Below are 55,247 nucleotides of genomic sequence, written 5' to 3' on the forward strand. Positions count from 1 at the left end.
CGCTCGATCCGATCTGGACGAAACGCACACGCGTGGAGGTGGTTTTCAGCCCTTTCTTCGCGATGGCCTGAAGCGCGGCCTCGGCGGGAGCGCCCCAGAGATAATCGAGCACGACATCGATGCCTTGATCGAACTCAGCGCGGAACGCGGCTACCAGGGCCTCGGGCGCTTGCTCGAGAGAGATGACTGCATCTGCGCCAAACTCTTTGAGCTTCGCTAAAGCTTCCGGGTTACGGCCCGCAGCGACGACGCGCCTCGCACCGAGACGCTTGGCGATCTGTATGGAAAGCTGCCCGGAGACGCCTGTCGCGCCAAGAATCAGAACGCTTTCACCGGCCACGAACTTGGCTCGCACCGTGAGTGCGGCCCAGGAGGACATGGCGGGGTTAGCGATTCCGGCAGTGGTCGCATCGTCTAATCCCTCGGGCAATGGCAGGCACATCCAGCTTGGGGCCAGAGTGCGTTCGGCGAAGGTGCCGAAAGGGCTTCGCGCCACGCCGAAGAAGACGCGTGTTCCATCTTCCAGTCGCCCGACGCCATCGACGCCGGGAATAAACGGCAGTTCGCCGGTGCTGCCATAGTGCGTACCGTTGGCCAGCGACTTCACGATGGGGTGCAGCGCGGCTGCGGTTACTGTGACAAGTTTTTCGCCTTCAGCCTCAACTGGGTCGGCGAAGGTCGTGTAACGGGGAGGAGCATTGAAGGCGTGGACGACGGCAGCGTTCATTAAATTCTCTCCTGGCAATTGCTTTCCACTGTACAGATGCGCCGCGAGGGCGCGATGATGCAGGTCAGAGGCAACGGTCATGTCACTACAGCAGAATCTTACGGGATCGACGATTATTCCGAGCTTGCGGTATCGCGATGCGCATGCGGCTATCGACTGGCTGGTGCGGGTCTTCGGCTTTCACAAGCAGGCTGTCTATGAAGGCCCGGACGGCACGGTGATGCATGCGCAGCTTACGCACGGACTCGGCATGTTGATGTTGGGTTCCATTCAGAATCACGGCGAGTTCAGTCGCGTGATGGTGCAACCGGACGAGATCGGTGGCCGCGAGACGGCGGGGCTCTGCCTGATCGTTGAGGATTGCGATGCGGTCTATGCTTCGGTCAAGAAGGCCGGTGCGGAGATTGTGCAGGAGTTGTCCTCACCCGAATACGGTGGCAGAGCCTTCGCTTGCCGTGACCTCGAAGACCATATTTGGTGGGTGGGTAGCTACAACCCTTGGACCGATCATAGCTCGGTGCAGGCATGAGCGGCCTTCCGTACGCAGAAGCACTTGGAGCACGCGATCCGCAGCAGGTCATTGCCGAGACGCCACTACGGTTGGTGCGCGTGCTGGAGGCTTTGACGCCTGAGGAGATCGAGGCACAGCCCGCGCCGGGCAAGTGGAGCGTGCGCGAGGTTGTCGCGCATCTGGCGGACTGCGAGATCGCCTAGGGTTGGCGGCTGCGTCAGGCCCAGGCCGAAGAGCATCCGGCGATTCAGCCCTTCGATCAGGAGGCCTGGTCGCGCGTTTACGCAGCGTACTCGCTGGCGCAGGCAAGGGCCTGCTTTGAGGCGTTGCGGGCCTGGAATGTGGCGTTCGTCGGGGCGTTGAACGAGGCCGATAAGCAGCGTCCTGTGACGCATCCTGAGCGCGGCGAGGAGACGCTTTGGAACATCTTGCAGATTATGGCCGGGCACGATTTGCATCATTTGGAGAGATTGGAAAAGTAATACAGACGTTTCTGGCTTTTGCTGTTGTTTTTCTGTTTGTCATTCCGAGCGTAGCGAGGAACCTGCTGTCTCCCGCTCTTCGTTCGTATTGCCCATAAAATATGTGAATTAGAACTGGGCATGGTTGAACTGCCGCACAACATTTATGGTGGTCCCGGCGAAAAACGGGAGACAGCAGGTTCCTCGCTGCGCTCGGAATGACAAACAGAAAGGCAAAGGAAAGCAACGGTTAACGGGCTAAAGTCCCCCGCGCCGCTGCTTCTCCAGTTCATCCTCAAAATCCTTCTGGTGTTCTGCTACAGCACGCTTGTATCCCTCGGGATCAAGCCATACCGTAGCGCCTTCTTTGGGCAGGCGGGCTAGTTTTTCTAGGAGACCAAAGTGGCTGCCGTGATCAGCGAGGAAGAGGTCACAGGGCAGGGCGCGCAAGGTGGCGAACGTATGGGCATAGTCCTGTGCAATGCCGGGGTAGTAGCCGGGTTGAGGGGCTATTGCTGTGAGCCGGTACTGCGAGAGCACGGTGAAGCCGCCGATGATGACGACATCGCGAAGTTTGCCGGGTGGGTCGGAGGGAATGTGCACGCGGAAGGCCCATGTGGTGCAGCCGCGGGTGTGGCCGCCGGTCTTGTGCGCGGTAAGAATCACACCGCCAAGGCTGAGGGTGTCGCCGTCATGGAGAACACGATCGACGCGGGCTGGTGCGTACTGAAGGATTCCAGGCGTACCGGCGGCGAAGTCTGTGCGGCCTCCGCTACGGACGACGTCGGCGTCGCCTTCCATCACCATGTTCTTCGCATGAGTTTCGCGAAGAATCTGCGCCGATCCGCCCATGTGGTCGAAGTGGGCCTGGCCGTTGAGGAGGATCTTTGTGTCCTTCCAGCGAAAGCCGAGTTGCTCTACGCTGGCGCGAATCTGCGGAGGGGAGCTTGGGAGGTTGGCGTTAATCAGGATGTTCCCGGCAGGTGTGGTTACCAGGTAGGAGGCGAGATCGCGGCTACCAACGTAATACAGGTTGTCCGCGATGCGGAAGGGGGAGACAGGCGTGGTCCAGTCGGGGTTCATCTGCGCGTGCAGCCCGCCGAAGGAGAACAGGATGACGACAAGGCACAATAGTTTGCGGCAAGGGCTCATCCCTGCTTGATAGCAGAGCGAACGGTTCAAAAACCAGCGAAGAACGTGAGGGAACTTCGCTGGTAACGGTCGGAGCTCTTCAAACTATTTGGTTGAAGCAGATGCCTGTGCGCTCAGGACGAATTGGGCTTCGCCACGACCGAACGACCAGTCGTCGAGGCTATTCTCGCTCAGCACGATCATGACATCGTCCGGGGCGACGTTCGCCCGTTCCTGAAGAAGCTGCGCTGTCTTGCTGTAGAACGCCTGCTTGATCTCGGTCGAGCGGCCCTGGCGAAGCGTCACGTGCACGATGAGGAAATCGCTGGTGCGCTGCATCTTCATGAAGTGCGGATCACCGATTAACTCATCCTGGCTGTGTGCGGTCAGGACCATGAAGCGATCCCCTTCCGGAATGTTGAGCGTTGCGCGCATGGCGTCGTAGATCGCATCGGCGATCTGTTTACGCCGATCGGTGGAGACGGTATTGGAGACGGAGATTCGTACGAGTGGCATGGTTTTTCCTGTGGTCCTTATGATTCCAGCGTTTCGTTGACATCCCGCACAAGGTTGCGGATGTAGCTGCGGCGATTGAGCAGTGCGACCAGCGCTTGCTTGGCCGAATCCTTTGCGGTGGTGTCGTCCGCATCCACGGCTGCGTCCCACTTCGACCACAGGGCTTCGAGCTGCTGTTGCGACTCGCTCAACATGGCGGTGAAGTGCTGCTGTGCCTGTTCAAGATCGCGGCGAGTCTGGGGATCGTCTTCGCCCATCTTCTTGGCCATGCGCATCTCTTCGAGCTGCATGTTCAACTCGAAGGCCTCTTCGAGCAGATCGGGCGGAGCGACCTGCTTCTTCTCCGTTCCCGCAGCTTTGGCGGCATCGGTGGCGGCGCGCGACTGCTCTTCCAACTGGATGCCTTCGAGCGCGAGCAGATACTCTGTCCGGGCGATGGGATCGCGCAGGGTGCGGTAGGCATCGTTCAGGCGCGAGGACGAGGCGAGTGCGGCGTCTTGCTCGGCCTGCGGTTTGGCGGCGAAGCGATCAGGATGCAGCTTACGCGACTGTGCGTAGAAGGCTTTTTCCAGCGTGGGGAGATCGATGTGGAGATGCTGCGGGAGTTCGAACTGGGTGAAGTAGCTATTGGAGGCTTCGTGGCTCATCGGGGTCTTTCAAATCTCGTATTGTTTCTTTAGATTAGATGTTTTTGCAAGCCAGCGCGAAGCTGAGAATCGTAGACTGCTATTTATGACCCGATCGATTGTGTTGCTGCTTTCTCTCTCGTTGTTTGTTCCTTCCGCGCTGGCTCTTCGGAAGCCGGCAGCAGCGAAGTCCGATGCCGAACCCGCGTGGATGGCTGACCTTGCGCGGAGGCACGAAGAGTTAATCAATCGCAACGGCCCCGGAACAGACACTGAGTTGAGGGACCGGCTGCTGGCCATGCTCGATCGCGACCAGGAGGCGCGCGGCGTGAAGGACGGTCAGCCGAAGAACAAAGAGAAGCTCGAGATCGCTACCAATCTCGCGGAGATCGACGCCGGGCTGACGACGGAGTTGAAGGAGATCGTCGCTAAGCAGGGCTGGCCGACGATTGCGCTGGTGGGCATCAAGGCGTCGAATGGAGCGATGTATATCCTGACGCACTCGGCCGACCACGCGTGGCAGCTTTCGTTGCTGCCGCAGTTGGAGCAGCTTGCGGATGCGGGCAAGATCGATGGCTCCACGCTGGCACTGGTGATCGACAAGGAGCTGGTGTCGGAGGGCAAGCTGCAGCGCTATGGGTCGCAGTTCAAGTTTGTGGATGGAGCGATGGCCATGTACGGCGTCGAAGATCCGGGGACGCTCGACGCGCGGCGGGCCAAGGTATTTCTTCCGCCGATGGCGGTTTACAAGCAGATGCTATCGGATATGTATCACCTGAAGGCAACGGACAAGATTGTGAGTGCTGCGGCACCGGCGAACTAGAGCGTGTCATTAAAAACTGCTGGTGAGATAAAGATTGAGCCGTGCAAATCGCTTGCTGAGGCAAGGATCGGAAGGGCAGGGTTGAAACTGTCTAGTCTCCAGACATCCTTTACAGATTGTCTCCAGACATCCTTTACAAGTTGAGGAAGTTTGCCGGGCATGGCTCCACGATCGTGGAGCCATGCCCGGCGAGATCGAGTTCCCGGATCAGGGTAGCTCCGTAGAAGACGAGGGCGCGGTGGTCGATGCGCTGAATTCGGACGAGTTGTCCGGCGAGCGCACCGGCCACCTGCCAGGTGGCCTTATCGAGCCGCAACGATCCATTGGAGTTCAGTGGGTAGACTTCTGCATCGGCGGGATAGACGGGGTCCAGGGGTTTTGTGAAGGGTCGCAGGCTAGCCTTCCAGCGGCTTGCCGGAGTGGCCATCTCCAGTGCCTGGTGCGGACGAATGTGGTTGTACTCATAGCGGAAGCTGTCCAGCCATGCCTGCTCCTGGCCCTTCTCTGGCTGTACACGACGTCGTCTCGCCATCTCCAGCGAGCGATGGAAGCGCTCTACCTTACCTTGCGTCTGCGGGTGGGAGTAGCCGGAGAAGTAGAGGCGGATACTTAGCCTCATCAGCCATACCGACAGTTGTGTCCAGCCCCCTGCGGACTGCATGTTCCACCACGGAGTGCCGTGATCCATCAGCATCGCATCCGGTAAACCACAATCCCTGAACGCCTGGTCCAGACGTTGCTGCACGCCGTCTGCACCGCTGGAACCCAGATGTTCCAGTGCCACTGCGTAACGACTATGGTCGTCCAGCACAGATAACGGGCCGATATGGGTGCCCCAGCCCTTCGGACTCTTGAAATCCATCTGCCAGAGCTGGTTCGGCCGTTCCCGACAGAAGCTCCCGGTCGCCTTCCGATGACGATCCAGCGGATGCACCAAACCGCGCCGCTTCAGTATCCGATGAACCGTTGCGACTGGAACGTTCACACCATCCTTCTCCAAGAGCCACTGCAGCTTGCGCGCGCCCCACTCCGGATACAGCCGGCGCAGATCCTCGATCCGCCCTTCTAACTCCGCAGAACTCCGCCCCGGGCTGTGCAAGGGCTTGCGGCTGCGCTCCGCAATCCCACTCAAACCACTCTCGCGATACCGCTTCACCCATAAGTAGCCGGTGGGCCGGCTAATCCCGTACTCCTCGCACAACACCGCTAGAGAACGCAGACCAGAGACTGCTTCCTGCACAAACGAAACACGCTGCGACGAGACTTCCACATGCCTCCACGACATCCAGACACCCCCACAAATCTGTAAAGGATGTCTGGAGACAATGTGTAAAGGATGTCATGAGTCCGTACAGTTGAAACCCTGCCCTTCCGAGTCGTGCCTCAGCAAGCGATTTGCACAGTTCGACTTCATTCCAAGGGCCATTGGATGGCAGGCCCTGGCAGGCAGAGCTTAGGATGGCTGCGTTGTGGTCGTGCGGTCGGGACGGGGCCTGCTAAACCAAAGGATGGCGACACTTGCGAGGGATGCGCCTAAACACCGTGATGCATAGTCGCCTAGGTCACTCCAGTGGGGTCCAATATGATGGACAACTGCGCGATAGAGAGCGATGCCTACGGCGTAAGCAATTGAAGTATAGACAACGCGTTTTACGGCCAGCCGCTGAAATGCAGTCATGAATTCCTCTATGCCGAGAAACTAGACCCACACCCGCAGCTCTTGGTGGAGTTGGGGTTGATGAAGTTGAAGCCCTGGCGCATCAGCGTCTCTTCGAAGTCCAGCACCATGCCCGCGAGATACAGATAGCTCTTCGGATCGACGAAGAGGCGAACAGGCTTTGCCCCGCTGGGGTCGTTGGGGGTTTCGATGCCTGCGCCGAAGACGAAGGTGCGGTCGCGCTCGCGGGGCTGGGTGTCGAAGCGGATGTTGTAGCTCAGACCCGAGCAGCCGCCGCCCTGAACGCCCAGGCGCAGACCGCCCTGGTCGGGCGAGATGCCTTCCTTGGCCATGGCGACACGGATGCGCTTGAGCGCGTTCTTCGTAATCTCAATGGCGGCCTTCGCACGCGAGGTCTGGCCTTCGGCGGTGAGCAGCGTCATGCCTGCGAGAGGATCTTTGGGAGCCGCAGGCGCGGGAGCGCTCATTGCCTGGCTGGTCGTCGAACTGATGGAGACAGTAGACATACGTTTATTGGATGAGAACGATAGTGGCAGGGAAGCAGGTTCCCTGCGGGAATGACAAAAGAAAAGCAAATACGGAACGTGCGAAGGCCGGCGGTGATACTGTCCGCCGGCCCACGGGTATTGGTTTGCGCTTAGTGAGCCGCGACTGCGACGCCAGCTTCTTCGGCAACGCCGTTCTTTTTCTTCCAGTCGCCGATCGCGGCGCGGATGGCGTCTTCCGCCAGAACCGAGCAGTGAATCTTGACCGGAGGAAGCGCGAGTTCCTTGACGATGTCGGTGTTCGAGATCGTCAGAGCCTCGGCAACGGTCTTGCCTTTGACCCACTCGGTAGCGAGCGAGCTGGAAGCAATCGCCGAGCCGCAGCCGAAGGTCTTGAACTTGGCATCCTCGATGACCTGGGTCTCGGGATTCACCTTGATCTGGAGGCGCATGACGTCGCCGCACTCAGGGGCGCCGACCAGGCCGGTGCCGACTTCGGTCGAGCTCTTGTCGAGCGTGCCGACGTTGCGGGGATTTTCGTAGTGATCAACAACCTTATCGCTATATGCCATGGGAATCTACCTCGTTTCCTTAGATGATACTCCGAAGCTGGAGGGTTCGGAAGGGCGCGATTATTCCACCGGGCTGTCTGGCGTGGGAATTATGTCCTCGTTGCCCGTCCCGTAGGTGGGGTAGGGCAGCGGTTCGGTGTTGATTGGAATGGCCTTTAGGGTAATGAGGTCCTGTTGAACCGTCGCCCAGGCGGAGGGATCATTTTTTGTGGCAAAGGGGAGGCTTAGGTCGGCGTAGTAGATGAGAATGTCGGCCTTGATGCCGGGAGGAACGGCGTTGGCAGGGTGCAGCGCCAGGATGTGGAGCAGACGAGCATAGGTGGCGTCGGTCAGGGAATAGCCGCTGGGCCTGACCGGATAGCCGGTGTCCAGATCGCGATTGAGGAGCGGATGGTGTGGGTCGTGAGAGCCGCGAGGGATCTGTTGTTCTGCTCCGGGGAGGGCGGGGAGCGGCTGCGAGGGGGCGGGATCGGAGTGGGTATCCTCTGAGGCGGCGAGTGAGGCGGTCAGTTTCGTCGCAGGGGGAGGGGTGAAGCGGCGCAGTTGGGCGTCAAGCTGGTCCGCTGAACGCATAACCGAGTGGATATAGTCGGCCTCCGTCTGCTGCGTGGGCCCTTTGACCGCGACCAGTTTTAACGCTCCGACCTTGGGCAGAATGAAGAGAAAACCGGCGAGGCAGTAGGTGCCGACTCCAGCCTTACCGCGGTAGGTGTCCCAGTGGTTTTTCTGGGAGATGGTGGTGAGTTCGCTGGTCAGGCGCTGAAAGTCGGGATCGGTGGTGAGGTCCGAGGGTTCGTGTCTGCGGTGCAGCAGGGTTACGGCGAACGCGATGCGTGGAATGAAGCCGCGCACGGCGAAGCGATAACCACGGACATTGATACGGCTGCGGCGGTGGTCGGTGAAGTCTTCGCGCAGACCGTAGGTCTGGTAGAAGGCCAGGGCGAGTTGGCGAGTGGGAACCTGAAGACCGACGTGGCGCAGGTAGGGCAGGGGGGCGAAGCGGTGGTGCGCGATCTCGTTGATGTCAAAGGCGAATTCGGTCTGCACATGCTGGTGCTCGCCCTGGGCGTAGTTCACGGATAGGCCATAACGCTGACCGAGAGCAGGGAATTCGATGGGGACAGCCCGGTTGGTGGCCTCGGAGTGGCCGATGGTGTCGCCGATATAGTGCGAGAGCGCGCCGGCGGCGAAGGCCAGTTCATCGGCATTTCCGGCGTTGCGGAAGAGGTTGACCACGAAATCTCCTGACCGGACGTAGTGGGTCAGGTTGGAGAAGTTGGCATCGCCGAAGGGGTAGTAGCCGATGTCCTGGATGACGCAGCCACCGTAGGCATAGGCGCGGGCATGCTCAATCTGCGCCGGTGTCAGCGTGGGATAGCGGCTGAGCAGCAGTGGAACGATGGAGCTGTCCCAGGTGAGGTCGATCAGTTGTTCGTGGGTCAGTACAGAGTAGGCGCCTGCGGGGCGAGCGAGGCCGAGCATGCAGAGCAGTGCGACGAGCGCGAGGCGGAGGCCCAGAGTCATGTTGTTCGGATAAGGGTATAGCAGAAGCCTTTATTTTTCTTGTTGTCATTCGACTTCGATGACAACAAGAAAAACAAAGGCACCCTATAAAATCAATCGCGGTATTCAAATTGAACACCGTCGCTTGCCCGGCGCAATTGCTGATCTGGGCAGAATCTCGACAAGATAATCGTTCATCAGGAGACAAGCATGAAGGAAATGCGCTTCGCAGCCATCTTATGTGTCGCTCTATCGCTAAGCGGTTTGGCTATCGGGCAATCCGGCTCCGACAAACTGAATCGGCAACTGATTCAGGCCTCGGATGACGGCAATGCCGAAGTCGTGAAGACGTTATTGGCGCAGGGAGCCGATATCGAAGGCCGGGATGACAGCGAGCAGACTCCACTCAAGGTAGCCACCGAACACGCCAGAGTTGATGCCGTACGGGTGCTGTTGGCTAAGGGCGCTAATGTTGAAGCTAAGTCCAACTCTAAAGGGACTCCTCTCAACTGGGCCGTAGGTGGAGACGGGAAGATTCTCCGCAGTGAGTATGCGGATCGCCTTGCGATCGTGAAAATGTTGCTGGACAAAAAGGCCGATACCACTGCGAAGACGACAAGTGGCGATACAGCCCTTCACCTGGCTGCTCTGAATTATGTAAATACCGACATTCTGCAACTGCTCTTGAGCAAAGGCGCAAACGTCGAAGCGAAAAATCGGAACGGCTTCACTGCGTTGATTTACGCAGCGCTCGAAGACCACACCGAAGCCGTGACGATGCTTCTGGCGAAAGGTGCCAAGATCGACGCTGCGGACTCAGAGGGACAAACAGCACTGATGCATGCCGTCAGTGAGGAGCGCATTGATTCGGTGGATCTGCTGATCGCTAAAGGTGCGAACCTCGAGGCCGTGGACAACGAAGGCCAGACCGCGCTATTCCGTGCAGCTATGGATGATGATTCCAACTACGACTGGGGCGGCAACTATGTAGAAGTGACGAAGCTCCTGCTGGCCAAAGGCGCCAACGTGAATGCCAAGGACGACCACGGTCGTACCCCACTTCAGATGGCTATCAGGAACGATAAGCACCAGGTCATCAAACTGCTGCAGGAAAAGGGCGCGCACTGATCGATAGAAGTGGTGCCTTTGTTTTTCTTGTTGTCATTCCCGAAGGGAATCTGCTTCATGGGGTGCTGCACTGCTAGGTCTTTTACCTTGCGAAATTTATTGACGTTTGCGGCAGTACAAACAAACAGCAGATTCCCTTCGGGAATGACAACAAGAAAAACAAAAAAGCAGAAGCAGAAACAAACCCCATTCATTCGCGAGGAATGAATGGGGTTTGGATAGTTCCTAGCTGAAATTACAGGCCCTTTGGCAATTTCAGTACCTGCCGCTTCAGCTTCATTGCCAAATAAAACAGAAGCAATGTGCCGCAACCTCCGAGCACGATGGGGGCAGCCGAGACGATAAGCCAGTATCGAAACGTCGCGTGTAGGCAACGGTCGGCGATCGCTGTTGCTGCCAGCATGGCAAGCAATACAAGTGAGACTCGAAGAAAACGGCTCGTATCGCTGAGGATTCTCTTTTCCATGCGGTCTCCAGAGGATATCCACCCGATTGTACTTGTCTGGATAGAAACGCTTCCAGTGGCCTGAATCCAAAGTTTGTTGAAGAAGGGTGCCTGTTCCTTACAGCGCACTTGGCGCTCTCCGGCAGAGCACAATGAACGCAAAAAGAGCAGACGCTTTGTGTAACGCGCCTGCTCTTTTTGTGTTCGTAGCTTTTGAAAAATGCCGCGATTTCCAATACAACTTAGTGAGCAGCCCACTCGATCTTGCTGAGGTCGATGCCTTCCTTGACCATCTCGTACAGCGGCGATAGCTCACGGAGCTTCGAAACAACGTCGATCAGTTTGTCGGAGACGTAGTCCACTTCCGCCTTGGTGTTGAAGCGGCCGAGGCCGAAGCGGATAGAGCTGTGGGCAACGTCGTCGCCGAGGCCGAGGGCCTTGAGAACATAGCTGGGCTCCAGCGTGGCCGAGGTGCAGGCCGAACCGGACGAGACAGCGATGTCGTTGATGCCCATCAGTAGAGATTCACCTTCGACGTAGACGAAGCTCATGTTCAGGTTGCCGGGCAGATGGTGGTCCATGTTGCCGTTGACCTGCGTGTAGTCGAGAGCCTTCTCCAGCTTTGCGCGAAGGTAGTCGCGCAGCTCGATCTCACGGGCGGCTTCGGCTTCCATCTCGTTCTGGCAGATCTCGCAAGCAGCGCCGAGACCGACGATACCCGGAACGTTCAGCGTGCCGGAACGCATGCCGCGCTCGTGGCCGCCACCGTTGATCTGCTCGGAGATCTGTACACGAGGATTGCGGCGGCGAACATACAGCGCGCCCACACCCTTCGGGCCATAGATCTTGTGGCCGGAGAGAGAGAGCACATCGATGTTGTCGGCGATCACGTTGACGGGAATCTTGCCGACGGCTTGGACAGCGTCGGTGTGGAAGAGCACACCCTTCTCGTGGCAGAGCTTGCCGATCTCGCGGATCGGCTGGATGACGCCGATCTCGTTGTTCGCGTACATGATCGAGACGAGGATCGTCTGGTCGTCCATGGCGCGCTTCAGGTCTTCGATATCGATCAGGCCATCAGCCTGCGCGGGCAGGTAGGTGATGCGGTAGCCGGACTTCTCGAGGCGCTTGCAGGTGTCGAGAACAGCCTTGTGCTCGGTGACCTGGGTGATGATGTGGTTGCCGCGCTCGCGGTACATCTCGGCGATGCCCTTGATGGCGAGGTTGTTCGACTCGGTCGCGCCGGAGGTGAAGATGATCTCCTTGGCGGTGGCGCCGATGAGCTTGGCGATCTGTTCGCGCGCCTTCTCGACCGCGGACTCAGCCTCCCAGCCGAAGCTGTGGTTGCGGCTGGCGGCGTTGCCGAAGATGCCGGTCAGGTAGGGCATCATGGCCTCAAGCACGCGCGGATCCAGCGGCGTGGTCGCGTGGTTATCCATATAGATGGGCAGCTTGACGCCTGCGGGCAGGGGCTCGTTCGATTGAGTGACGTTAATTCCGATACTTTCAGCCATGATGTGCGCTCCTAAACTTGGGTGTTGCTGATTACAAATGGTTTCCGGCCAGCTTTGAACTGCGGGGGAGCTGACTACGAGTAAAACTAGAGCGCGATGCTCACTAGACCGCCAGCCAGGGCCGCAGCAGGAGAGTCCTCGATCGGTTCAATCAGATCCGAGACGCGGATGCCGCTGAGCAGTTCCTTGATGCTGTCGTTAACCTTACGCAACGGTTCTTTGATGGTGCAGGTACCGTGCAGGTCGCAGGTTCCGTGGATAGTAATGCAGCTAGTGATAAAAAGCGGGCCGTCGATGGCGCGAATCACCTCGAAGGCCGAGATGTCGTGGGCCGAGCGGGCAAGCGCGTAACCACCGTTAGTTCCGGCATGCGAAACCAGCAGGCCGGACTTGGCCAGCGTCTGCAGGATCTTGGCCAGAAGCTGCGGAGGGATGTGATAAGCCTCCGCGATATCCTTGGCGGATTGCGCACCATTGGTGGACTGCTCGGCAAGGTACTTGAGCGCCATCAGTCCATAGTCCGCTTTTTTGGTCAGTCGCAGCATGATCGGCAAAGGCGAATTGAACGCATGTCGCGTAAATTTCGGCCATTCTCAGTGTACGGCGCGGAGGGTTCGTAAGCAAGACCAATGCGGTCGGAGTTGGCAGTTGCTGAGGCAGCGCCGTCGGGAGCCGACATCTGCACGCCATCCTGCGGTAGGCTAAGATTCGTTATTCGATACAACTTTGTGAATGCTTTTCGTCAATTCCGTGCCACGCCCAACCTGCTGACTATGCTGCGGTTGTTCGTTCTGCCGTTTCTGGTCATCACGATTCTCGACGGCCACTGGCGGGCGGCGTTTGCGCTGCTGTGGCTGGCCGGAGTGAGCGATGGGCTCGACGGTCTGCTGGCGCGCTGGTTGCAGCAGCGAACCACGCTCGGGCAGTATCTCGACCCCATCGCCGACAAGCTTTTGCTGAGTACGCTCTTTGTGGTGCTGACGCATGTGGGCCTGATTCCACGCTACGTGACGGTCCTGGTCTTTAGCCGCGACCTCGGGATTCTGCTGATCGCTACGTTATTGTTCGCCACCAATACGCTACGCGACTTCCGCCCGAGCCTGTTGGGCAAAATAAACACCGTCGTGCAGATCCTTGGGGTCTTGACGGTGATGACCTGCCAGGTAATTCCGCAGTCGGGGCTGCACGATCTGAAGATGTTGCTGCTCTGGGCTATCGCCCTGCTGGCGCCGGTTTCGGCCGCGGAGTATGCGTGGATCGTGATCCGGCGAGTACAAGAGCCGGGCGCGGTGGCTCCGCCGAAGGCATAAAAAGATATTGAGGATGTTGCTTTCGGTGAAAACCGGGTTGCGGGCCTGACGAGTTGCGGATACACTGAATAGACGCACCAGAGGCGCGTAGCTCAGTTGGTTAGAGCGCTACCTTGACACGGTAGAGGTCAGCGGTTCGAATCCGCTCGTGCCTACCACTCCTCTCCACCCTCCGCTAGACGGGCAGGATACAACCGGAGAAATCTTCCGGAATCCAGATTGCGCGTGGGTTGTTGCTGGGAGTCTCTTCTGGGGCAAAAGATTCGTTTGGAGCAATGTCATGGCACAGGTATGTGAGCTTTGCGGCAAAGGCCCGCAGTTCGGTAACAACATCTCGCACGCGCACAACGTCACCCGTCGGCGCTGGAACCCGAATCTTCAGTCGGTGAAGGCCCTTACCAACGGCGCGACCAAGCGCGTGAAGGTCTGCACCAGCTGCATCAAGACCGGCAAAGTCGTAAAAGGCTAAGAGCAGGAAACAGCAAGTAGAAAACAGCAAACAGTAGTCCTTGTGGATACTGTTTGCATTGCTGCATCTGCTGCCATATCTGAAATCCGAAATCTGAAGATCAATAAAAAGCCCCGCTTGCAGGCGGGGCTTTTTGCTGTTTGCTACTTTTGTTTCCTGTTTCCTGTTTCCTGCTCTTAGCTCTTTTTCTCGAACGCCAGTGAGGCTGAGTTGATGCAGAAGCGTTGCCCTGTGGGTTTAGGGCCGTCGGGGAAGACGTGACCGAGGTGGGCCCCGCAGGTGGCGCAGGTGATCTCGATGCGGCGCATGCCGTAGCTGTTGTCTTCGTGGGATGTAACGGCGTCCGACGAGATGGGGGCATAGAAGCTTGGCCAGCCACAGCCGGAGTCGAACTTGGTTTCGGATGTGAAAAGGGGAGCGTCGCAGGCGCCGCAATGGTACATGCCATCGTCGTGATTATTGGTCAGTACGCCGGTAAAGGGGCGTTCGGTGCCCTTCTCGCGCATGACATGGTACTGCTCCGGGGTGAGGATGGCGCGCCACTCCGCGTCGGTCTTTTCGATCTTTGCAGGCTTCGTGCCGGTGATGGTGGTTTCAGGCATAGTTGTCTCTCCTCCGCTCTTCTTCATTAGATGCTGCCGGAGGTCGGACGGTCCAGTGGGCTGTTGACCGAAGGACAGAGGATGACGAACCTTTCTTGAGGCTCTGGTTAGTTAGATTTAGGACTTATCATCCATTGCTTCTGGAGCGAAATCGAACTGTGCAAACAGTTTGTGGAGGGTCGGATCGGAAGGGCATGGCTTCAGCTATGCCGCAAGCTCAGCGTCGAAGCCGCATACCTCGCTGGCGCAGGCCGGAGTGGAGCCCGTAGATTGAGTTGTCTTCTTTGGTCGCAGCGAAACCAGTCGCCCTAGCCTCGGATACAGCCTTGGTGAGTCCTGCACAGTCTTGGCAGCACAGAGGAAGGCAATTCAGTCACTCCGGCTACGCCTCCGCTCCAGCGTTACCGCCCAGGGAGTACCAGCAAAAACACGCTCGTTTTATTTTGTTCATTTTTCTCTTGCGCAACATCGTGAGCCGGGAGTAGTGTGTTCCGAGCATTAGTCAAGCGCTTTTCTATAACGGTTGCGGCTGGATTCAGACAAACCAGCGGCATTCTGTCGCACGGAATGGCAGGGCCATTCCGTGGAGCAGCGTTGCGTGCCAATTTTTCGAGTGCGGTTTTCCGCATTCGTTACAGAAGATGTTTGTGTGGAGACAAACGTTTGACTCGGGTGCTATGGAGCAATACCTCTTCGGCTTAGCGGTTGCGGATTGGGTCCCATACGGAACGGGATAACAAACTTTGTCCCTATAAATTTTTCACTTGCGCATTGCACAAAATTCAGAGTAGTGTGTTTTTCGCTTCAGTCAACCGCTTTTGTAGAGAATTACGCGGTGTCGTTGTGCCTTGTTTCATGTTTCATTTTGAGGAGACCTGCCATGTCGAAGTTTGTTCGTGTTCTTGGCTGTATGTTCATGCTGTTTGCTTTTTCGCTGATGGCCTCAGCGCAGTTGTCTACGTCTACTCTGTTTGGTACGGTTACGGACTCTACCGGTGCCGCTCTTCCCAAGGCGACGGTCACGATTACCCAGACGGACACCCAGTTTGTCCGCACGGTTGTGACCAACGATGCCGGAGAGTATCGCGCCGACTTCCTTCCGGTCGGACCTTACAAGGTGACTGTTTCGGCGAGCGGATTCAAGACCCTTGATCGCGAGGGGTTGACGCTGACCGTTACTGAAGAGGCAAAGCTGGATCTTTCCATGCAGGCGGGAGGCACCTCGCAGACGGTAGAGGTCACAGCCGACATCCCGTTGCTGAACACGGGTAACTCCGTACTGGGCCGAACAGTCGACAACGTCGAGATCGACAACCTTCCCCTGGTCGACCGCAATGTCTATACGCTGCTGGATTTAACGCCGGGTGTTCAGAACAACAACGCAGCGGGCAGTGGTGGTAATGGCGGCGTGATCAACCCGCTTGGCTATCCTGAGCAGCACGTCAAGATCAACGGTTCAACAGACTCGGGCGTAGGCCAGGTTGCGTATTACCTGGATGGCGGCTCGAACATGACCGGTGTTCGCAACACGGGCAACCCGCTGCCGAACCCGGATGCGATCAGCCAGTTCCGCGTGGACACCAATAACTTCTCTGCGCAATTTGGCCGCAACTCGGCCGGTGTAGTTTCGGTACTGACGAAGTCGGGCTCCAACGACTTCCATGGTTCGGTCTTCGAGTTCTACCGCGATCGCAACTTCAACGCTACAACGCACCTCCAGTCATCGAAGACGCCCTACAATCAGCAGCGTTTCGGCTTCGTGCTGGGTGGTCCGGTGATTAAGAACAAGCTCTTCTTCTTCGGGTCTTACGCGGGGTTCCGCTACATCTCGGATAACATCCTGACGACCACTGTACCCAGTGCGGCGATGGATGCCGGCAACTTCTCGGAGAACATTCCCACGACCCCCGTCCTGGCAGGACAGACGAACTGCACGGTCGCGGAGCAATCTTCGACGAAGTTCTGGGCCTGCAATCCCTATCGCTCCAAGACGGGCTCTGATCCTGCTTTTTACCCTGGCAATATCGTTCCTGTCTCGGATTTCGATCCTTCCATCGCCGCCATCCTCAAGGCTGGGCTTATTCCAACGCCTAACCCCTCACAGGCCTCTGACACCATCTATACCCGCCGCGACTTCAGCCCGTTCCGCGAGAAGACAGACGAGGAGCTCTACAAAGGCGACTATCAGATGACGCTGAGACAGCGCCTGACGATGAGCTACTTCCACGAGACTGGCGACTTTGTCGTGAACCCATCCGGTAACAACATCCTGGGCTGGGTGGTCCACGATTACAAGTTTGCGCAGCATGATGCCAACATCGCCCATACCTGGACGATCAGCAACAACACAGTGAACCAGTTGATGTTGAATTACACTCGCCTCATCGGAGGCCGTGTGCCGTCGCCGGCCGAAAGTCTCGCGAACTACGGATCGAAGTTCGCGGAGCAGACGCCGTCCGGTACGATCTGCGGTGTACCGGCGCAGGCTGGTTGCTCGCGGCCGCAGCTCGCTCCCAGCGCCTGGTTTACAGCGGGCAACGCCATCACAGGACCTGTGACAGGTAGCAACGTGTACGCTATTCGCGATGTTGTCAGCAGCACGCACGGCAAGCACACGCTTTACTACGGTGGTGAGGCCAACCGCGAAAACGACGCCCAGCAGACTACCCTCAACAACTATGGCGCCTTCGGCTTCACGAACCATACCAACACGGCGAACCGTTCTTCGGCTGCCATCACGGACTTCTTCTTCGGCTCCCCGAACTCGATGGAGCAGGACGTTCCGGTGTATGCCAATGCTAACTACTTCAACTATGGCCTGTTCTTCCAGGACGACTGGCGCGCTCTGCCGAGTCTAACGATCAACCTTGGCATCCGGTACGACATCCAGACGACGCCGACCGATACGCAGCGCATGACCATGCAATTCGTCCCAGGCAAGCAGTCCACTGTCGCGCCTTCTCTGCCTCTCGGAATTCTGCTTCCGGGCGATCCGGGAGTACCGGCGGGTGGCGTTCCAACACGATATGATCACGTCTCGCCTCGCGTTGGTTTGGCCTGGCAGCCCTATCCGGGCGGCCACACGGTGATTCACGCTGCGGCCGGTATCTTCTACGGCTCGGTGGGTGGGAATCTCTTCACCTATCCGTCCAACGGCGAGCCATTCTCTGGCCGTCCTACCTTTAACAATGTGATTCATATTAGCGATCCATACGCCACCGATCCCAAGGATTTCTGTGGCGGCGATGCAACCTGTATCGCTGGGGGAGTAGGCCATTCGCCTTATCCCTTTATCTACGACTCCAAGAATCCGCAGTTTGTCGTAAAGCCAGCGGCGCTGATCACACTGGATCCGAACTTCCGCTGGCCGGAGATCTATCAGATCAATTTCGGCTTCCAGCAGCAGCTCACCAACAGCTTTGCCTTCTCGGGCAGTTACGTAGCCTCTCTCTCACGTAAGCTGCCGATTGAATGGGATATCAACTACCCCACCTTCAACTTGAACGGCGCTGGAGCCTCCGGAGCCTCGTGCACCGATACGACCCTGAACTGCTCGTACGCTAACACCACCGCCACCGTCAATAACCGCCGTCCCTTCAACCAGAAGAGCTATGCCGGCGGCTCAGCAGCGAATCCGATCCTCTCCAGCATCTCGCAGATTCAGTCTTCGGAAGGCGCCAACTATAACGGCCTTCAGATTACGGCTCAACAGCGCGTCACGCATGGTTTCTCTATCCAGGGCTTCTATGTCTGGTCGAAGTCGTTGCAGAGTGAAGATCTGGATACCACGGGCAATACCGGCAACAGCTCGAACACTGAAACAGAGGACCCGAGAAACAAGCGCCTCGACCGTCAGCGGTCGGACTTCGATCAGCGTCATATTGTGGCCATCTCGTTTGTGTACAAGCCACAGTACGGTGTCTCCAGCAAAGTGGTTCGCCAGATTGTCAATGGCTGGACGGTCACATCGATCATCCAATTGCAGAGCGGCAATCCCATCAACATCACCACCGGCTCGGACAATAACGCCGATGGCGTGTCGAACGACCGTCCGAATCTGGCACCCGGCGTTATGCGTGCGCATGTCAAAGATAACGGCCATTCGCGCGCGGCCATGATGCAGCAGTGGGTTGATTATTCGCAGTTCTGCGTGGCCAACGCCGCGTTGAATGGGATTCCCGCCTGCCCACAGAACGGTGCTGGCCCAGCCAACTCCGATGGAACCGTTCGCCAGAACGCGTTGGACGGACCTGGACGCCGTGCTGTCGCAGCATCGCTCTTCCGTGATTTTTCGATCACGGATCGCGTGAAGTTCCAGCTACGCGGCGAGGCAGAGAACGTCTTCAATCTCACGAACCTGCCGAACCCGACCCTTACGCTGAGCTCGGGTATTCCTCCGGGTCCCGGCAATCCGACCGCTACGGGATCATTCGGCAGAATCAACGGCTCTGTCAGTGGCGGCACCTTCGGCAATCGTGTCCTTCAGGTAGGTGGTCGCATCTTGTTCTAACCCTTAACCCGCAACAAGCAGACAGGCGGCGAGATTTTCTCGCCGCCTGTTGTGTCTTGGAAGAGTGCTTAGAAAGGACCACTACTTTTTAGAAATATGCAAGACAGGTATGCAATCAAACGCTTATCCTCAGGGCCTATGCGTAACTACTCTCTTCGCACCGCTTTGATTCTCCCTCTGACGTTTGTCCTGTCTGCTATGGCTCCGGCGATGCTGGGCCAGACTGAGCAAGCGGCTCCGACCCCAGAATCTACGCTGCACGTCACCTCGCGGCTGGTGGTGTTGGACGTGGTGGTGATCGATTCGGCCGGACACTTTGTTCCGAATCTCGACCGCTCGCAGTTCACGGTGACCGAGGATAAGGTGCCGCAGACGATCCGTAACTTCGATCCGCCGTCGGGGCATGAGATGCCTCCGGGATCGGCGGCGAGGCTGGTCGTGAACAGCAGTGCCGACCTGCCGAAGATCGGCAATGCCCCGGTAAACATCCTGGTGTTCGACGAGGTGAACACGCCCTTTCATCATCTCGCTTACGCGCGCCAGATGATGGAGAAGTATCTCCAGGCGCAGCCGGAGGTGCTGCCCGTGCCGACTCTGTTTGTGGCGGCTGGTTCGATGAAGATTGCTGTGCTGCACGACTACACGCAGAGCCGCGCCGACCTGCTCGAAAGCATCAAGAAACATACGAGCGACCTGGATTTTACGACCGTGATGAACAGCCTGAATGGTGGCAACGGCGGAGCGGACAACGGCATGGTAAAGACCCTTGGTGCGCTGACGCAGATTGCGGAGAGCGTGCGCGGGGTGCCAGGCAGAAAGAACATCATCTGGGTAGGCACGGGCTATGGCAAGGCCGGCGACCTGAACAATATGAGCCAGTCGGATTACGACAGGGTGCTGGCTGCTATTCAGCGCGTGACCGATCGTATGCTGGCAGCGCGCGTGACGCTATACACGATCGACCCGGAGGGTACGGCGGCGGCCGATCCGGGGAATGCGCAACAGATCGATCCCACGGCGATGGGCGGAGCGACTGGATCGTATGGCGACAATATGGCCTTCGAGAGCTTTGCTACCGCGACCGGCGGTCGTGTGATCGGCGGACGAAACGATCTGGAGTCGCAGATCGCGCAGGTCTCGATGGAAGGCACGGAGTACTACACGCTGGCCTATGCGCCGACGAGCACGAGCGGTGCGACCCGACCTTATCGCAGGATTCGTGTGACGATGAAGGACCCTTCGCTGCGGGTGATTACGCGGGAGGGCTACTTCGGCGGCGATGCGCCGGTGGCAGCGGTTGCGCCGAACAAGGCGAAACAGTCCACCGATTTGAAGTTTGATCTGCTGAGTGCGGCAAAAACTACTCTGGTTTACAGCGGTCTGCATGTCGACGCTACGCCGGGCAAGAATGGCTACACGCTGCTAGTGAATGCCAACGATCTGCACTTTGCGGAACAGCCGGATGGCTCCCGGTTAGCCGAGGTAACAGTGATCGAGGTCTGCTATGCCGCCAAGGGCAAGGAGCTGGCCCAGCATGCCGCGGAGTTGAAGGAGCGGCTGGAGGCCAGCGACCAGATCGGCATCGGCCCTTCCTCGCGCGTGGGGTTCTCCTTCCCATTCCTGACTCCGATGGGTACGGCGAGTATTCGATTTGTCATGCGCGATGCGGCGACAGGGACTCTGGGCTCAGCGAACGTGAAGCCGTAATCTGGTTCGCTGAGCCCGAGCACTAGGCTGAGGCCTATTCTTTCGCGATGCAATCAATTTCTACGAGCGCATCTTTGGGGAGCGCGGCCACCTGTACGGTCGAACGTGCGGGGGCGACGACGCCTTCGGGGGCAAAGTAGCGCGCATAGATGGCGTTCATTGCGGCGAAGTCTTTCATGTCCTTGAGAAAGACAGTGGTCTTGATGACGTGTGTGAGGTCGATACCGGCTTCGCCGAGTACGGCCTTCAGGTTTTCGAGCACACGGGTTGTCTGCTCGGTAATGCCGCCGGAGACCAGGTCGCCCGTGGCGGGGTCGATGGGAATCTGGCCGGAGGTATAGATCGTGTCGCCCACGCGTACTGCCTGGGAGTATGGGCCGATGGCGGCGGGAGCGTCTTTCGTCGAGATGGCGGTCTTGTTCTGTGACATGGTTGGATTGTGCCCTTTGGCGCAGTGTGCATGCAAGCCGATGATTTTCTCGAATTGTGACACTGGGACGGCTATGAAATCGAATAGTATTCCTGTGGGAGAAAAACCACATGGGATTGCTCGATTCATTAGAAGGTATGGCGGCGTCTGCTATGACCAATAGCGGCAGCGATCAGGCGAAGGTAGCGGGTGGATTGATGCAGGCCCTTCAGGAGCATCCCGAAGGCGTGCAGGCGATTCTCAACGGCTTTCAAAACAATGGCATGGCTGGGCACGTTGAGCAGTGGGCCAGCGGAGCCCTGCAGACGGCGACGCCAGAGCAGGTGCAGACCGGACTTGGCGGTACGGGTTTGATCGAGGCGACTGCGGAGAAGGCAGGCGTTTCACCGCAGATGGCGCAGACCATCCTGGCGACAGTGATGCCGATGGTGATCTCGCACTTCGCTCCGAACGGCCAGGCGCCGGAGCAGAGCCAGTTCAGCGGACTGGCAGGGCAGTTGTTGCAGAAGTTTCTGTAAGAGTTTTATGGAACGAGAAGGGCGGGGATCAGTCCCCGCCCTTTTTCTGTCTATCCGCGCCGATCAGGTATTTGAATCGGGTTCGGGGTTCGAGTCCGGCTCCTGTGCGGGCGACGGCGGAGCTTCAGCGGGTTGAGCGGGTGGGTAATGCCCTGAATAATCTCCAGGTGGAACGCCGGGATACGCATACATCGGCGGTGGCAACAGTGGTTCGAGGTATTGGCCGACCAGCGGATAGCGGCCCCCAAGGAAGTACAGTGCATAGGCCTGCAGGAAGGTGTGGAGATAGCCGAGTGCCATGATGACGGCCCCTACCAGCAGGACAAAGAGGATGATGCCCAGGACTACCCAGCCGGCGATCATCAGGACGTGGCCGCCGGTCCCTGCATGATGCAACACAGCCCACAGAACAACCCCGAGACCACCCAGTGGGATGAGCGCGATCAGCAATCCGAAGAACAGGGCCATTTCAAAGATTAAGGCTCCTGCAAACGCCAATAAAACGCGCATGACAAGGTAGAGAAACATCTGGCCGGGTTCGGCGCGGACGAGGCTGACGACGCGGCGTACGGTCTCTGTGAGAGAGGTGCCCTCCAAAGCCATGAAGGGCAATCCAAAGTCGTGCAGCAGTGTATAGCCTGCGCCTATGACAATCAGGACCGCAAAGATTGCGAGGCCGAATCCAAAAATCGCGAGAAAGAAGCCGGCGAAGTTCTGCGGCTCCATGCTGGCTCCAGACCCAAAGGCATGGATGAGGTGGAGAATTATTGGGATGAGGAGCGGCGCGATACACAGCAGTGCGATGGCGAAGAAGGCCAGCTTCAACCCCATCCAGTACCAGGTGGCACGGCCATAGCGCCGCCAGATCGGTGCGACTGTGGTGTCGCGGCGCAGCACGATCTCAAAGAGTACAAACTGCAGTCGAGAGCCCAGATAGAAAAGGGCAAGTGCAATCAAGGAAGCGATGCCGCCGATGACAAGAAGCACGGCGAAGAGAGAGGCGGAGATCGCTGGTGACAGGCCGGGTAGATGGTCTCGTCCTGGGTAGGGACTTGAAAAACTGCCGCCTCCCACATTGGCGAAGAAGGCGACCGCACTGATCTTGAGCAGCAGACGCCAGCTGCGTGGCGCGATCAGCAGACGGCGTGTGTGGTTCCAGGCAGGAGCGATAGCGTCGACGGCGGAGAGTGGCCGCATGCTGCACCTCGGTGGAAAGTCTTGTAAGGAAGGCTACCGCACCGGACGGGATTTGAGCGTTATTATTTTGCCAGCCACGTATCCCACGCTTCCAGCGCGCGTTCGCACTGAATGCGGTGGCGCTCTTTCTTGTCGCGAATCTTCTTGCGCAGCTCTTCTTCGAGCGGCGGCAGCAGGTCGAAGGTGATATTCGCGGGCTGGAATTTCTTATGCTCGGCGTGGGTAATGTAGTAACTCAGAGAGCCGTTTGCGGTGAGTCGCGGCGCGGGTTCGGGCTGTTCGCCACGAGCCAGTGCGGCGGCATAGCGCCCCGCGAGCAGGCCCGAGGCGATGGACTCGGTATAGCCCTCAATGCCGGAGAGTTGGCCCGCGATCAGGATTCCGGGATGGGCTTTGAGCTGGAGGGTCTCTGTGAGCAGCGAGGGTGCGTGGAGGTAGGTGTTGCGGTGGATCTGGCCGTAGCGCAGGAAGGTGGCGTGTTCAAGGCCGGGGATCATGCGCAGAACGCGCGCCTGTTCGCCGTACTTCAGGGAATTTTGAAAACCGACGAGGTTGTAGCTGTCGGCGCGGAGGTTCTCTTGCCGCAGTTGCACGGCGGCGTAGGGCCAGCGGCCCGTCTTGGGATTGGTAAGTCCTGCAGGCTTCATCGGACCGAAGCGAAGCGTGTCGCGGCCACGGCGGGCGGTCTCTTCGATAGGGAGACAGCCTTCGAAGTACTGCAACTTCTCCGGCGCTGCGGTGACGCTGCCGTCCGTGGGAAGTTGCTCCCAGGCCTTCTGCTCGATTTTTTCGGCGGTGGCGAGGGCGTCCATGAAGGCTTCGTATTCTTCTTTGGTGAAGGGGCAGTTGATGTAGTCGGCGGTGCCCTTGTCCCAGCGCGCGGCGAAGTAGACCTTGTCCATGTCGATGGTGCTGGCGTCGACGATGGGCGAGATGCTGTCGTAGAAGGCGAGATGCTCTGCGCCGGTGAGGCGCTGGAGCTCTGCGGCGAGGGGTGAACTGGTGAGGGGGCCGCTGGCGAGGATCGTGATCGTGTCGGCGTTGTTTTCGTCGAGGTGCGTAATCTCTTCGCGGCGGACGGTGATGCGCGGGTGCTGTTCGATCAGCTCCGCCACGCGGCGCGAGAACTCGGTGCGATCGACGGCGAGCGCGTGGCCTGCGGGCACGGCGCTGGCATCGGCGGCCTGCAGCAGGAACGAGCCTGCGCGGCGCATCTCCTGTTTGAGCAGCCAGGGCGCGGTGTTTTCGCTCTCGGACTTGAGGGAGTTGGAGCAGACGAGCTCCGCGAAATCGGAGGTCTGATGGGCTTCGGTGGAGCGCACGGGGCGCATCTCGGAGAGGGTGACGTCGCAGCCTGCGTTGGCTGCCTGGAGTGCGGCTTCGGGGCCGGCAAGGCCGCCGCCGATGATGTGGATCTTCTTCATGTCTCTTTAGGTTACGGCAGATGGAGCCACGACGTTTTGTTCACGTCCCCACAGAGACGTCATCCTGAGCGAAGCGTCCCGGCCTTTGGGGACGCGGAGTCGAAGGACCCCGAAGGTTGCAATCTTACCCATGCCTTTCACACCTTTTCTACCTCAAGCGCTCGAGCCTGAACTGTTGTGGTGGAAAAGGTCCTGGCATTATGGGGGAGATCAAATCCCTCGGGGTCCTTCGACTTCGCACCTCGCAAAAAGCGCGAGGCGCTACGCTCAGGATGACGATTCAGTGGGGGTGTGAGGAAGAACTATGGACAGGTCGATCTTGGTTTGAGCTAAGACTGTACTGCCAATGCGTGTAGCGGCTCGCCTGCCAGCCGCATGATGCGCCACTCGGTCTGGAGGATTGCGCCGATGCTGTGGTAGACCGCAATGGCCGATTCGTTCCAGTCGAGCACGTCCCATTCCAGGCGCGGGCAGCCCTCGTCGATCGCGATTCGTGCGAGCTTCGCCAGCAGAGCCTTGCCGATACCGCGTCCGCGCAGGGTGGGCGTTACATAAAGGTCTTCAAGCCGGATGCCGTGATGTCCGAGCCATGTGGAGTAGCTGGTGAAGTACAGCGCGAAGCCTGCGGGGGCGTCGTCGTAGGCGGCGATGAGCGCGGTGAAGCGTGGCGCCGGTCCCCATCCGTCGCGCAGCAGGTCGGCTTCGGTGGCGATCACAGCGTCGGGCTCGCGCTCGTAGAGGGCGAGTTCGCGGATGAAGCCGAGGATGGTGGAGACGTCAGCGGGCGTGGCGGGGCGGATATTCAGCATAAGAAAATAAGAGGTTCGAGATGCGAGAGATGAGATTCGAGTCGTTATTTCGAGGGTTTGGGTTCTGTCGAGGGCTTTAGGGGGATATCGAAGGTGTCGAGAGGTTTGTTGGTTGCGGCGTAGCGGACCTTGCGTAGCTCGAGGTGGGAGTGTTCGAGCACGGGATCGTCGATCTCGCGAACGTCGTAAAAGAGGTAGCCGGAGACGGTGGTGTGCGGCGCAACGGTTGTGGTCTGGAAGCCGAAGTCGTCGTCATCGGCGAGAATCTGTTTGTTGATCGGCTTGTGGTGGATCGTGATCGACGGGATCGGCGCGGGCATGGGGATCTTTGTGCCGGTGACGGACTTCATCGAAAAGAGGCGGCGCTGCAGGTCATCGTCTGTGGCGGCGGGGATGACGGTGTTATCGGATGCGATGAAGTGGATGCGAGCGTCGTCGAGCGTGAGCGCCTGATCGGAGTCATTGGTGACGATGACGCGAAGGGGCATGAAGCCGTGGTGGTAGTAGTCGAGGCGCGTGTTGGGCTCGGTCTCTTTGCTGTCGCCGGGTTCGGCGGCGATGGTGACGTGCTCGCCGGGGTGGGTGTCGTGCATGGGATATTGCTGTGCGGGCTGCGCGGGTTTGGGCTTGCGGGGCTTTTCGGCATGGGCCGATGCCGTCGTCAGAGAGACGAGGATTGCGGCGAAAACAAGCGATATCCAGTGGCGGGGCATACGATTCGATTATCCTCTTCGCTATGTGTGACGAGCAAAAGAGGGCGGGTCGAAGAGCGTGGTGATGCTGGCCTATAGCCTGTTACTGACGTTGGGACTCCTGCTCAGTTCGCCGTGGTGGCTGCTGCGGATGGCAACGACCGAGCGTTATCGCGAGGGCCTGCGCGAGCGGCTGGGTGGCGTGCCCGCGCGTTTGTGCGAGGCGGTGCGTGGCAAGCGTGTGATCTGGGTTCACGCTGTCAGCGTCGGTGAGGTGCTTGCGGCATCGCGGCTGGTAGGGGAGCTGGAAGCAGCGCTTGGAGAAGGGTTTCGCGTGGTGGTCTCGACGACGACGCGTACCGGGCAGGCGCTGGCGCGCGAGAGATTCGGAGCGGAGCGGGTGTTCTATATGCCGCTCGACTTCGCGTGGATGGTGCGGCGGTATCTGCAAGCATTGAAGCCGGAAGTTCTTTTGCTGATGGAGAGCGAACTGTGGCCTCGGATGCTGCATGAGTGCGCACGAGCAGGCGTCCCTGTAGCTGTGGTGAATGCGCGAGTAAGTGATCGCTCGTTTGCGCGCACGATGACGGTGCGTGACATCTGGCAATACGTGCTGCGGAAGCCTTCGTTATGGCTCGCGCAGAGTGAAGAGGACGCGCGTCGCCTGATCGCGCTGGGTGCCTGGGGAGAGACCGTAAAGGTTATCGGCAATCTGAAGTACGATGTTCGCGCGCCGCGGCAGAGCCGTATTGCGGAACTCATTCGTGAAGCAGCGTCAGGCAGACCGGTAGTAGTGGCTGGAAGCACTGTGGGTGGCGGAACGAACAACGACCTGAGTGAAGAGGAGATGGTGATTCAGGCCTGGGAGGGCAGAGCGCGTAATGAATTCAATGCGTTGCTTGTGCTCGCACCTCGACATCCCGAGAGATTTGGTCTTGTTGAATCGGCTGTCATGGAATACAGATTTGCGCGTGCAAGTGATGGGGTTCCAACACAGGAAGGCTCATTGGAAGTGGTGCTGCTGGATACCATTGGCGACCTGGCTTCGGTCTATGGTCTCGCTGATATCGCGTTCGTCGGAGGCAGTTTGATCAAGTCCGGCGGACATAATCCCCTGGAACCGGCGCAGTTCGGAGTGCCGGTGGTGATGGGGCCTTCGTTTGAAAACTTTCGCGATGTCGTAGGGAAGATGCGCGCGTCGGATGGTATCTGCATCGTCCAGAACAAGCAGGAACTGGAGCTGGTTTTGGTGGGGATGTTGAAGGACCGCGAGGCGGCACAGGCGGTTGGTCAGCGCGGGCGGCAGGTGTTTGAAGATCAGCAAGGTGCGACAGCGCGGTCGGTTGAGGCGATCGTCGCGATGGTGAAGCTATGAGCGCGCGCAGGCCCTGGGCGAAGCCTCTGGTGCCGGTGTATGCGGCGGTGCTCGCGGCGAAGGATGCTCTGCGGCGCATGGGTGTGCCGCCTACGCGCAAGCTCTCATGGCCGGTGGTGAGTGTGGGGAGCCTGTCGGCGGGAGGTGCGGGGAAGACGCCGGTGGTGATTGCGCTGGCGACGATATTGCGTGATGCCGGGTGGAAGGTGGATGTGCTGTCGCGGGGGTATGGGCGCGAGGGACGTGGCGTGGAGAGAGTGGTCGCCAGTCCCGGGAAGCAGGTTCCTCGCTACGCTCGGAATGACAACCAGAACAGCAAAAGCAACGACAAAAGCAACGGCACAAGCAAAGGCGACAGGACAAGCGATGGCGGTGGCAAAGACTTCTCTGCTGCCAAGTTTGGAGATGAACCCGTGCTGATTGCGCGGCGTACGGATGTGCCGGTATGGGTCGGAGCGGATCGGTTTCTTGCGGGAGAGCAGGCAGAGAAGGACGCTGCGGAAGGCACGCGCGGTTTGCATCTGCTGGACGACGGGTTTCAGCATCGGCAGTTGGCGCGAGCCTTCGATGTCGTGCTGGTGACGGCGGAAGATCTAAATGACAAGTTGCTGCCTGAGGGAAATCTACGCGAGAGTTTTGCGGCGCTGCAGCGCGCGGATGCAGTAGTGGTGCGCGCGGAAGAGATGGAGGGGATCTCCAAGCAGGTTTGGCCGCTGGTTCGCGAAGGCGCGCAGATCTGGACGGTGCAAAGGAAGTTGCGCTTTCCCGCGCCGCTCTTTGTGTTTGGCGCGGGTCTGAGGCCCGTGGCCTTCTGCGCGATTGCGCGGCCGGAGGGATTCGCCTCCATGCTCACTGAAGCCGGCTGCGGGATTGTGGAGACAGTTGCCTTTCGTGACCATCATGCGTATACGATGGCGGATATCGACCGTGTCATCGAAGTTGCGAAGGGGATGAAGGCAACTGGATTTGTGTCGACAGAGAAGGACGCCGTAAAACTGACTGCGGCGATGCGCGAACGGTTGGAGGCCTTTGGATTGCTGATGATCGTTGCCCTCGAAGCGGAGTTCGTCGATGGACAGGCGGTTCTGCGCGCGATTGAGGCGCACCTCTCGTGAGAGTGCTGATCGTGCGCGTCGGCGCGCTGGGCGATGTGCTCCATGCGTTGCCTGCCGTGGCTGCGCTGCGGAAGCAGCAGCCGGAGTGGCTCGAGTGGACGATCGACTGGGTCGTCGATCCGCGCTGGGCCCCCTTGCTGGTGGGGGACGATATCAGAGGGCCGGTGGTCGATCGCATCCATGCGGCGGAGACGAAGCTTTGGTCAAGCGCGCCGATATCTCTTGCGACGCTGCGCTCGGTTCTCGATCTGCGCTCCGTGTTGCGCGCGGAGCGGTATGACCTTGTCATCGACATGCAGGGCACGGTGCGTTCGGCGGTCATCGGCCGCATGGCAGGAGCGCGCAAGTTTGCCGGCTATAGCGATCCGCGCGAGGCCGTGGCCGTGAACCTCTACACGGAAAGACTCGCACGGCGCGGAGCGCATGTGGTGGAGCAGGGCGCAGCGCTGCTGGGAGAAGCCTGTGGCTTGAAGATTGTCCCGGTTGAGATCTCGCTGCCGCGCGTGGCGTGGGCCGAGCACTGGGCGGAGGAGGAGGCTGTGTTGTCTCGTCCGCTATGTGTGCTGGGGGCCGGGGGCGGTTGGGGTGCGAAGCATTGGCCTACTGCCAGATTTGGTGCTCTGGCGTTGGAACTTCGGGCGATGGGGTTCGATGTCGTCGTGAACGCACCGCACAAGAATGACGTTGTAGCCAACGAGGTTGTGGCCGCGAGCAGGGGAACCGCGAGGATGGTGGTCTGCAACGTTACCGGGCTGGTGGCCCTGATGCGGCGGACAGACCTATTTATTGGCGGCGATTCCGGCCCGACGCATTTAGCCGCGGCCCTTGGTGTTCCTCTGGTAGCGCTCTTCGGCCCGACCGATCCGGCGCGTAACGGACCGTGGGGGCCGGGAGCCAAGCGTGTGTTGCGCGATGCGTCCTCGATCACAAGCTACAAGCATGTTGCGGAGGGCGATCCGGGGTTGGCGAGGATCACCGTGGAGAGCGTGCTCGAAGCTGTGCGTCAGGTGCGTGGGACGTAGTCCAGATCATTTGAGAGAATAGCCGGATGGGTTCAGCAACACAGGGCAAGACACGATGGCAGAAGTTCGCACGGCGCGCGCGCGTGCCGCTGGGGTTTGTCGTGGCTGCGATCTTTCTGGTATTCGCACATTCAACTTGGCAAACGCTGGCGTGGAGCCTCGCGCTGGTGCTGCCCGGTCTCTGGCTGCGCGGCTACGCCGCAGGCTATGTCAAGAAAAACGCGGAGCTTACGCACACTGGTCCCTATGCGTACACGCGCAATCCGCTGTACCTGGGATCGATGGGAATTGCGTTCGGCTTTGCCGTGGCGGTGGATCCCGTGTCCCGATGGTGGCTTGGTTTGTTGCTGGCGGTGATGTTTCTCGCGATCTATGTGCCGACGATCCTCTCTGAGGAAATCTTTCTCCGTGCAACGTTTGCGGGCTTCGATGAGTATGCGCGGCGCGTTCCTCGGCTGCTGCCGAGGCTAACGCCTGCGCGTTTTGGCGAGTCTAATGCGGCGGGGAGCGGAAGGTTCTCTGCGGAGCGCTATCAGCATCACCGCGAGTACAATGCTCTTATGGGCGCTGCCGCCATCTATGCGGCCCTGATTTTGCGAATGGTACTGTTTCACGGGCGCTCATAAAAACCCACAGGAGATAAACGATTTGAAGGCTCGGATGTTTTCGGTCGCGTTGGCCTTCTGCACGATGGCTTGTGGACTCACCAGTTCCGTCCTCGCCCATGCGCAGCTTTTCTCTCCGCCCAAGCCTGTGGCGCAGAAGCCAATCCCTGTCCTGCAGGCCCCGCAACCGGGCTTTATGTATCCGCAGCATGAGACCCTGACCTTTACCGTGGACTGGCGTGTGTTTACCGCAGGCACGGCGGTGTTTCATCTCGACCAGGTGGGCGAAGTGCAAAAGCTCTCGGCCACGGCGGATTCTATCGGAGCGGTGAACCTGCTGTTCCCCGTAGTCGACCGTTTCCAGTCCGGCTTCGATCTGAAGACCGGCTGCTCGACCGGCTTCAATAAGCAGATCCAGGAAGGCCGCCGCAAGATCGCCAGCGAGCTCATCTTCGACAACGCTCGCGGCAAGCAGATACAGAATGAGCGCAACCTGGTGAAGGGCACAGCGACGCACCAGGAGGCAAATGTTCCGGCCTGCGTGACGGATTCACTGGCGGCGATCTTCTATACGCAGTCTCAGCCGTTGAACGTCGGCCAGATCGTCTCGTTTCCGCTGGCCGATTCCATGCGGACAGTAACCGTCGGGATGAAGGTCGAGAGCCGCGAAGAGATCAAGACGCCCGCCGGCACGTTCCAGACTGTCAAGGTGCAGGCGACGGCCGAGGAGGGTGTCGTAAAAAACCGCGGGCACATCTGGATCTGGTACACCGACGATCCACGGCATATTCCGGTGCAGATGCAGGCGAAGCTGTTCTGGGGTACGATCACCTTTCATCTGCAGTCGATTGATCTGAAGTAAGCAGATTCGATGGGCGTAAGCGACCCGCAAAACATTGAGAGATGCGGTCGCCTCGAAACGCATCCTAGTTGAGAGACGCACGATTTAGAAATCCGCACGATTTAGAAATTCAGAGGCGAGCCCCCTAATGAGCGAAGACACGAAATTTGTAACCATCGCAACCTTTCAAGACCCCGTCGATGCCAACCTGGCGCAGACTGCGCTGGAGTCGGCCGGCGTTGAATCGTTCCTGCAGGGTGGAAATGCGAACAGCATGATTCCCTCGGCGTTTACCGCACGGTTGCTGGTACGGTCCGAGGATGAAGCGGCTGCTCGCGCGGTCGTCGATGGAGCGGTGGACACCCCGGAGTCGATGGAGACGGTGACGGCTGCCGAAATTGCAGATGAAGGTGAAGTAAGGTGAGCCGGCCGAAGGCTGTCGTCTGTCTTTCGGGCGGCATGGATTCGACCGTTTGTGCGGCGCTGGCTGCTCGCGACTACGAGAGTTATGGCCTGCACTTCAGCTATGGCCAGCGGACCGAGGCGCGCGAGCTGGCCTCCGCTCGCGCCGTGGCGGCGGCTGTGGGTCTGCACGATCTGCTGGAGCTGAAGACAGACCTGTTTCGGCGCATCGGCGGCTCGGCCCTGACCGACAGCTCGATTGCCGTGCCGGAAGCGGGGGATGAGAATGCGGACGAGACCTCCCACCGCACCGGCAGCGAAGTTCCGGTGACGTATGTTCCCTTTCGCAATGCGCATTTTCTGAGCGCGGCGGTGAGCTGGGCGGAGGTGCTGGGCGCCACGACGGTATTCATCGGCGCGGTGGAGCAGGACAGTTCCGGGTATCCGGACTGTCGGCCAGCCTACTATGAGGCATTCAACCAGTTGATCAGAACAGGCACGAAAGAAGGCGAAATTGCAGTGGTAACGCCGCTGATTCGCCTGCGCAAGAGCGAGATCGTACGGTTGGGAGTTGAATTGGGCGCACCGTTACATGTAAGTTGGTCGTGCTACTCGGGTGAAACCGAGGCCTGCGGCGTATGCGAGAGCTGCGTGTTGCGGTTGCGAGCGTTTGCCGAGGCTGGGGCGGTCGATCCGATTCCGTACGCAGAACCAAAACGTTCGAACTGACGAAACCCAGGCTGGCAAGACAGAGACTGGCAAAACAAGATCTGCACGAGCGAATGGCGGGCAGTAATCGGCTGCAAGGCCTCGCACAAGGAAAGAAGGATGCAAATGGCGAAGAGCAGAATGATGGTATTTCAGGCGGCAGTGCTCGCATCGGCGACGCTGTTTGGTACAGGCGTGGGGATCGCGCAACAGGCAGCGGCTCCGGCCAGCGTTCACGGTCATTTGAATGACCCGGCAGGTATGCCGCTCAAGAACGTGACCGTACAGTTTACGAAGGACCACAGCGGCGAGGTGAAGAACCGCAAGTGGGTCTACAAGTTCACGGGAGACGAAAACGGCGACTACAAGGGGACGGGCATCGAGCCCGGTGACTACTTCGTCGATATCGTTCAGGCGGACAAGAACCTTGACTTCGTTGAGAGCTCGAAGTTTGTTGCCGGCGAAGACAAGACCCTGAACTTCGACCTCAGCCGCAAAGAGTACGTCGACAAGATGAGTGACGCGGACAAGGCAGCGCTGGCGGAGTACAAGAAGCATGCTGGCGAGGCGATGGAAGCGAACAAGGTCATCGGCAACCTGAATGCGACCCTGAAGACCGTGCGCGCCGACCTGGCTGCGGCGGCTGCTTCAAAGGACGATGTGAGCAAGGACGTCACCAGCATGAAGCAGGCTGTCGACTCCAAGCCCGATGAAGGTCTGCTCTGGATCACCTACGGCGACACATTGGTCGCACAGGGCGATCATCTTGCCAAGGACGACCGGGCTGCCGGTAAGCTGCCTACATCCGACGACGATGTCGTGAAGAACTACACCATGGCTGCGGACTCATTCAAGAAGGGTGCCGATCTGATGGCGGCATCGAAGAAGCCGAGTCCGGCGGACCAGGCCATCGCCTACAACTCGATGGGCAACAGTCTGGCCAAGGCAGGCAAGATCCAGGATGCCCAGGCAGCCTACGAAAACGCTGTCAAGCTGGACCCCGCCAAGGCGGGCATGTACTACGGCAATGAAGCCGCTGTGCTGTTCAATACCAACCAGATGGAGCCTGCTCTGGCTGCTGCCAACAAGGCCATCGCCGCCGACCCAACCCGTCCCGATCCTTACTTCATCAAGGGCCAGGCGCTCATCGGAAATGCAACGGTCGATCCCAAGACGCAGAAGCCTGTGGCGCCTCCGGGATGCATCGAGGCCTATCAGAAGTATCTTGAACTGGCTCCGGATGGTAGAAGCGCTCAAACCGTCAAGGAGATTCTGGCTGGCTTCGATGTGAAGATCGACACGAAGTACAAAGCTGGTAAGAAGTAAGTTCCAGTTGAGAGATGTCGTAAGGCCCTGGCCCTTTGTATAGGCCAGGGCCTTTTCGTCTCCGGAGGAGCCCGTGACTGAAAAGACGCGCGAAAGAGTGCTGCCGTTCGACGAGGCGTTATCTGCCGTACTGGCGCAGGCACGCAGCTTCGGACTGCCGGGCAAGAGGGAGTCGCTGCCTTTGCTCGAGGCTGCCGGACGAGTGCTGGCGCAGGCGATTGCTGCCGAGCGCGATCAGCCGCCGTTCGACCGCTCGACGCGGGATGGCTATGCTGTCCGCGCGGCCGATATCGCTTCTGGGCGAGCGCTGCGGGTGGCAGGCTCAATTCGCGCGGGGGAGCGTTGGCAAGGCCAGCCGCTCGCTGCGGGCGAGGCCCTCGAGATCATGACGGGGGCTCCGCTGCCGGCGGGGGCAGAGGCTGTGCTGATGGTGGAGCACACGGCCCTTGAGGGAGACGCGCTTCGTGTTGCCGAGGGGCGTACGGTGCGCGTGGGCGAGAACGTCGTTCCACGGGGCGCTGAGGCCCGTGAAGGGGACTCTCTGCTGCCTGTGGGACGCGTATTGGGCGCCGCTGAACTGGCCGTTGCCGCAAGCTGCGGGTGCGCCAGCCTGGAGGTATTTGCCAGGCCGGTGGCTGCGGTGATCTCCACCGGAGATGAGCTGGTGGAACTCAACACCGTGCCCGAGCCGTGGCAGATTCGCAACTCGAACAGCTACGCTCTTGTTTCGCTGGTTCAGACCGAGGGCGGCGAGGCTCATCAGCTCCCGATTGCACGGGACACACTGGAGGACCTCAGGGAGCGCATTGCGCAGGGGCGGGAATCGGATCTTTTGCTGCTTTCGGGCGGGGTCTCGATGGGCAAGTATGATCTCGTGGAGCAGGTGCTCACAGAGAGTGGCGCGGAGTTTTTCTTTACCGGGGCTCTGATCCAGCCGGGCAAGCCGGTAGTCTTCGGCAGGCTGCCAAAGGGGGCAGCGAGCCAGCAAGTCAGCAAGTCAGCGAGTCAGTGGACCTATTTTCTGGGGCTGCCGGGGAATCCGGTGTCGACGCAGGTGTGTTTTCATCTGTTTGCTGCGCCACTGTTGAAGGCGTTGGCAGGACGGTCGGACCTTGTGCCGCGCTTCGTCGAAGCTCGCCTGGCCGAGGACGTGAAGGGCGGCGCTCGTGTGACGCGATTCCTGCCTGCCGAGCTGGTGAGCGCCTGGGATGGGGTGACGGTGCGTGTCATCGGCTGGCAGGGTTCGGGGGATGTGGCGGCGAATGCTCGTGGAAATTGCTATGCGGTGTTGCCGGTGGGGGCTGAGGTGTTTCGGGCAGGCGAGACGGTGCGTGTATTGCTGCGGTAGCATCATGCCATGCATAAGCGTCGCGACAATCTTTTATTGAGCGGCGGTCTTTTGATAGGCTTCGGAGCCGGCCTGTGTGTCGGTCTATTGCTGCTTATCGCCGCTATACCGATACTTCTCCATCACATGTTCATTGTGGGAATTCAATGGACGTCGCCAGGCTTCTACCTGTTCTTCATTGGCCTTCCACTCTCATTGATTAGTACAGGGCTGGTAGCTTTGCGGCGTGCTGGGCGGGTAGTTTCATGAGCGAAAAGTTATCGCATTTCGATGAAGCAGGCCAGGCGCATATGGTCGATGTGAGCGCGAAGGCTGCAACCCAGCGCGAGGCTGTCGCAGCCGCCTTCGTCGAACTGAACGAGGCGGTTCTCGCGGCGCTGCCGCAGAACCCCAAGGGCAATCCGCTGGAGGTTGCGCGTTTTGCCGGGATTCAGGCGGCCAAGCGTACCAGCGAGCTGATCCCGATGTGCCATCCATTGGCCTTGAGCTTTGTCGATGTGCAGGCGACGGTGGTTGCGGGTGGAGTGGAGATTCGTGCAACGGCCGCAACGGTTGCGGGCACGGGTGTCGAGATGGAAGCGATGACCGCGGCTTCGGTGGCTGCGTTGACCGTGTATGACATGACCAAGGCGCTCGATAAGGGCATCAGGATTCGCGAGATCGTGCTGCTGTCGAAGACGGGTGGCAAGAGTGGTGAGTATCGGCGCGGTAATTCCTAGAAAAATCACTTCAAAATTGCCACCTCAACCGGGGCATCCGGTTGAGGTATGACAACTCTGACATTTGTCTGCTTCGACTATCTTTCGGGCGTTCCCCAAAGACCTGCTGCTAAACAGCCCGTGCGAGCGTAACCGCAAAATACCGGTTGTCGTCATGCCAGATATGCACTGGTTCAAAGCCCGCGCTGGATAAGAGCTCGGTCACTGCGGCATCGGTGAACTTGTAGCTGTTCTCCGTATGGATCGTTTCGCCCTGCGCGAAGTGAATGCGCTTGCCTGCAAGGGATACCGTCTGCGCTGTGAGGCTCTCGAGGTGCATCTCGATACGGCTGGCTTTTGCATTCCACCGCGCCCGATGCGCGAAGGCATCGAGATCGAAGTTAGCATCGAGTTCGCGGTTCAGGCGCGTGAGGATGTTCTTGTTGAAGGCAGCCGTGACACCGGCAGCGTCGTCGTAGGCGGCGAGCAACTTGGCGACTGACTTGTGCGCTCCCGGGGCCATATCCGTTCCGAGCAGCAGCGAGTCGCCGGGTTGCAGATGTTCCCGCAGGTTATGCAGAATTGCGGTCGCTTCCTTCGGCGTAAAGTTGCCGATGCTGGAACCGATGTACAGCGAGAGGATACGGGAGCCGTCGGGGCGTTCCAGTTCGAACGGTTCGGTGATGTAGTTCGCAACACGCGGCCGCACTGCGACACCGGGAATATTCGCGGCGATGGCCGTTGCAGCCTCTTCGAGAGCCGTAGGGCTTACATCGATCGGTTGATAGAGAACCTCACTTTGAAAACGCGTTGCCGCCTCAAGTAACAGGCCGGTTTTAGCCGCGGTTCCCGCACCAAGCTCCGCGATGGTTACTGCTGAGGTGCCGTCGCGAAAGATCTCATCCGCATGCGCGGCAAGGATCGAGCGTTCGACGCGAGTGAGGTAATACTCGGGCAAGGCGGTGATCTGTTCGAAGAGTCGCGACCCCAGCTCGTCATAGAAGAGCCAGGGCGAGAGCGTCTTGGGGCTGCTGGCAAGGCCGCTGAGGGCTTCGTGGAGTACGGCTTCGAGCAGAGCTTCGGGGGCTTCGGTCATCAAGAGTCTGTGCCTTTGCTGTTTCGTTCTTGATCGTGAGTACGGTTGAAACAGAATGCCAGATTCATTGAATCTGCGCTTGCAGGGATTGGATGCGATTTCGCTTCTGTCGTTGCTTCTGTTTTGGCAGAAGCTAACTCGCACCATCGCGTGCTAGCCGAAGGCCGCTGAACTGCCACCTTGTACCGGGTGAGAAGAAGTTGCGATACGTCGCGCGGATGTGGGCCTTTGGCGTCACGCATGAGCCGCCGCGCAGCACGATCTGCGAGCTCATGAACTTGCCGTTGTACTCACCGAGTGCACCAGGCAGAGGTTTATAGCGGGGGTAGCCGGTATAGGGAGACTGGGTCCACTCCCATACATCGCCGAAGAGCTGCTGGGGCGCATGAGGTTTTGCCGTGGTGGTGGCCGATGACGGATGGAGGCTCTCCTGCTCGAGCAGGTTGCCTTCGATCGGCTGCTGCGCGGCGACAAACTCCCACTCGAATTCGCTGGGCAGGCGATGGCCAGCCCAGCGCGCGAAGGCATCGGCCTCGAAGAAGCTGAGATGGCAGACGGGCGTCTCGGAGATCTCGTCAAGCGGACGGAAGCCGTGCAGCGTATAGACGCTCCAACCAGACTTAGTGTTGGCATCGCGCTGCCAGTAAAGCGGAGCCTGCCAGCCTTCGGCACGCATCGTGTCCCAGCCCTCGGAGAGCCAGAGTTCGGGGCGTGAGTAACCGTTCTCGTCGATGAAGGCCAGGTACTCGGCGCAGGTCGTAAGGCGCGAAGCCAGGCGAAAGGGGGCGAGGTAGACCGGATGACGCGGCGTCTCGTTATCGAAGGCGAAGCTGTCGATGGCCGTGGGGTCAGGGGTAACGCCAATCTCGACGACTCCGGGGCGAACGGGATATCCCGGAGAGAAGCTGAACCAGTCCAGCGGTGGGGCGATCTGTGCGCTATCGCCGCCGAAGTTGGCTGGGGCGGCTACGTAGGCCGGATGCAGCGGGTTGGTGAAGAGCGCGTGCTTGATGTCGGTGGCGATCAATTCAAGGTGCTGCTGCTCGTGTTCGAGGCCCAGGACGATACGGCGCAGCGCTTCGTCTTGCGGGGCATGCTCCAGCAGGCGGGTGATGGCAGTGTCGACATGACGTCGATAGGCCAGGATCTGGTCGAGCGGCGGCCGGGAGAAGGATGCGCGCAGCTTCTTTTCCGGCATCTCGCCGAGCGACTTGTAGTAGCTGTTGAAGAGCCAGCGGAAATCGGGGTGGTACGGCTGATAGGCGGCCACGAACTCGCCGAGCACGAAAGTCTCGAAGAACCAGGAGGTGTGCGCCAGATGCCACTTCACGGGCGAGGCCTCGGGGCAGGACTGCACCATCAGGTCTTCCGGGGTAAGAGGCGCGCAGAACTGCATCGTCGCCTGGCGGACGTCAAGGAAGCGTTTGAGTAGTGAAGTGGCAATAGAGGGTTCGGTTAACATCGGGGCACGCTCCAGTCTTCGGCTGGGCTTCTTCGAATCAATGGCACTACTCTGCTGTTGCTTTCCATGAGTTTGCTAGCCGAGCTCACAGTACCTTACCAAACGCTACGGGATAGAAAGCGCCTGTGCAAGAAGAAGATGGTTTGAACGGGCTAAAGGTTTCACGCATGTGCGTTCAATAATCGAGCGAGTCCAAAGGCGGCGGCGGCCGCGGCTCCTCCGATCAGAACGGTTTGTACGGCGCTGCGCAGCCAATGCGAGCCAAGCAGCCTCCCTTTCACCCCTCCGAAGACCGCCAGGGCGATCAGGGTGATCACCACCGAGGCTCGCAATGCGGAGAAGGTGTTGGTGAGCAGCATGTAGGGAAGCAGGGGGATAAACCCTCCCGCGATGTAGGAGGCCGCGATGGTCAGCGCCGACCGCCAGGCCCTGCCGTCTACCGGTGTTTCGAGGCCCAGCTCGAAGCGCATCATGAAATCGACATAGGCCTTGGGGTTGGCCTGGAGTGCACGCAGGACGGGTTCCGCCGCTTTGCGGTCGACCGAGTAGGCGGCAAAGATCTCGTAGATCTCGTCTTCCTCGTCGCCGGGCCGTTCGACGACCTCGTGCTCTTCGCGGCGGCGTTCGGAGGCGAAGTGTTCAGCGTCTCCCCGCGCCGCGAGATAGCCGCCCAGTCCCATCGCGATGGACCCGGCTGCGATCTCGGCGAGTCCGGCGATGATGACGAGGTGTCCGGAGTCGACCGCCCCGGCCAGCCCCGCCGCCAGAGCAAACGGCACGGTCAGGCCATCGGCAAGCCCGATGACGATGTCGCGTACGACATCGGAGGACTCGAAGTGATGCTCATGATGCGGTGAAGAGGGGGTAGGGGATTGCATAGCTATCCAGTGTAGAGCGGGAGTTGTGGGCCAGAAAGACGTGGGGAAACAGCTATAATGTAACGAGGCGTTTCTGCGGAGATTACTATGATTGCCAGCAAAAGTCCCGTAAATCGTGACCAATTGAAAGATGCTTTTTCACTGGGCGAAGCGAATATGAAGCTCGAAGGCTTTAATCCCGCGGCGGATGAGGTGTATAGCTCATTGAAGGCCGATGTTCTTGCCGGGAAAATCGATTTTGATCAAGCTGTTGAGGCCGCTGTGCTTTCAATGACTGCTATCCGACGCGATTCTGCAGCGTGAAGCAGACGTTCTCTGATCCTTATTGCTATCCCGGAACATCCGTTCTGCGGAATCACCTCCACCCTCACAGACTCAGGATCGCTCGAACTGGCAGAGTTGCGAATTGTAGGGCTGCGCAGCGATCAGCTTTTTGCCCAACTGCCTGGCCCGCCACACGATCTCGCTAGGCTTCTTTCCATCCACCAAACGCTCTTTGGCAAACTTTATCCCTTCGTGGGACAGCTACGTGTCCACACAGGCCGTATGACCAAAGTCCGTGCGAGTGGTTACGCCGTTGTCTATTGTGATTCGGCATTTATTCCTGAACAAATCGGCCTGGTCTTTCGGCGTCTCGCGGCGGAGGGATACCTCACAGGGATCCCTCAACAAGCTTTCATCGAGCGGGCGGCTCATTTTTATGGGGAGCTCGATGCCGTCCATCACGTTTCGTGAAGGCAATAGCCGTACGCTTCGCCTGTTCTTTTCAGGCTTGGCTCGTACTGCAGGCTACCAACTGGACTGGCGCATCCTTGCGGCAGAAGAGCAGCTTCGCGAGCAGCTCTATGCAGCCCGTGACCGCGCGGTGATGCACGGCGATTCTGCACCGTTAGCTGCAATCTTCGCTTCTATCCTTTCGCCACTCTGAAGGGAAGCATTGGCCAATCATTTCGCCGCCACAACCATCTTTGGCCTGGCGTCGAACTCCCGCCGAGCCGTCTGCACGCGTTCCTGATGTGCCATCACCCACTGCCAGACGCCGCAGAAGGCCTCCGACAGGCTGAGGCCCATATCCGTCAGCCGGTACTCCACGTGCGGTGGGATCACAGGATGCACGGTGCGCACGATCAGACCGTCGCGCTCCATCTGGCGCAGGGTCTTGGTCAGCATCTTCTGGCTTACGCCGTCGACCAGCTCTGCCAGCCGCGTAAAGCGCACCTCTCCGTGCTCCTCCAGAGCCTCCAGCACATACATCGTCCAGCGGTCGGCGACCGCGTCGATCATCTCGCGAACCATGCGTTCCAGTTCTGGGGTACGCTTCGATTCTTCGGCCATTTTGCAGGTCTCCCTTTATGGTTTCCATCAGGTAAGTACAGAACGATAAAGTGCCTACTTCCCAAAGGAGAGTGTCAGCCCTAGAGTATCTCAAGGAGGCAACACATGAACACCACAGGAAACACGATCTTCATCACCGGCGGCGGTTCCGGCATCGGCCGTGGGCTCGCCGAAGCCTTCCATAAGCTGGGCAACAAGGTCATTATCGGTGGACGCCGTGAGAGTGTCCTCGCTGCCACTGCTGCCGCCAACCCGGGCATGGAATTCATCGTCTTCGACGCCGCCTCGCCCGAGAGCATTACTGCAGGAGCCGCGGAGCTGACACGGCGCTTTCCCGCGTTGAACTTGGTCATCAACAACGCCGGGGTGCAATGGCAGCATAACTTCGCTACAGAAGCCACGCTCAACGAGGCCAATGTCGCTTCGGAGATCGACATCAACATCCTCGGCGTCCTGCGCGTCAGCGCGGCCTTTCTGCCCCATCTGAAGCAGCAGGCTTCGGCGACGATCATCAATGTCACCTCGGGTCTGGCCTTCACGCCGATGGCGATCTACCCGGTCTACTGCGCGACCAAGGCTTTCGTTCACTCTTTCTCGATGTCGCTGCGCCACCAGTTGCGCGACATTCCGGTGCGCGTCGTGGAGCTCGTTCCGCCCTGGGTTGAGACCGAACTGGCCGCGGCACAGCCGGAGCAAGCCGATCATGGCGAGATGAAACCCATGCCGCTGGCGGACTTTATCGCCGGGGCGATGGAATCGCTCGCTACCGACGGAGTGGAATTGCCCATTGCCAATGCGCACTTCCTGCACGATTCCGCCGTGGCACCACAGGCCGCCGAGGTCTTCGCGATGGTCAACGGAGCCCACTAAGCACTAGCAAACACAGGAAAGCTGGCCCGTTGGGTTGCGGGGATTGATACACTCATCCCTGCAACCCATGAGCCTTAAAGCCAAGATCGAAGCAGTCATCTACGCGTCAGAAGAGCCCGTGACGCTCGCGCAACTCACCGGCCTGCTGGGCGAAGAAGGCCAGGCCGAACTCGATGCCCTCGAGTCGCAGCAGCAGTCGCTGGCGCTGGACGAAAATCCCGGTGGCGAAGCTGAAACCGTTGATCAGGATGCGTTAATTGACCAGGATGCCTTGAATGCCGAGACTCTGGACGAGTCCGAAGTTTCGAGCGCTGAAACGCCTGATGAACCGGTCGAGGAACCGGCTGTAACAGGTGAGGTTGAGAGCGTAGAGGCCCAGCCTGTTGAGCTGGAGCCTGCTCCGGAGGCGGCCCCAGCGACAGAGCTTCCGGCAGAGCCGTCCGCGGAGGTTCCAGCGGAATCTCCGGTTGAGGACAAGAAGCTTACCCGCGAACGGGAGCGCAAGCTGCGCGATTACTTCCGTTCGCTGCTCGATCAGCTCATCTCCGACTACGTGAATAACGATCGTGGACTGGAGATTCGCGAGGTAGCGGGTGGCTTCCGCCTGGCGACCAAACCCGAGTATCACGATGCCGTGCGCGGCTTCGTCAAATCGCTTAAACCGCCTCTCAAGTTGTCCCTGCAGGCTCTCGAGACGCTTGCCGTGGTGGCCTACAAGCAGCCGGTGACAGCGCCCGAGGTCTCCGAGATTCGTGGTGTCGACTCCGGTGGCGTGCTCGGTTCCCTGATGGCGCGCAAGCTGGTGACCACCGCCGGACGCAAGCAGGTGATCGGCCGTCCCATCCTGTACAAGACGACCAAGGACTTCCTTGTCCGTTTCGGACTGAAGGACATCAACGAGCTCCCCAGCATCGAAGAGTTTGAGAAGATGGCCGGTGAACTCGCGGATAGCGAACCCGTGCAGGAGGAGATCCCCATGGACGATGTCAACGGTGGTACGCCTACCAGCCTGGACGAGGCCAACTCAACTCCTGAGCCGACCAGCACGCTGCATGAGAGCGTCGAGGAGCTGATCAGCGACGACTCGACGAAGCCCGAGGGGCATAACCGCGAGCATGCCGATACGCATGAGGTCGAGCCGCTGGCCAGTGAACCTGTTCCTGAGGAGCCCGTTCATGTGCCGGAGAGCGAGCCGCAGGCCGATGGCGACAGCAGCGACGAGGATTAGGTTGTGTTCCCGAATCGGGAACACTGGTTGTTCGACCACATATCTTGTTTAGCACCCCCACAGAGGCGTCATCCTGAGCGGAGCGCCTCGCGTTTTTTGCGAGGCATGCAGCCGAAGGACCCCGAGGGATTTGACTTCGCCTATGATGCTGGGACCTTTTCCACCACGAACGTCCAGGCTCGAGCGCTTGAGGTAGAAAAGGTCCGAAGGGTATGGGCAGGATTGCAGATCTCGGGGTCCTTCGACTCCGCGTCCCCAAAGCCGGGACGCTTCGCTCAGGATGACGCCTCTGTGGTGAGATTCGGGATCAAAAACACTATGGATAGATCTCTCTAAGTTAGACACTGCCTAAACCCGGAGCTTTCTCGGACTCTCTTTAGGTTTTCTTGCGTTTCTCGCGCTTCGAAGGCGATAGACTAGTGAGTCTATGAAGCCCGAGACGAAAGACGCTGCGCCGCGCGGTGATCGGTTACAAAAGATTCTTGCCCAGGCCGGCATTGCGAGCCGCCGTGCCGCCGAGACGATCATCCTGGAAGGCCGTGTGCAGGTGAACGGCCAGGTCGTTACCGAGCTCGGCACACGCGCCGATGCAACGCGTGATCACATCCGCGTCGACGGCAAGCTGCTGCATGGCCCGGAGCCGCAGCGCTACTTTATGGTCAACAAGCCGCGTGGCTATGTCACGACACTTGACGATCCCGAACATCGCCCCACGGTCATGCAGCTTCTCGGCCAGGATGCACAGAAGAAGAGTGTCGGTGAGCATAACAAGCTGCCACGTCTCTATCCTGTCGGACGTCTCGACTATCTGAGCGAAGGCTTGTTGCTCATGACCAACGATGGCGAGCTCGCCAATAAGCTGTCGAAGGCGGCTGCCGGTGTCGAGAAGACCTATCTCGTCAAGGTCTCAGGCTCACCGACGGACGAGGCCATCGACCAGTTGCGTCGTGGCATCATGATCGACCGTGGCCGCCTCAACGAGGTGCGCAGCGGACGTCGCGATCGCGTGCTCACGAGTCCCGCAAAGATCGAACAGGTTCGCCGTGGTGAGAACCCGTGGTTTGAGGTCACGCTGACAGAAGGCCGCAACCGCCAGCTTCGCAAGATGTTTGAAGAGATCGGCCATCACGTCGAAAAGATTCGCCGCATCGGCTATGGCGCGCTCGTGCTGGATATTCCTCCAGGTGGATTTCGCGAACTGACTACGGGTGAAGTGCAGGCGCTGGGCCGTGCTGCGGCAGGCAAGAAGGTCGAGCGTAAGAAGACGCTGCCTGAAGCCGCACAGTTGAAGAAGCCCGTGCCTCCGAAGAAACGTGCTTTTAAGAAGGCAGTTCGCAAGCGCGCTTCCTAGTTACGTGTCATCCCCAAAAACACGACATCATCACAAAGGATTTCAAGGGCAACAGTTGAATTCCATGATGGCACTGAACTGAGCCCCAGAGGGGCGACACCATCAAAGCCCAGGGTGAAACCCTGGGTTCCAAAGCAAGGAAGAAGTTAAAGCCCTGAAAGGGCGTCCTATCCTGGTTGGCCCTGATAGGACGCCCTTTCAGGGCTACTGCTCTTGTCGGGCACCATAACCCAGGGTTTCACCCTGGGCTTTGATAGCGACGCCCCTTCGGGGCTTAGTTCGGTGCGATGTCCCACCACTTAATGATTCCCGCAATTGCATGACACGTCCTCGCTATGCAACCCCTTTATTGCTGCTGAATGAATTCATTGGCCGGTGGAAACATCGCATTCCACTGGCCCGTCTTTCTCTGTATTGGAGGCGCTTTTTTATGCGTGGAATGAAGTACGTTTTTGCTGCAGTATCAGCCGCGATTTTTTTGACTGCCGCTCCGCAGTCTCATGCCCAGATCACCATCAACATCGGAGCTCCGCCAGCTTGCCCGTATGGCTACTACGACTACGCTCCCTATAACTGCGCACCCTATGGCTACTATGGGCCGGAGTGGTTCAACGGTGGCGTCTTCATCGGCGCGGGCAAGTGGTTTCATGGTCCTGCCAATTTTCACGGCAATGTGAACAACCGCCTGGATCCGCAGCATGGCTATCACGGTGCGTTGCCCTCTCATGGCCCGGCCCAGGTGCATCCCGATAAGTTCAAGAGCTTCCAGGGCAATGAGGCGCGCGATGGTCGCGGTCATGTCCAGGCTGGCGGACATCGCTAGAGCAAATCTCCTGTTACTGGGTAGTTGAATCGGGCGTGCAGTGCCGTTTTTCTGGGGAAAAACGGCCATAAGTGTCGTGGTTTCGCTATACACCTACAGGAGATTTGCTTTAGTCGAGGGAATAAATAGCTTTCTCAAACGTTAACAAAAACAAGGCCTTTGCGTGGAGTTACGCTGCGCAAAGGCTTTTGTATATTTATCGCTGGACGTAAACGCAACTTTCTATGTTTTAACGCATTCTTATTTCAAGTGAGGTGCTTCATGCGTGTACTTAAATATTTACTGATCGCTACTTTTGCATTCGTCTTCTTGGGCGCGGCCCCTGCACCGGTTACTCCGGCTTTGCACGCTCAGGTCACCATCGGCATTGGTGTAGCTCCGGAATGCCCTTACGGGTACTACGGCTACGCTCCCTATAACTGCGCTCCCTACGGCTACTATGGGCCGGAGTGGTTCGTCGGCGGCGGCTTCGTTGGTGCGGGCCCATGGCATCATGGCGCGCCCTTCTACGGCCACGTCAATCGCGCCTTCGATCCTCGCTTTGGCTACCACGGTGCGTTCCCCGGACGCGGCCACTACGTGGAGCATCCGGACCACTTCCATAGCTTCCACGGCAGCCACTACAGCGACGCGCGCGGCAACTATCACACGGAAGCGGAGCACGGCCACTATCGCTAACTAACGGTGTGCGTCTCCTGCGGGGGACGCACACGGATCTTCCACATGGGCCTGACGGTACGGTGTACCGTCAGGCCATGTGCCCAGATACAACTGTCCCGGTGTTCCATTGCGGAAGACGACAGGTGGCGGAACATATCTGAAGCTGGTCGAGGGCTCGGCCGCGAGCGAATCGATCACGGCATCCAACACCTTCCAATAGCCAAAGAAGTCGAGTTGATTCAGCGACGCTGATTCCTCAAATCCACTGCGCCCTGCAATGTGTTTCGGCACCTTCGCTAAAGGTGTTGCAAGAGCGATGTCGTAGCGCGAGTCCGGTGCGCCGGGCGATCCGTGTCCCGCACCGATCTTCTTTCCGCCATGCTCATCGCCAGGCAGGATCAATAACACGCGACGGTCTGACTTGGTGGCACATAGCAGCCCCGCCAGTTTCCGACCGGTTGGCAGACCGATCGCCCTGTCATCCTCGCCTGTAACCATCGCGATGGGCAGCGTCGGCGGCAGATCGCGCAACACAGGCCAGATGCTCTTTGCCGCCGGGCCCCGGACGACATGATAAGCGTCCGCCGGTGCAGCCAGCACCAGAGCCTGGGGCGCGGGCAGATGCGTCGAAGCTGTGGTGGCTGCGAGCTTCAAAGAGATCGCCGCCCCCATGGAGTAGCCGAAGTACACCACGCGCTGCGGGTCTGGGACGATGCCGCGCTGGTTCAGTGCGGTGAGCGTCTCTTGTTCTGCCTGAGCCGTGTTATCGACGACGATCTGCGGTGACGTCGAATCGGCATCCTGGTACACGGGGAATACAACGATGTTGCCCTCACGCGCGAGATGGTCGATGAGTGCGCCGTAGTTCTCCGGATTCATGCCTTGCCATCCGTGATGAAAGAACACGAACGGCGCCTTGCCTTCGACAGCGGGCTCCGCAGGGAGAAAGACGTAGACGCGATGCATGCCTTCGCCAAGGGCGATGAGGTCGACCGAAGCATGTGTCTGCCGTGCTTCCAGTGCTGCCGTGCTGAACTGACTTTGCCAATTTTGCTGAGCGCCAGCGGGCGACATGCCTAGCGCCAGAATGACTCCAGCCCAGAAGGGGCGGCGCCACCCGTCGATGGCCCGCTTGGAATTTTGGATTCTCATGGCTTCGTAGATTCCTGTGCTGTCGTGACAGGAGCCGTGACGGGCTTTGGTACTTCCTGCACGGCGAGCCAGCGCAGCAGTTTCGTCGTGATGAGGGTTGCGCCGTCATCGGAGAGATGAATGCCATCGCTCTGGCGCAGCCGCGTCGTGTGGCCGTCGATCTCGCCGTAGTCGCGAAAGCGTCCGCTGCCATCGCCGACAAGACCTGCCGTCCCCACCCAGATGGCATGAGGCGATGCGCTGACGACGCTGTAGTCGATGCGATTGATCAGTGCGATGCGCGCATCGTAGACATCGGACTTCATTGGCGGCAGTCCCAGCCAGATCACGGTCGCGCCATTCTCTTCCAGCATGTCGAGGTACGCCTGAACCCTGCGCTGGTAGATGCGCTTCCATCCGTCTGAACCAAACGGATAAGTCACGCCGTCCTCGACGAAGCCCTGTCCGTCGTTTGCGCCGATAGCCACGAGCACGAAGTCGGGGCGCGCCTCTTTCAGCATGGCAGGATATTCAAGCTGCCAGTTGAAGACCTCCGGTCGTGCCAACCCTGTGCCTGACTTGAAAGCATGGACGAAGCTGAGGTTCTTGTAGAGAGGAGCCTGGCGCAGGATCGTCGAAGACATTCCAACGGCCATCATGGAGTCTCCCGCAAGGGCAATGGTGCGCGTTTTACCGATGGCAATCGCAGGGATTGCAGGGAGAGTGCTCAAGCCTGGCGCAGCATCCGGGCGCAGCGGTACGGGCTGTAGGATGACGGTCGCGGTCGTTGGTGTGACAGGCTTCGTGCCGGCAGTTGTATGTTTCACCGGTACCGTGACTGTCGATGGAGTCATCGGCGGAGGAGCCAGCTCCTTTGGTTGTGGATGAGTGTTCGCCTCGGCCAGCGCGGCCGGGTCGTCGCTCCAGCCGATGCGGGCCAGCTCCACGAGCGTATTTCTGCGTCCCTGTTCGATATGTAGCGGTGCAAGTGCGCGGTGCAACGCCGTCGCAACCGGCATGGCCACAGTCCGCTCCAGTCCTAGGTCCAGCCGCTGTGCCCAGTCATAGAGGCCGCCCGACTCCAGCAGCAGTGCTGCAAGCGCAAAGGCGCCAACGCTGGCGGCGAGTTGGGAGAGTGTCGAGAAACGTTGATACGCGCGCATGATCGGGCCTTACAACCTCAAAACTGAAAGTAGATGAATGGTGCCACACCTGTCGGTCCCAGCAACTCAATCGCAAACACGCCCAGGGCCAGCGCCACGCCGTTGACCGCAACCGGCAGGCGCGACATCATTGCTTCGACACTGCGACGCCAGACACGCGGAGCATATTGCCCGAAGAGTCCCAGTACGAGGCACAACACCACGGGCCATGCCGCCAGCGTCACTACGCCACGGCTGCCCAGTTGATGCAGTACTGTGGCGGCGAGTCCAAAGGTAGGAGCACGGAAGAAGACCCAGCCCAGGCACACGGCATGGAACATCAGCAGACGCGCGACCCACGGCCACGCGGCGCTGGAGCGCAGACGTTGCACGGCAGGTGAGGGGACTGCAACCCATAGCCGATGGACGACGAGATACAAACCCTGCAGACCGCCCCACATCACGAACGTCCACGAGGCTCCGTGCCACAGGCCGCCGAGCAGCATGGTGATCATCAGGTTGATGTAGGTGCGAGAGACGCCGCGGCGCGATCCGCCCAGCGGGATGTAGAGATAATCGCGCAGCCAGCTGGAGAGCGAGATGTGCCAGCGCTGCCAGAACTCCTGCGGATCGGTCGCGGTATAAGGCGCGTTGAAGTTTCGTGGGAAGTGATAGCCGAGCAGCATCGCGCAGCCGATGGCGATATCTGTGTAGCCGGAGAAGTCGCAGTAGATCTGCGCGGCGTAGCCGTAGATGGCGAGCAGCACATCGACCGAATGGAAGTTGGCGGGTGCGCTGAACACCGGTTCGACCAGCCGTGTCGAGAGCGTGTTCGAGAGGATCACCTTCTTGAACAGCCCCGCAAGGATCAGCAGAAACGCCCGGTTGACGCGGATGTGCTGCAGGTTGCGCTGGCGCAGAAGCTGAGGAACAAAGTTCGACGCGCGTAGGATCGGTCCGGCGATCAACTGCGGAAAGAATGCGACGTAGAGCAGAGCATCGAGCAGGTGCAGCGGCTCACGCAACTTGCGGCGATAGATATCGCCCATCAGCGAGATCGCATGGAACACGAAGAACGAGATGCCCAGCGGCAAAAATGGCGAAGAGATATTCCACGCCGGCGTGTGTCCGACGAACCCCCACAGCCCCAGCGCGCTCAGCAGCAGGAAGCTGGTGTACTTGTAGTACGCGAGCACGAGGAGGCACACGGTAACGCCGGCGATCAACAGGCGCTTGCGCGCTATGTCGTCATTCGTGCGTTGGAGAGCCTGGCCGATGAGGCCGGCGAAGAGCGAGATCAGAAAGAGCAGCGGGACATAGCGCCAATTCCAAAAGCCGTAGAACAGGTAGCTCGCTGCCAGCAGAAAACTTTTGTGCGCGAGCGGGCGCGGCGCCAGCGCCCACGAGATCGCCAGCACGGCGAGAAAAAAGACGGCATATTCGACAGTAGGGAAGAGCATAGGGCTTGCTTGCGCAAAGATTACGTTAGAACTGCTCTAGTGTCTCAGTTTGAATTGCCGATAGGGTTGCGCACGAAGATACGGGGCTGTGAATCGTCTGCTTTTCTTTCGGCTATCCTCTCAGGAAATCTGCTGCTAATGAATACTCGCAGGGTGCTTGGCGTCTATGTCATCGCAGCAGATTCTCTGAACGCCACATCACGCAATCTCAGCAGCGGTCGTGACTTTTGCAAGGTCCTGCTTCAGCAGATAAAACGAAACGGCCAGCAGAACGACGTCTTTCATCAGGAAGGCGACGTTTCCGACCATCGCGGGAAATCCTCCGGCAGAGGGTGCCCAGCCGTCGGGCATGAAGGGGATAATCGTAACCGTCGCGATGAAGGTAAACACAGACCCGAGCGCTCCCAGGACTCCCAGCTTCTTGTTCCAGAATCCGGCGAGCAGTAGCGCTCCAAACAGCCACTCCGAGACGCCCAGAAAGTAGGACGAGCCTGTCATGCCGAAGACGGGATACATCCAGGAGATGAGAGGCCCGTGGGTAAAGAAGGGGACGAGTCCCTTCACTTCATAGTCAAACCACTTCTGATACCCGAAGAAGAAGTAGATGATGACCATCGATGCGCGAACGAGATGGTTGTCGAGATTGCCCTTCAAGAGACCTGTTTTCGATAGAAGCCTGATAAGCCAGTTCATGATCTTGTCCTTTTCTTTTCCAGAATGCGGTGCTTTCAATAGGAAGCATCTTTGAAAAGAATATGAGACGTATTGTCATGCTAAGTCTCATTGATATACCTTATAGTCTCAAATGGATCTCCTGGCACCCTACTTCGAAAGGTTCTCCCTCTCGGCTCGAATGTTCTATTCGGGGCTCTTGTGCGGAAGCACGGAGGAGAACGAACATACCGGTCATCTTCATGTGCTCAGGAAAGGAAAGCTGACGGTCACCCGGCCAGACGCTCGGCCGTTGGTCATTGATACTCCAAGCATTGTGTTCTTTCCGCGCCCTCGCCTCCATCGTCTTCACGGCCCGGAGGAGGAGGGTGCCGAGCTCGTATGTGCCACCATCGAATTCGGCGCTGGAATGTTGAACCCGCTCATCGCATCGCTTCCCGAGCCGCTGGTGCTCCCGCTGGATGCCCTCCCCGAACTTGAACCGACACTGCAGCTCCTGTTTTCAGAGGCTTTTTCAGGACTCCCCGGCCGTCAGGCTGCGATGGATCGACTCTTCGAATACCTCTTTGTGCTCCTCATGCGATCAGCCATGAAGGAGCACAGGATAGACAGCGGAGTTCTCGTGGGGTTGAGTGATTTGCGTCTGGGCAAGGCCATCGAGGCCATGCATAAGCATCCTGAAACTTCCTGGTCGCTGGAACAACTTGCCCAATGTGCAGGGATGTCCCGTGCGCGTTTCGCCGCTTATTTTCGCCAGGTCGTCGGCATGACGCCGTTTGATTATCTGACGGACTGGCGGCTGGGAGTGGCCCAGACCATGTTGCGCAACGGCACCTCGCTGAGGTTGATCGCGGCCGCCGTGGGATATGCAAACGCTACAGCCCTGACGCGAATCTTTACGCAACGTATAGGCATGTCCCCCTCTGAATGGCTCGCTCGTAGCCAGCTACATAGCGCAAGTGACGTTTCACTGTCTTCGTAACCGCCTATCATGGTGGGATCTTTCCAGCACAAAGATCCACGCTCAAGCGCTTGAGATAGAAAAGGTGCGAAGGGTATGGCAGGCCCTCCGGGGCCTTCGACTTTGCGTTCCCAAGGCCGGGACACTTCGCTCAGGATGATGCCTCTAAGTCGAGATAAAAGGCACTAACTATCAGTACATCAGTACATCTGGTTTCAATTTCCAAATTAACGTATTTTCCTGCTTCAGCCTTTTGTTGTTGACAGAGTGCTGTAACGTGAGGATGATTCGTGCACTACTTCCTTTCAGTAAAGTTTTTCGGCAGTTGGACCTGAGCCTCTTCCACTGCATTCGAGCTATTGCTGTCAGCGCGGGGACGCGAGCGTTCCGGCAAGGACTTTATGAAAACAAATTCTGTTTCGCTCTCTCGCCTGACCAATGTTGCGGCCCTTGCCTGCGCTCTTGTACTGAGCGGGTGTACCTCGAACCTTAGCGGCGTTGCCACCCCTTCCGGTTTGACGGTCATGCACATCCAGGGCATCGTTCACGGCGGCCAGCAGTCGCTCAATGGTGCACACGTATACATGTATTCCCCCAGCACAAGTCTGTATGGTGGCTCAGGGGTTGTCGCGTCCGCCGGCACGGATTCGATTTCGTTGCTGACCAATGTGCCGGGAGTTACCATCAGCGACGGAACCAACTTCTACGTCACCACGGACCAGGCAGGAACCTTCAATATCGACGGCGCGTTTGCCTGCTCCCCTGGAACTCAGGTCTATCTCTACTCGGTGGGTGGCGATCCGCAATACACCGGATACGGGATTCCCACCGGGAACAATCCAGCCGCGACTTTGATGTCTGTGGTGGGCGACTGCACCAGCGCTACTCCCGGCGGAGCCTTTCCGAACGCCACTTTTATCAGCATGAATGAGGCCACCACCGTTGCCGCCGCCTACGCGCTGGCGGGCTTCGCCATCGATGGCACCCACCTCGGCGCTCCCAGCTCCCTATCCGGGCATTCGCTGGCCTTGACCGGCCTGGCCAATGCCTTCAGCACAGCCCTCAACCTTGTAAACCAGACGACTGGATTGCCGGCGGCAACTACCACGGCAGCGGGCAGCAGCGGCACGGTTCCGGTCAAGCTCATCAATACTCTGGCAGACATACTGGCGGTCTGCATCAACTCCACCGGCAGCTCCTCCTCCGGCTGCATGACGCTCTTTGAGAACGCTAAGAACAGCGGTGGCAACCAGGCCACGGATACCGCAATGGCGGCGATCTACATTGCGCAGAATCCCAAGGCTCATGTTTCCACACTCTTCAATTTGGCGACCAACGCTGGCCCCTTCCAGCCGGTTCTTACCGCCGCCGCCGACTTTACCATGGCCGTTACCTATAGTGGGTTGAACCAGCCTTACGGCATCGCTGTGGACGGGGTCGGCAACGTATGGGTCACCAACTCCGGCCTTACTGGCGCGAATGCCAACTCCGTTACCATGTTCTCTCCCACGGGCGTGGTGACTGCCGGCTGCGGGGCCTGCTCCGGCGCGCACTATACCGCTCCCATAGGCATCGCGATCGACTCTGGAAATCACCCCTGGATTGCCAGCTCCAGACCCAGTGGTGGCTACTATCTCACCGAGATTACCTCCAGTTCCAATAGCACGAGCACCAACATCGGGGGATCTCTCGACGCCCCGCAGGCTGTCGATGTCGGCTCAGAAGGCAACATATGGATTGCCAATACCGGCGCGAACGACATCATCGAATTCAATCCCAATACCCAGGCAGCAACGACCTACACCGGGGTACCCTCGCCACAGAGCATCGCTGCCGGAAACGGTAATCAGCGAATCTCGTCCGCTGCCAACTTCCCCTTGTACTCGATTACGAACGGCGCGAGCGTAGCTGTGGGGGAGCTTGATAACAATCCCGATCTCATCAGCCCCTTAGGCATTGCACTGGGGCAGTCCAGCTTTCTCTTTGTTGCCGGTGCGGTGCGTGGGGGCGGCTCGCTCACGGAGACGAATCCCTCTCTTCAGGCCGTCGTCAGTAACGACAGCGGCATTATGCACTTTGATGACCCTCAATACGTCGCTATCGATGGGGCAGACACCGTCTGGGTTACGAACTTTGCCAGTAACAGACTCACCAGGAGATCCGGCACAGGGGGCGTCTCCAACCTCTCCGCCGGTGGCACGCTCAACGGCCCGGAGGGTATCGCGGCCGATCTCTCGGGCAACGTCTGGGTCGCGAACTCAGGCAACGATACCGTCTCGGAGATTGTAGGACTGGGAACGCCCGTCGTCACCCCTCTCGTCGCAAACCTTCTTTCTCCCTACAGCGATCCAGCCTCCCAGCCCTAACGCTTGAGGCGTTGCAAATACAGAAGACCAGCCCACGCTGCCAATCCGGGCAGCGCGGGCTGTCTTTGCCCCACGTTCACATGATTAACATTGGCTTCAATGCGAATTTCCCAAACAATTCGACAAGATTTACCATCCTGTAGTAATTAAGCGGTCGCCGACAGGATAAACTCAACGGCGACCGGGGTGCGTTCACTGCGGCTGAGGAGAATGTGTGAGCCAAACTGTCTTCGTCTTGGAAGACGATGCTGACATTAGCAGACTGGTGCAGTATCAACTGGAACGAGCGGGCTTTATTGCGAAGCCGTATGCGGCCATTGGGTCCATCGTGCAGGATGCTGAACGCTCGCGGCCTGCGCTGTTTCTGCTGGATATCATGGTGCCGGGCGGCGATGGCATGGATCTCTGCCGCCGGCTGCGTCAGCATCCGACCTTGAGCGGTGTCCCCGTGATCTTTCTAACCGCGCGCGCCTCGGAGAACGATCGCGTGCATGGTCTGGAACTGGGCGCTGACGACTACATTACCAAGCCGTTCGGAACGCGGGAGTTGGTTGCGCGTGTTCGTGCGGTCTTGCGGCGCTTTGAGCCCTCCGAGGCTCCCGGTCCGCTCTCAATCGTCAAGATCGAAGAGATCGAGATCGACGGCAGCGCTATGCAGTTGCGTGTGAAGGGCGAACTCGTGCCGACGACGGCCACCGAGTTCCGCCTGCTGGACTATCTCGCCCGGCATCCGGCGCGGGTGTTCAGCCGGGACCAATTACTGGATGCTGTGTGGGGAGATGCGCGGTTTGTAACGCCGCGCAGTGTGGACGTGTATGTGCGCCGGATTCGGGAAAAGGTGGAAGCCGATCCGGAGACCCCACGCTATTTGAAGACGATGCGCGGAGCAGGGTATCGCTTCGAGATTCCCAAAAGCCGCGAAGCCCAGTAACCTCGCGACTCAATAGTCCGGTGAGAGGGGATCGTCTCACCGGACTCAGGTATTTGAAGACCCATGGGAACCTCTGTCATGAAGCGGAATTTGTGGCTTTCTTTGTGGCTGCGTACCGCGCTGGCTGTCGCCGTTGTGGCGGCAGCGGCGCTGATACTGCCGCATTGGTGGCTGTGGGCACTCCTGCCCCTGGCACTGGCAGTTGTTTCCTGGGTAGCGTGGGCGATATCGCGTGCCGTGGAGAGCGGGCTACGCACGCTCAAGCCCGATACTGGCGCACCCCATTCCGATCTGCCCTTTGAAGAGTTCGAAGAGCTGGCTGCGTCGCTCGACGCGGAGTCCGCTCGTCAGACCAAACAGTTTGAGGCCACCGCCGAGAGCCAGCGCAAGCTCGAACTGCTGCTCGATTCCATGCAGGACCTGGTCGTCGCGGTCGATTCGGCCGGGAGAATCTCCTGGACGAATGCACCGATGGCGCGGCTGATGTCTTCTTCCTCGGGTTCAGTACGTACGGGACATGCCCTGGTGCAAACGATCCGCGAGCCGGAGGTGCTGGCCTGCGCCCGCATTGCGTTGGAAGAGCGCACGGTGGCTGAGCGGGAGGCCGTGGGCTTCAATACAGGCCGGATTTATGCCGTAAGCGCCGCTCCCATGGCCGAGGGTGGTGCTGTAGTAGTGCTGCGCGATATCACCCGCCTCCAGCAGATGGAGCGCACCCAGAAGGAGTTTGTGGCGAATGTCTCGCATGAGTTGCGGACGCCTCTGACTTCGATCATGGGGTACGTGGAACTGTTGATCGACGACGGCAACGCGGACGCCAACATGACCGCGCAGTCGCGGGAGTTCTTCGACGCCATTCTGAAAAATGCGCAGCGGATGGGCCGGCTAACCGAAGACCTGCTGGTGATGGCCAAGGTGGACTCCGGCGAACAGAAGATCAATCCTGCTCCGGTTCGCGTGGCGGCCCTGCTGCAGGAATCGATCGCCGCGGCGAGCGGATTGCTGAAAGATGATGCCCGGCTGGAGATTGCTGCCATGGTCGACACCGAGGTCATGGCGGACACGGATGCCGTGGTGCAGGTGTTGAGCAACCTGATCGAGAACGCCTTGAACTACGGTCGCGGCGCGCATGGATCGCTGGTCGTGATGGCTGCGGAGATGGTGGCCGGACCTCCGTCGATGGTGAAGTTCAGCGTGCGCGACTTTGGAGCAGGCATCGCTTTCGAGCACCGCGAACGCATCTTCGAGCGCTTCTACCGCGCGGACAAGGCGCGGTCGCGTGAGTCCGGCGGTACGGGGCTGGGGCTGTCTATCGCGAAGCACCTGGTGGAATCGCATGGTGGGACGATCTGGGTGGAGAGCGATCTGGGCCGCGGCAGCCGATTCTGCTTCACGCTGCCGCAGGCTCCCGCGCGAAGTAACCCTCTGCCCGATGAGGAACAGGCGTCGCTCAATTAGCGCGATTAGAGCTTTCTCGACCTAACCCCAAAACTTGTCATGCTCTAGATGAGATGACCGTCCTGTTGTGAGCAGGAGAAACATTCAAGCCCCGAAGGGGCGACGCTATCACAGCCCAGGGTGAAACCCTGGGTTACAGGGCAAGGAGAAGGTGAGCCCTGCAAGGGCGTTCCATCGGGGCCACCCAGGATAGAT

54 protein-coding genes, 1 tRNA gene and 1 pseudogene (1 of these 56 running past the window's edge) are annotated in these 55,247 nt (G+C 59.2%); 31 read left to right on the forward strand and 25 right to left on the reverse strand.

What is annotated here, in order from left to right; all coding sequences use genetic code 11:
• On the reverse strand, positions 1–727 hold the 5' portion of the coding sequence (locus ACIX8_RS02400) for a quinone oxidoreductase family protein (protein WP_014263723.1). 233 nt of this gene lie to the left of the window's left edge; only the first 727 of its 960 coding nucleotides appear in the window; the start codon lies at positions 725–727; its stop codon lies off the left edge, out of view.
• Between the two features lie 79 nt (positions 728–806).
• On the opposite strand from ACIX8_RS02400, the gene ACIX8_RS02405 reads away from it, so the two are divergent.
• Together ACIX8_RS02405 and ACIX8_RS02410 are read left to right on the forward strand one after the other, a co-directional pair.
• Positions 807–1,256 (forward strand): VOC family protein, encoded by a 450-nt coding sequence (locus ACIX8_RS02405; RefSeq protein ID WP_014263724.1) that lies wholly within the window; start codon positions 807–809, stop codon positions 1,254–1,256.
• Positions 1,253–1,720 (forward strand): annotated as a pseudogene (locus ACIX8_RS02410) (DinB family protein). Before ACIX8_RS02405 ends, ACIX8_RS02410 begins: the two are co-directional and overlap by 4 nt.
• A 237-nt stretch (positions 1,721–1,957) precedes the next feature.
• On the opposite strand, the gene bla reads toward ACIX8_RS02410, so the two are convergent.
• From bla to hscB, 3 genes are all read right to left on the reverse strand, one after another.
• A complete protein-coding gene (bla, locus tag ACIX8_RS02415) occupies positions 1,958–2,851 on the reverse strand; it encodes a subclass B3 metallo-beta-lactamase (protein ID WP_014263725.1) in 894 nt (297 codons plus the stop codon).
• An 84-nt stretch (positions 2,852–2,935) separates the two neighbouring features.
• On the reverse strand, positions 2,936–3,346 hold the full coding sequence (locus tag ACIX8_RS02420; protein WP_014263726.1) for a tautomerase family protein: 411 nt from the start codon (positions 3,344–3,346) through the stop codon (positions 2,936–2,938).
• 17 nt (positions 3,347–3,363) lie between these two features.
• Positions 3,364–3,993, reverse strand: a complete 630-nt coding sequence (gene hscB / locus ACIX8_RS02425; RefSeq protein ID WP_014263727.1) for a Fe-S protein assembly co-chaperone HscB — start codon at positions 3,991–3,993, stop codon at positions 3,364–3,366.
• Positions 3,994–4,078: 85 nt separating this feature from the next.
• On the opposite strand from hscB, the gene ACIX8_RS24310 reads away from it, so the two are divergent.
• Positions 4,079–4,795, forward strand: a complete 717-nt coding sequence (locus ACIX8_RS24310; RefSeq protein WP_014263728.1) for a DUF6624 domain-containing protein — start codon at positions 4,079–4,081, stop codon at positions 4,793–4,795.
• A gap of 133 nt (positions 4,796–4,928) precedes the next feature.
• Here the strand turns inward: ACIX8_RS24310 and ACIX8_RS02435 are convergent, their stop codons facing one another.
• The 4 genes from ACIX8_RS02435 to ACIX8_RS02450 form a co-directional block, all read right to left on the reverse strand.
• On the reverse strand, positions 4,929–6,080 hold the full coding sequence (locus ACIX8_RS02435) for an IS481 family transposase (RefSeq protein WP_014263729.1): 1,152 nt from the start codon (positions 6,078–6,080) through the stop codon (positions 4,929–4,931).
• A 401-nt stretch (positions 6,081–6,481) separates the two neighbouring features.
• A complete protein-coding gene (locus ACIX8_RS02440; protein WP_014263731.1) occupies positions 6,482–6,979 on the reverse strand; it encodes a HesB/IscA family protein in 498 nt (165 codons plus the stop codon).
• Between the two features lie 131 nt (positions 6,980–7,110).
• A complete protein-coding gene (gene iscU / locus ACIX8_RS02445) occupies positions 7,111–7,530 on the reverse strand; it encodes a Fe-S cluster assembly scaffold IscU (RefSeq protein ID WP_014263732.1) in 420 nt (139 codons plus the stop codon).
• Positions 7,531–7,590: 60 nt separating this feature from the next.
• Positions 7,591–9,054 carry a zinc dependent phospholipase C family protein gene (locus tag ACIX8_RS02450; RefSeq protein WP_014263733.1) on the reverse strand — a complete coding sequence of 488 codons (1,464 nt, stop codon included), beginning with the start codon at positions 9,052–9,054 and terminating at the stop codon, positions 7,591–7,593.
• Between the two features lie 189 nt (positions 9,055–9,243).
• Here ACIX8_RS02450 and ACIX8_RS02455 point away from each other — a divergent pair, with 189 nt between their 5' ends.
• A complete protein-coding gene (locus ACIX8_RS02455; RefSeq protein ID WP_014263734.1) occupies positions 9,244–10,161 on the forward strand; it encodes an ankyrin repeat domain-containing protein in 918 nt (305 codons plus the stop codon).
• Between the two features lie 235 nt (positions 10,162–10,396).
• On the opposite strand, the gene ACIX8_RS02460 is transcribed toward ACIX8_RS02455, so the two are convergent.
• From ACIX8_RS02460 to ACIX8_RS02470, 3 genes are all read right to left on the reverse strand, one after another.
• A complete protein-coding gene (locus ACIX8_RS02460) occupies positions 10,397–10,627 on the reverse strand; it encodes a hypothetical protein (RefSeq protein WP_014263735.1) in 231 nt (76 codons plus the stop codon).
• A 221-nt stretch (positions 10,628–10,848) separates the two neighbouring features.
• Positions 10,849–12,120, reverse strand: a complete 1,272-nt coding sequence (locus ACIX8_RS02465) for an IscS subfamily cysteine desulfurase (protein WP_014263736.1) — start codon at positions 12,118–12,120, stop codon at positions 10,849–10,851.
• A gap of 86 nt (positions 12,121–12,206) precedes the next feature.
• Positions 12,207–12,665 carry an RrF2 family transcriptional regulator gene (locus ACIX8_RS02470; RefSeq protein WP_014263737.1) on the reverse strand — a complete coding sequence of 153 codons (459 nt, stop codon included), beginning with the start codon at positions 12,663–12,665 and terminating at the stop codon, positions 12,207–12,209.
• A 183-nt stretch (positions 12,666–12,848) separates the two neighbouring features.
• Here ACIX8_RS02470 and ACIX8_RS02475 point away from each other — a divergent pair, with 183 nt between their 5' ends.
• From ACIX8_RS02475 to rpmB, 3 genes are all read left to right on the forward strand, one after another.
• Positions 12,849–13,430: a CDP-alcohol phosphatidyltransferase family protein gene (locus ACIX8_RS02475; protein ID WP_150110465.1), complete on the forward strand. Its 582-nt coding sequence runs from the start codon at positions 12,849–12,851 to the stop codon at positions 13,428–13,430.
• An 81-nt stretch (positions 13,431–13,511) separates the two neighbouring features.
• A tRNA-Val gene (locus tag ACIX8_RS02480) sits at positions 13,512–13,588 on the forward strand.
• A 122-nt stretch (positions 13,589–13,710) separates the two neighbouring features.
• A complete protein-coding gene (rpmB, locus tag ACIX8_RS02485) occupies positions 13,711–13,899 on the forward strand; it encodes a 50S ribosomal protein L28 (RefSeq protein ID WP_014263739.1) in 189 nt (62 codons plus the stop codon).
• 176 nt (positions 13,900–14,075) lie between these two features.
• On the opposite strand, the gene msrB is transcribed toward rpmB, so the two are convergent.
• A complete protein-coding gene (msrB, locus tag ACIX8_RS02490; RefSeq protein ID WP_014263740.1) occupies positions 14,076–14,501 on the reverse strand; it encodes a peptide-methionine (R)-S-oxide reductase MsrB in 426 nt (141 codons plus the stop codon).
• 880 nt (positions 14,502–15,381) lie between these two features.
• Between msrB and ACIX8_RS02495 the strand changes: the two genes are divergently transcribed.
• Both ACIX8_RS02495 and ACIX8_RS02500 read left to right on the forward strand, forming a co-directional pair.
• A complete protein-coding gene (locus ACIX8_RS02495; RefSeq protein WP_014263741.1) occupies positions 15,382–19,011 on the forward strand; it encodes a carboxypeptidase regulatory-like domain-containing protein in 3,630 nt (1,209 codons plus the stop codon).
• A 138-nt stretch (positions 19,012–19,149) separates the two neighbouring features.
• A complete protein-coding gene (locus ACIX8_RS02500) occupies positions 19,150–20,718 on the forward strand; it encodes a VWA domain-containing protein (RefSeq protein ID WP_014263742.1) in 1,569 nt (522 codons plus the stop codon).
• 34 nt (positions 20,719–20,752) lie between these two features.
• Here the strand turns inward: ACIX8_RS02500 and ACIX8_RS02505 are convergent, their stop codons facing one another.
• Positions 20,753–21,148: a RidA family protein gene (locus tag ACIX8_RS02505; protein ID WP_014263743.1), complete on the reverse strand. Its 396-nt coding sequence runs from the start codon at positions 21,146–21,148 to the stop codon at positions 20,753–20,755.
• Between the two features lie 110 nt (positions 21,149–21,258).
• Here ACIX8_RS02505 and ACIX8_RS02510 point away from each other — a divergent pair, with 110 nt between their 5' ends.
• A complete protein-coding gene (locus ACIX8_RS02510; protein WP_014263744.1) occupies positions 21,259–21,666 on the forward strand; it encodes a YidB family protein in 408 nt (135 codons plus the stop codon).
• 63 nt (positions 21,667–21,729) lie between these two features.
• Here the strand turns inward: ACIX8_RS02510 and ACIX8_RS02515 are convergent, their stop codons facing one another.
• The 4 genes from ACIX8_RS02515 to ACIX8_RS02530 form a co-directional block, all read right to left on the reverse strand.
• Entirely contained in the window at positions 21,730–22,863 is a 1,134-nt protein-coding gene (locus ACIX8_RS02515; protein WP_014263745.1) for a DUF7544 domain-containing protein, read from the reverse strand.
• A 62-nt stretch (positions 22,864–22,925) separates the two neighbouring features.
• Positions 22,926–24,287, reverse strand: a complete 1,362-nt coding sequence (gene trmFO, locus ACIX8_RS02520) for a methylenetetrahydrofolate--tRNA-(uracil(54)-C(5))-methyltransferase (FADH(2)-oxidizing) TrmFO (RefSeq protein WP_014263746.1) — start codon at positions 24,285–24,287, stop codon at positions 22,926–22,928.
• A 329-nt stretch (positions 24,288–24,616) separates the two neighbouring features.
• Positions 24,617–25,003: a GNAT family N-acetyltransferase gene (locus ACIX8_RS02525; RefSeq protein ID WP_223295455.1), complete on the reverse strand. Its 387-nt coding sequence runs from the start codon at positions 25,001–25,003 to the stop codon at positions 24,617–24,619.
• A 137-nt stretch (positions 25,004–25,140) separates the two neighbouring features.
• Positions 25,141–25,809 carry a hypothetical protein gene (locus ACIX8_RS02530; RefSeq protein ID WP_014263748.1) on the reverse strand — a complete coding sequence of 223 codons (669 nt, stop codon included), beginning with the start codon at positions 25,807–25,809 and terminating at the stop codon, positions 25,141–25,143.
• 64 nt (positions 25,810–25,873) lie between these two features.
• Between ACIX8_RS02530 and ACIX8_RS02535 the strand changes: the two genes are divergently transcribed.
• The 10 genes from ACIX8_RS02535 to moaC all read left to right on the forward strand — a co-directional run bounded on the left by ACIX8_RS02535 (position 25,874) and on the right by moaC (position 35,249).
• On the forward strand, positions 25,874–27,163 hold the full coding sequence (locus ACIX8_RS02535; RefSeq protein ID WP_014263749.1) for a 3-deoxy-D-manno-octulosonic acid transferase: 1,290 nt from the start codon (positions 25,874–25,876) through the stop codon (positions 27,161–27,163).
• Positions 27,160–28,278 (forward strand): tetraacyldisaccharide 4'-kinase, encoded by a 1,119-nt coding sequence (gene lpxK / locus ACIX8_RS02540; RefSeq protein WP_014263750.1) that lies wholly within the window; start codon positions 27,160–27,162, stop codon positions 28,276–28,278. The genes ACIX8_RS02535 and lpxK overlap by 4 nt, the downstream gene beginning before the upstream one ends.
• The gene (locus ACIX8_RS02545) at positions 28,275–29,300 is read left to right on the forward strand and encodes a glycosyltransferase family 9 protein (protein ID WP_014263751.1); all 1,026 of its coding nucleotides are present in this window, start codon (positions 28,275–28,277) and stop codon (positions 29,298–29,300) included. Before lpxK ends, ACIX8_RS02545 begins: the two co-directional genes overlap by 4 nt.
• 26 nt (positions 29,301–29,326) lie before the next feature.
• Positions 29,327–29,926, forward strand: a complete 600-nt coding sequence (locus tag ACIX8_RS02550) for a methyltransferase family protein (RefSeq protein WP_014263752.1) — start codon at positions 29,327–29,329, stop codon at positions 29,924–29,926.
• A 22-nt stretch (positions 29,927–29,948) separates the two neighbouring features.
• A complete protein-coding gene (locus tag ACIX8_RS02555) occupies positions 29,949–30,767 on the forward strand; it encodes a DUF3108 domain-containing protein (RefSeq protein ID WP_014263753.1) in 819 nt (272 codons plus the stop codon).
• A gap of 127 nt (positions 30,768–30,894) precedes the next feature.
• Complete coding sequence (locus ACIX8_RS02560; protein ID WP_014263754.1) at positions 30,895–31,170, forward strand: putative signal transducing protein; 276 nt, start codon at positions 30,895–30,897, stop codon at positions 31,168–31,170.
• Positions 31,167–31,877: a 7-cyano-7-deazaguanine synthase QueC gene (gene queC, locus ACIX8_RS02565; RefSeq protein ID WP_014263755.1), complete on the forward strand. Its 711-nt coding sequence runs from the start codon at positions 31,167–31,169 to the stop codon at positions 31,875–31,877. Before ACIX8_RS02560 ends, queC begins: the two co-directional genes overlap by 4 nt.
• Positions 31,878–31,982: 105 nt before the next feature.
• Entirely contained in the window at positions 31,983–33,182 is a 1,200-nt protein-coding gene (locus tag ACIX8_RS02570) for a tetratricopeptide repeat protein (protein ID WP_014263756.1), read from the forward strand.
• A 73-nt stretch (positions 33,183–33,255) separates the two neighbouring features.
• Complete coding sequence (locus tag ACIX8_RS02575; protein WP_014263757.1) at positions 33,256–34,530, forward strand: molybdopterin molybdotransferase MoeA; 1,275 nt, start codon at positions 33,256–33,258, stop codon at positions 34,528–34,530.
• A gap of 245 nt (positions 34,531–34,775) precedes the next feature.
• Complete coding sequence (gene moaC / locus ACIX8_RS02585) at positions 34,776–35,249, forward strand: cyclic pyranopterin monophosphate synthase MoaC (RefSeq protein ID WP_014263758.1); 474 nt, start codon at positions 34,776–34,778, stop codon at positions 35,247–35,249.
• Positions 35,250–35,358: 109 nt separating this feature from the next.
• On the opposite strand, the gene egtD is transcribed toward moaC, so the two are convergent.
• The 3 genes from egtD to ACIX8_RS02600 all read right to left on the reverse strand — a co-directional run bounded on the left by egtD (position 35,359) and on the right by ACIX8_RS02600 (position 38,664).
• Positions 35,359–36,324, reverse strand: coding sequence for an L-histidine N(alpha)-methyltransferase (gene egtD / locus ACIX8_RS02590; RefSeq protein WP_014263759.1), 966 nt, complete (start codon positions 36,322–36,324; stop codon positions 35,359–35,361).
• Positions 36,325–36,457: 133 nt separating this feature from the next.
• Positions 36,458–37,786 carry an ergothioneine biosynthesis protein EgtB gene (gene egtB / locus ACIX8_RS02595; RefSeq protein WP_014263760.1) on the reverse strand — a complete coding sequence of 443 codons (1,329 nt, stop codon included), beginning with the start codon at positions 37,784–37,786 and terminating at the stop codon, positions 36,458–36,460.
• Positions 37,787–37,947: 161 nt separating this feature from the next.
• Positions 37,948–38,664 carry a VIT1/CCC1 transporter family protein gene (locus tag ACIX8_RS02600; RefSeq protein ID WP_014263761.1) on the reverse strand — a complete coding sequence of 239 codons (717 nt, stop codon included), beginning with the start codon at positions 38,662–38,664 and terminating at the stop codon, positions 37,948–37,950.
• Between the two features lie 87 nt (positions 38,665–38,751).
• Here ACIX8_RS02600 and ACIX8_RS02605 point away from each other — a divergent pair, with 87 nt between their 5' ends.
• Positions 38,752–38,967: a hypothetical protein gene (locus tag ACIX8_RS02605; protein ID WP_014263762.1), complete on the forward strand. Its 216-nt coding sequence runs from the start codon at positions 38,752–38,754 to the stop codon at positions 38,965–38,967.
• 409 nt (positions 38,968–39,376) lie between these two features.
• The gene (locus tag ACIX8_RS02610) at positions 39,377–39,592 is read left to right on the forward strand and encodes a hypothetical protein (RefSeq protein ID WP_150110466.1); all 216 of its coding nucleotides are present in this window, start codon (positions 39,377–39,379) and stop codon (positions 39,590–39,592) included.
• A gap of 17 nt (positions 39,593–39,609) precedes the next feature.
• Here ACIX8_RS02610 and ACIX8_RS02615 read toward each other — a convergent pair whose 3' ends face one another.
• Positions 39,610–39,999: a winged helix-turn-helix transcriptional regulator gene (locus ACIX8_RS02615; RefSeq protein WP_014263763.1), complete on the reverse strand. Its 390-nt coding sequence runs from the start codon at positions 39,997–39,999 to the stop codon at positions 39,610–39,612.
• 105 nt (positions 40,000–40,104) lie between these two features.
• Here ACIX8_RS02615 and ACIX8_RS02620 point away from each other — a divergent pair, with 105 nt between their 5' ends.
• The 5 genes from ACIX8_RS02620 to ACIX8_RS02645 all read left to right on the forward strand — a co-directional run bounded on the left by ACIX8_RS02620 (position 40,105) and on the right by ACIX8_RS02645 (position 44,949).
• A complete protein-coding gene (locus ACIX8_RS02620; protein WP_014263764.1) occupies positions 40,105–40,869 on the forward strand; it encodes an SDR family oxidoreductase in 765 nt (254 codons plus the stop codon).
• 67 nt (positions 40,870–40,936) lie between these two features.
• Positions 40,937–42,097 carry an SMC-Scp complex subunit ScpB gene (gene scpB, locus ACIX8_RS02625; RefSeq protein ID WP_014263765.1) on the forward strand — a complete coding sequence of 387 codons (1,161 nt, stop codon included), beginning with the start codon at positions 40,937–40,939 and terminating at the stop codon, positions 42,095–42,097.
• A 427-nt stretch (positions 42,098–42,524) separates the two neighbouring features.
• Complete coding sequence (locus ACIX8_RS02635) at positions 42,525–43,448, forward strand: pseudouridine synthase (RefSeq protein WP_014263767.1); 924 nt, start codon at positions 42,525–42,527, stop codon at positions 43,446–43,448.
• Positions 43,449–43,878: 430 nt separating this feature from the next.
• The gene (locus ACIX8_RS02640; RefSeq protein WP_014263768.1) at positions 43,879–44,271 is read left to right on the forward strand and encodes a hypothetical protein; all 393 of its coding nucleotides are present in this window, start codon (positions 43,879–43,881) and stop codon (positions 44,269–44,271) included.
• Positions 44,272–44,532: 261 nt separating this feature from the next.
• Complete coding sequence (locus ACIX8_RS02645) at positions 44,533–44,949, forward strand: hypothetical protein (RefSeq protein ID WP_014263769.1); 417 nt, start codon at positions 44,533–44,535, stop codon at positions 44,947–44,949.
• Here ACIX8_RS02645 and ACIX8_RS02650 read toward each other — a convergent pair whose 3' ends face one another.
• The 4 genes from ACIX8_RS02650 to ACIX8_RS02665 form a co-directional block, all read right to left on the reverse strand.
• On the reverse strand, positions 44,950–46,083 hold the full coding sequence (locus ACIX8_RS02650; RefSeq protein WP_014263770.1) for an alpha/beta hydrolase: 1,134 nt from the start codon (positions 46,081–46,083) through the stop codon (positions 44,950–44,952).
• Entirely contained in the window at positions 46,080–47,225 is a 1,146-nt protein-coding gene (locus ACIX8_RS02655; protein WP_014263771.1) for an SGNH/GDSL hydrolase family protein, read from the reverse strand. The genes ACIX8_RS02650 and ACIX8_RS02655 overlap by 4 nt, the downstream gene beginning before the upstream one ends.
• 17 nt (positions 47,226–47,242) lie before the next feature.
• Entirely contained in the window at positions 47,243–48,664 is a 1,422-nt protein-coding gene (locus ACIX8_RS02660) for an MBOAT family O-acyltransferase (RefSeq protein ID WP_014263772.1), read from the reverse strand.
• Positions 48,665–48,862: 198 nt separating this feature from the next.
• Positions 48,863–49,357 (reverse strand): YkgB family protein, encoded by a 495-nt coding sequence (locus ACIX8_RS02665; RefSeq protein WP_014263773.1) that lies wholly within the window; start codon positions 49,355–49,357, stop codon positions 48,863–48,865.
• Between the two features lie 112 nt (positions 49,358–49,469).
• Between ACIX8_RS02665 and ACIX8_RS02670 the strand changes: the two genes are divergently transcribed.
• The 4 genes from ACIX8_RS02670 to ACIX8_RS02685 all read left to right on the forward strand — a co-directional run bounded on the left by ACIX8_RS02670 (position 49,470) and on the right by ACIX8_RS02685 (position 55,052).
• On the forward strand, positions 49,470–50,318 hold the full coding sequence (locus ACIX8_RS02670) for an AraC family transcriptional regulator (RefSeq protein ID WP_014263774.1): 849 nt from the start codon (positions 49,470–49,472) through the stop codon (positions 50,316–50,318).
• Positions 50,319–50,698: 380 nt separating this feature from the next.
• Positions 50,699–52,663, forward strand: coding sequence for an NHL repeat-containing protein (locus ACIX8_RS02675; protein ID WP_014263775.1), 1,965 nt, complete (start codon positions 50,699–50,701; stop codon positions 52,661–52,663).
• 214 nt (positions 52,664–52,877) lie between these two features.
• Positions 52,878–53,594 carry a winged helix-turn-helix domain-containing protein gene (locus tag ACIX8_RS02680; RefSeq protein WP_014263776.1) on the forward strand — a complete coding sequence of 239 codons (717 nt, stop codon included), beginning with the start codon at positions 52,878–52,880 and terminating at the stop codon, positions 53,592–53,594.
• Between the two features lie 78 nt (positions 53,595–53,672).
• Entirely contained in the window at positions 53,673–55,052 is a 1,380-nt protein-coding gene (locus ACIX8_RS02685) for a sensor histidine kinase (protein ID WP_014263777.1), read from the forward strand.
• Positions 55,053–55,247 lie beyond the last annotated feature (195 nt).

It is taken from the genome of Granulicella mallensis MP5ACTX8 (assembly GCF_000178955.2).
Classification (GTDB): domain Bacteria; phylum Acidobacteriota; class Terriglobia; order Terriglobales; family Acidobacteriaceae; genus Granulicella; species Granulicella mallensis.

Excerpts from the sequence above, each read along its gene's own strand:
- trmFO (WP_014263746.1), bottom strand. The coding sequence starts at position 24,287 with ATGAAGAAGATCCACATCATCGGCGGCGGCCTTGCCGGCCCCGAAGCC.
- ACIX8_RS02560 (WP_014263754.1), top strand. The coding sequence starts at position 30,895 with ATGAGCGAAGACACGAAATTTGTAACCATCGCAACCTTTCAAGACCCC.
- lpxK (WP_014263750.1), top strand. The coding sequence starts at position 27,160 with ATGAGCGCGCGCAGGCCCTGGGCGAAGCCTCTGGTGCCGGTGTATGCG.
- ACIX8_RS02665 (WP_014263773.1), bottom strand. The coding sequence starts at position 49,357 with ATGAACTGGCTTATCAGGCTTCTATCGAAAACAGGTCTCTTGAAGGGC.
- ACIX8_RS02645 (WP_014263769.1), top strand. The coding sequence starts at position 44,533 with ATGCGTGTACTTAAATATTTACTGATCGCTACTTTTGCATTCGTCTTC.
- egtB (WP_014263760.1), bottom strand. The coding sequence starts at position 37,786 with ATGTTAACCGAACCCTCTATTGCCACTTCACTACTCAAACGCTTCCTT.
- ACIX8_RS02685 (WP_014263777.1), top strand. The coding sequence starts at position 53,673 with ATGAAGCGGAATTTGTGGCTTTCTTTGTGGCTGCGTACCGCGCTGGCT.
- ACIX8_RS02640 (WP_014263768.1), top strand. The coding sequence starts at position 43,879 with ATGCGTGGAATGAAGTACGTTTTTGCTGCAGTATCAGCCGCGATTTTT.
- ACIX8_RS02675 (WP_014263775.1), top strand. The coding sequence starts at position 50,699 with ATGAAAACAAATTCTGTTTCGCTCTCTCGCCTGACCAATGTTGCGGCC.
- ACIX8_RS02440 (WP_014263731.1), bottom strand. The coding sequence starts at position 6,979 with ATGTCTACTGTCTCCATCAGTTCGACGACCAGCCAGGCAATGAGCGCT.
- ACIX8_RS02450 (WP_014263733.1), bottom strand. The coding sequence starts at position 9,054 with ATGACTCTGGGCCTCCGCCTCGCGCTCGTCGCACTGCTCTGCATGCTC.
- ACIX8_RS02655 (WP_014263771.1), bottom strand. The coding sequence starts at position 47,225 with ATGCGCGCGTATCAACGTTTCTCGACACTCTCCCAACTCGCCGCCAGC.
- ACIX8_RS24310 (WP_014263728.1), top strand. The coding sequence starts at position 4,079 with ATGACCCGATCGATTGTGTTGCTGCTTTCTCTCTCGTTGTTTGTTCCT.
- ACIX8_RS02405 (WP_014263724.1), top strand. The coding sequence starts at position 807 with ATGTCACTACAGCAGAATCTTACGGGATCGACGATTATTCCGAGCTTG.
- ACIX8_RS02670 (WP_014263774.1), top strand. The coding sequence starts at position 49,470 with ATGGATCTCCTGGCACCCTACTTCGAAAGGTTCTCCCTCTCGGCTCGA.
- scpB (WP_014263765.1), top strand. The coding sequence starts at position 40,937 with ATGAGCCTTAAAGCCAAGATCGAAGCAGTCATCTACGCGTCAGAAGAG.
- ACIX8_RS02465 (WP_014263736.1), bottom strand. The coding sequence starts at position 12,120 with ATGGCTGAAAGTATCGGAATTAACGTCACTCAATCGAACGAGCCCCTG.
- bla (WP_014263725.1), bottom strand. The coding sequence starts at position 2,851 with ATGAGCCCTTGCCGCAAACTATTGTGCCTTGTCGTCATCCTGTTCTCC.
- ACIX8_RS02435 (WP_014263729.1), bottom strand. The coding sequence starts at position 6,080 with ATGTCGTGGAGGCATGTGGAAGTCTCGTCGCAGCGTGTTTCGTTTGTG.
- ACIX8_RS02530 (WP_014263748.1), bottom strand. The coding sequence starts at position 25,809 with ATGCCCCGCCACTGGATATCGCTTGTTTTCGCCGCAATCCTCGTCTCT.
- hscB (WP_014263727.1), bottom strand. The coding sequence starts at position 3,993 with ATGAGCCACGAAGCCTCCAATAGCTACTTCACCCAGTTCGAACTCCCG.
- ACIX8_RS02455 (WP_014263734.1), top strand. The coding sequence starts at position 9,244 with ATGAAGGAAATGCGCTTCGCAGCCATCTTATGTGTCGCTCTATCGCTA.
- ACIX8_RS02600 (WP_014263761.1), bottom strand. The coding sequence starts at position 38,664 with ATGCAATCCCCTACCCCCTCTTCACCGCATCATGAGCATCACTTCGAG.
- ACIX8_RS02495 (WP_014263741.1), top strand. The coding sequence starts at position 15,382 with ATGTCGAAGTTTGTTCGTGTTCTTGGCTGTATGTTCATGCTGTTTGCT.
- ACIX8_RS02635 (WP_014263767.1), top strand. The coding sequence starts at position 42,525 with ATGAAGCCCGAGACGAAAGACGCTGCGCCGCGCGGTGATCGGTTACAA.
- ACIX8_RS02605 (WP_014263762.1), top strand. The coding sequence starts at position 38,752 with ATGATTGCCAGCAAAAGTCCCGTAAATCGTGACCAATTGAAAGATGCT.
- moaC (WP_014263758.1), top strand. The coding sequence starts at position 34,776 with ATGAGCGAAAAGTTATCGCATTTCGATGAAGCAGGCCAGGCGCATATG.
- ACIX8_RS02535 (WP_014263749.1), top strand. The coding sequence starts at position 25,874 with ATGCTGGCCTATAGCCTGTTACTGACGTTGGGACTCCTGCTCAGTTCG.
- ACIX8_RS02620 (WP_014263764.1), top strand. The coding sequence starts at position 40,105 with ATGAACACCACAGGAAACACGATCTTCATCACCGGCGGCGGTTCCGGC.
- ACIX8_RS02460 (WP_014263735.1), bottom strand. The coding sequence starts at position 10,627 with ATGGAAAAGAGAATCCTCAGCGATACGAGCCGTTTTCTTCGAGTCTCA.
- ACIX8_RS02470 (WP_014263737.1), bottom strand. The coding sequence starts at position 12,665 with ATGCTGCGACTGACCAAAAAAGCGGACTATGGACTGATGGCGCTCAAG.
- ACIX8_RS02570 (WP_014263756.1), top strand. The coding sequence starts at position 31,983 with ATGGCGAAGAGCAGAATGATGGTATTTCAGGCGGCAGTGCTCGCATCG.
- egtD (WP_014263759.1), bottom strand. The coding sequence starts at position 36,324 with ATGACCGAAGCCCCCGAAGCTCTGCTCGAAGCCGTACTCCACGAAGCC.
- ACIX8_RS02420 (WP_014263726.1), bottom strand. The coding sequence starts at position 3,346 with ATGCCACTCGTACGAATCTCCGTCTCCAATACCGTCTCCACCGATCGG.
- iscU (WP_014263732.1), bottom strand. The coding sequence starts at position 7,530 with ATGGCATATAGCGATAAGGTTGTTGATCACTACGAAAATCCCCGCAAC.
- ACIX8_RS02500 (WP_014263742.1), top strand. The coding sequence starts at position 19,150 with ATGCGTAACTACTCTCTTCGCACCGCTTTGATTCTCCCTCTGACGTTT.
- ACIX8_RS02515 (WP_014263745.1), bottom strand. The coding sequence starts at position 22,863 with ATGCGGCCACTCTCCGCCGTCGACGCTATCGCTCCTGCCTGGAACCAC.
- ACIX8_RS02610 (WP_150110466.1), top strand. The coding sequence starts at position 39,377 with ATGCCGTCCATCACGTTTCGTGAAGGCAATAGCCGTACGCTTCGCCTG.
- ACIX8_RS02650 (WP_014263770.1), bottom strand. The coding sequence starts at position 46,083 with ATGAGAATCCAAAATTCCAAGCGGGCCATCGACGGGTGGCGCCGCCCC.
- ACIX8_RS02550 (WP_014263752.1), top strand. The coding sequence starts at position 29,327 with ATGGGTTCAGCAACACAGGGCAAGACACGATGGCAGAAGTTCGCACGG.
- ACIX8_RS02660 (WP_014263772.1), bottom strand. The coding sequence starts at position 48,664 with ATGCTCTTCCCTACTGTCGAATATGCCGTCTTTTTTCTCGCCGTGCTG.
- msrB (WP_014263740.1), bottom strand. The coding sequence starts at position 14,501 with ATGCCTGAAACCACCATCACCGGCACGAAGCCTGCAAAGATCGAAAAG.
- ACIX8_RS02510 (WP_014263744.1), top strand. The coding sequence starts at position 21,259 with ATGGGATTGCTCGATTCATTAGAAGGTATGGCGGCGTCTGCTATGACC.
- ACIX8_RS02505 (WP_014263743.1), bottom strand. The coding sequence starts at position 21,148 with ATGTCACAGAACAAGACCGCCATCTCGACGAAAGACGCTCCCGCCGCC.
- ACIX8_RS02615 (WP_014263763.1), bottom strand. The coding sequence starts at position 39,999 with ATGGCCGAAGAATCGAAGCGTACCCCAGAACTGGAACGCATGGTTCGC.
- rpmB (WP_014263739.1), top strand. The coding sequence starts at position 13,711 with ATGGCACAGGTATGTGAGCTTTGCGGCAAAGGCCCGCAGTTCGGTAAC.